General features: G+C 42.5%; 48 protein-coding genes and 1 pseudogene. 34 read left to right on the plus strand and 15 right to left on the minus strand.

What is annotated here, in order from left to right:
* Positions 1-260 precede the first annotated feature (260 nt).
* Together L0G63_RS01555 and rlmF are read left to right on the plus strand one after the other, a co-directional pair.
* Positions 261-980: a LysE family translocator gene (locus L0G63_RS01555; protein WP_301449081.1), complete on the plus strand. Its 720-nt coding sequence runs from the start codon at positions 261-263 to the stop codon at positions 978-980.
* Between the two features lie 76 nt (positions 981-1,056).
* Positions 1,057-2,094 carry a 23S rRNA (adenine(1618)-N(6))-methyltransferase RlmF gene (gene rlmF, locus L0G63_RS01560; protein WP_301449082.1) on the plus strand — a complete coding sequence of 346 codons (1,038 nt, stop codon included), beginning with the start codon at positions 1,057-1,059 and terminating at the stop codon, positions 2,092-2,094.
* Between the two features lie 107 nt (positions 2,095-2,201).
* Here rlmF and L0G63_RS01565 read toward each other — a convergent pair whose 3' ends face one another.
* The 5 genes from L0G63_RS01565 to dnaA all read right to left on the minus strand — a co-directional run bounded on the left by L0G63_RS01565 (position 2,202) and on the right by dnaA (position 10,207).
* Entirely contained in the window at positions 2,202-2,771 is a 570-nt protein-coding gene (locus L0G63_RS01565) for a manganese efflux pump (protein ID WP_301449083.1), read from the minus strand.
* 126 nt (positions 2,772-2,897) lie between these two features.
* Complete coding sequence (gyrB, locus tag L0G63_RS01570) at positions 2,898-5,525, minus strand: DNA topoisomerase (ATP-hydrolyzing) subunit B (protein ID WP_301449084.1); 2,628 nt, start codon at positions 5,523-5,525, stop codon at positions 2,898-2,900.
* 532 nt (positions 5,526-6,057) lie between these two features.
* Positions 6,058-7,287, minus strand: coding sequence for a DNA replication/repair protein RecF (locus tag L0G63_RS01575; protein WP_301449085.1), 1,230 nt, complete (start codon positions 7,285-7,287; stop codon positions 6,058-6,060).
* Positions 7,288-7,425: 138 nt separating this feature from the next.
* Positions 7,426-8,601, minus strand: coding sequence for a DNA polymerase III subunit beta (gene dnaN, locus L0G63_RS01580; protein WP_301449086.1), 1,176 nt, complete (start codon positions 8,599-8,601; stop codon positions 7,426-7,428).
* A gap of 160 nt (positions 8,602-8,761) precedes the next feature.
* On the minus strand, positions 8,762-10,207 hold the full coding sequence (gene dnaA, locus L0G63_RS01585) for a chromosomal replication initiator protein DnaA (protein ID WP_301449087.1): 1,446 nt from the start codon (positions 10,205-10,207) through the stop codon (positions 8,762-8,764).
* A 588-nt stretch (positions 10,208-10,795) separates the two neighbouring features.
* Between dnaA and rpmH the strand changes: the two genes are divergently transcribed.
* From rpmH to L0G63_RS01625, 8 genes are all read left to right on the plus strand, one after another.
* The gene (gene rpmH, locus L0G63_RS01590; RefSeq protein ID WP_007394757.1) at positions 10,796-10,930 is read left to right on the plus strand and encodes a 50S ribosomal protein L34; all 135 of its coding nucleotides are present in this window, start codon (positions 10,796-10,798) and stop codon (positions 10,928-10,930) included.
* 186 nt (positions 10,931-11,116) lie between these two features.
* Positions 11,117-11,488, plus strand: coding sequence for a ribonuclease P protein component (gene rnpA, locus L0G63_RS01595; RefSeq protein WP_301449088.1), 372 nt, complete (start codon positions 11,117-11,119; stop codon positions 11,486-11,488).
* A gap of 1 nt (position 11,489) precedes the next feature.
* Positions 11,490-11,858, plus strand: a complete 369-nt coding sequence (yidD, locus tag L0G63_RS01600; RefSeq protein ID WP_301449089.1) for a membrane protein insertion efficiency factor YidD — start codon at positions 11,490-11,492, stop codon at positions 11,856-11,858.
* A 200-nt stretch (positions 11,859-12,058) separates the two neighbouring features.
* Positions 12,059-13,741, plus strand: coding sequence for a membrane protein insertase YidC (gene yidC / locus L0G63_RS01605; RefSeq protein ID WP_301449090.1), 1,683 nt, complete (start codon positions 12,059-12,061; stop codon positions 13,739-13,741).
* A 207-nt stretch (positions 13,742-13,948) separates the two neighbouring features.
* Positions 13,949-15,385, plus strand: coding sequence for a tRNA uridine-5-carboxymethylaminomethyl(34) synthesis GTPase MnmE (mnmE, locus tag L0G63_RS01610; RefSeq protein ID WP_301449138.1), 1,437 nt, complete (start codon positions 13,949-13,951; stop codon positions 15,383-15,385).
* A gap of 87 nt (positions 15,386-15,472) precedes the next feature.
* Positions 15,473-15,931: a transcriptional regulator NrdR gene (gene nrdR, locus L0G63_RS01615; RefSeq protein ID WP_301449091.1), complete on the plus strand. Its 459-nt coding sequence runs from the start codon at positions 15,473-15,475 to the stop codon at positions 15,929-15,931.
* A 113-nt stretch (positions 15,932-16,044) separates the two neighbouring features.
* On the plus strand, positions 16,045-17,100 hold the full coding sequence (ribD, locus tag L0G63_RS01620) for a bifunctional diaminohydroxyphosphoribosylaminopyrimidine deaminase/5-amino-6-(5-phosphoribosylamino)uracil reductase RibD (RefSeq protein WP_301449092.1): 1,056 nt from the start codon (positions 16,045-16,047) through the stop codon (positions 17,098-17,100).
* Between the two features lie 431 nt (positions 17,101-17,531).
* Positions 17,532-18,206, plus strand: coding sequence for a riboflavin synthase (locus tag L0G63_RS01625; protein ID WP_301449093.1), 675 nt, complete (start codon positions 17,532-17,534; stop codon positions 18,204-18,206).
* A 196-nt stretch (positions 18,207-18,402) separates the two neighbouring features.
* On the opposite strand, the gene L0G63_RS01630 is transcribed toward L0G63_RS01625, so the two are convergent.
* On the minus strand, positions 18,403-21,267 hold the full coding sequence (locus tag L0G63_RS01630; RefSeq protein WP_301449094.1) for a hybrid sensor histidine kinase/response regulator: 2,865 nt from the start codon (positions 21,265-21,267) through the stop codon (positions 18,403-18,405).
* Positions 21,268-21,596: 329 nt separating this feature from the next.
* Between L0G63_RS01630 and fmt the strand changes: the two genes are divergently transcribed.
* The 8 genes from fmt to L0G63_RS01670 all read left to right on the plus strand — a co-directional run bounded on the left by fmt (position 21,597) and on the right by L0G63_RS01670 (position 31,865).
* Entirely contained in the window at positions 21,597-22,682 is a 1,086-nt protein-coding gene (fmt, locus tag L0G63_RS01635; protein ID WP_301449095.1) for a methionyl-tRNA formyltransferase, read from the plus strand.
* 80 nt (positions 22,683-22,762) lie between these two features.
* A complete protein-coding gene (locus tag L0G63_RS01640; protein ID WP_301449096.1) occupies positions 22,763-24,349 on the plus strand; it encodes a transcription antitermination factor NusB in 1,587 nt (528 codons plus the stop codon).
* A gap of 46 nt (positions 24,350-24,395) precedes the next feature.
* Positions 24,396-25,817, plus strand: coding sequence for a threonine synthase (thrC, locus tag L0G63_RS01645; RefSeq protein ID WP_301449097.1), 1,422 nt, complete (start codon positions 24,396-24,398; stop codon positions 25,815-25,817).
* A 330-nt stretch (positions 25,818-26,147) separates the two neighbouring features.
* A complete protein-coding gene (locus L0G63_RS01650) occupies positions 26,148-27,251 on the plus strand; it encodes a LysM peptidoglycan-binding domain-containing protein (RefSeq protein WP_301449098.1) in 1,104 nt (367 codons plus the stop codon).
* A gap of 55 nt (positions 27,252-27,306) precedes the next feature.
* The gene (gene dprA / locus L0G63_RS01655; protein WP_301449099.1) at positions 27,307-28,560 is read left to right on the plus strand and encodes a DNA-processing protein DprA; all 1,254 of its coding nucleotides are present in this window, start codon (positions 27,307-27,309) and stop codon (positions 28,558-28,560) included.
* 135 nt (positions 28,561-28,695) lie between these two features.
* A complete protein-coding gene (locus L0G63_RS01660) occupies positions 28,696-29,325 on the plus strand; it encodes an L-threonylcarbamoyladenylate synthase (RefSeq protein WP_301449100.1) in 630 nt (209 codons plus the stop codon).
* Positions 29,326-29,638: 313 nt separating this feature from the next.
* Positions 29,639-30,610, plus strand: a complete 972-nt coding sequence (locus L0G63_RS01665) for an epimerase (RefSeq protein WP_301449101.1) — start codon at positions 29,639-29,641, stop codon at positions 30,608-30,610.
* Positions 30,611-30,716: 106 nt separating this feature from the next.
* Positions 30,717-31,865 carry a metallophosphoesterase gene (locus tag L0G63_RS01670; RefSeq protein ID WP_301449102.1) on the plus strand — a complete coding sequence of 383 codons (1,149 nt, stop codon included), beginning with the start codon at positions 30,717-30,719 and terminating at the stop codon, positions 31,863-31,865.
* A gap of 51 nt (positions 31,866-31,916) precedes the next feature.
* On the opposite strand, the gene L0G63_RS01675 is transcribed toward L0G63_RS01670, so the two are convergent.
* Positions 31,917-33,311, minus strand: coding sequence for an alpha/beta hydrolase (locus L0G63_RS01675; protein WP_301449103.1), 1,395 nt, complete (start codon positions 33,309-33,311; stop codon positions 31,917-31,919).
* Between the two features lie 429 nt (positions 33,312-33,740).
* Here L0G63_RS01675 and grpE point away from each other — a divergent pair, with 429 nt between their 5' ends.
* Together grpE and dnaK are read left to right on the plus strand one after the other, a co-directional pair.
* Positions 33,741-34,340 carry a nucleotide exchange factor GrpE gene (grpE, locus tag L0G63_RS01680; RefSeq protein WP_301449104.1) on the plus strand — a complete coding sequence of 200 codons (600 nt, stop codon included), beginning with the start codon at positions 33,741-33,743 and terminating at the stop codon, positions 34,338-34,340.
* A gap of 182 nt (positions 34,341-34,522) precedes the next feature.
* Complete coding sequence (gene dnaK, locus L0G63_RS01685) at positions 34,523-36,466, plus strand: molecular chaperone DnaK (RefSeq protein WP_301449105.1); 1,944 nt, start codon at positions 34,523-34,525, stop codon at positions 36,464-36,466.
* A gap of 107 nt (positions 36,467-36,573) precedes the next feature.
* Here dnaK and L0G63_RS01690 read toward each other — a convergent pair whose 3' ends face one another.
* On the minus strand, positions 36,574-37,416 hold the full coding sequence (locus tag L0G63_RS01690; RefSeq protein ID WP_301449106.1) for a methyltransferase domain-containing protein: 843 nt from the start codon (positions 37,414-37,416) through the stop codon (positions 36,574-36,576).
* Positions 37,417-37,466: 50 nt separating this feature from the next.
* Positions 37,467-38,699: an 8-amino-7-oxononanoate synthase gene (locus L0G63_RS01695; protein ID WP_301449107.1), complete on the minus strand. Its 1,233-nt coding sequence runs from the start codon at positions 38,697-38,699 to the stop codon at positions 37,467-37,469.
* Between the two features lie 283 nt (positions 38,700-38,982).
* Between L0G63_RS01695 and L0G63_RS01700 the strand changes: the two genes are divergently transcribed.
* The 4 genes from L0G63_RS01700 (at position 38,983) to L0G63_RS01715 (ending at position 42,054) form a co-directional block, all read left to right on the plus strand.
* Positions 38,983-39,522 (plus strand): porin family protein, encoded by a 540-nt coding sequence (locus tag L0G63_RS01700; protein ID WP_301449108.1) that lies wholly within the window; start codon positions 38,983-38,985, stop codon positions 39,520-39,522.
* A gap of 218 nt (positions 39,523-39,740) precedes the next feature.
* On the plus strand, positions 39,741-40,292 hold the full coding sequence (locus tag L0G63_RS01705) for a porin family protein (protein WP_301449109.1): 552 nt from the start codon (positions 39,741-39,743) through the stop codon (positions 40,290-40,292).
* Between the two features lie 193 nt (positions 40,293-40,485).
* Positions 40,486-41,082, plus strand: coding sequence for an NfeD family protein (locus L0G63_RS01710; protein WP_367618349.1), 597 nt, complete (start codon positions 40,486-40,488; stop codon positions 41,080-41,082).
* Positions 41,083-41,172: 90 nt separating this feature from the next.
* A complete protein-coding gene (locus L0G63_RS01715; protein ID WP_301449110.1) occupies positions 41,173-42,054 on the plus strand; it encodes an SPFH domain-containing protein in 882 nt (293 codons plus the stop codon).
* A gap of 77 nt (positions 42,055-42,131) precedes the next feature.
* Here L0G63_RS01715 and hemN read toward each other — a convergent pair whose 3' ends face one another.
* Positions 42,132-43,703, minus strand: a complete 1,572-nt coding sequence (gene hemN / locus L0G63_RS01720) for an oxygen-independent coproporphyrinogen III oxidase (RefSeq protein ID WP_301449111.1) — start codon at positions 43,701-43,703, stop codon at positions 42,132-42,134.
* A gap of 297 nt (positions 43,704-44,000) precedes the next feature.
* Between hemN and L0G63_RS01725 the strand changes: the two are divergent.
* Positions 44,001-45,140 (plus strand): annotated as a pseudogene (locus L0G63_RS01725) (YifB family Mg chelatase-like AAA ATPase); the annotation flags it as partial.
* A 76-nt stretch (positions 45,141-45,216) separates the two neighbouring features.
* Positions 45,217-47,112 (plus strand): hypothetical protein, encoded by a 1,896-nt coding sequence (locus tag L0G63_RS01730; RefSeq protein ID WP_301449112.1) that lies wholly within the window; start codon positions 45,217-45,219, stop codon positions 47,110-47,112.
* A 64-nt stretch (positions 47,113-47,176) separates the two neighbouring features.
* On the opposite strand, the gene L0G63_RS01735 is transcribed toward L0G63_RS01730, so the two are convergent.
* Positions 47,177-47,563 carry a (deoxy)nucleoside triphosphate pyrophosphohydrolase gene (locus L0G63_RS01735; protein ID WP_079692945.1) on the minus strand — a complete coding sequence of 129 codons (387 nt, stop codon included), beginning with the start codon at positions 47,561-47,563 and terminating at the stop codon, positions 47,177-47,179.
* Between the two features lie 23 nt (positions 47,564-47,586).
* Between L0G63_RS01735 and L0G63_RS01740 the strand changes: the two genes are divergently transcribed.
* Positions 47,587-47,922, plus strand: coding sequence for a hypothetical protein (locus L0G63_RS01740; protein ID WP_301449113.1), 336 nt, complete (start codon positions 47,587-47,589; stop codon positions 47,920-47,922).
* Positions 47,900-49,024, plus strand: a complete 1,125-nt coding sequence (locus L0G63_RS01745; protein WP_301449114.1) for a hypothetical protein — start codon at positions 47,900-47,902, stop codon at positions 49,022-49,024. Before L0G63_RS01740 ends, L0G63_RS01745 begins: the two co-directional genes overlap by 23 nt.
* Before the next feature lie 52 nt (positions 49,025-49,076).
* Here the strand turns inward: L0G63_RS01745 and L0G63_RS01750 are convergent, their stop codons facing one another.
* Genes L0G63_RS01750 through L0G63_RS01760 form a run of 3 tightly spaced genes read right to left on the minus strand, consistent with a single transcriptional unit; the run spans position 49,077 to position 51,286 of the window.
* Complete coding sequence (locus tag L0G63_RS01750) at positions 49,077-49,961, minus strand: hypothetical protein (protein ID WP_301449115.1); 885 nt, start codon at positions 49,959-49,961, stop codon at positions 49,077-49,079.
* Positions 49,962-49,968: 7 nt separating this feature from the next.
* The gene (locus tag L0G63_RS01755) at positions 49,969-50,967 is read right to left on the minus strand and encodes a thymidylate synthase (RefSeq protein WP_301449116.1); all 999 of its coding nucleotides are present in this window, start codon (positions 50,965-50,967) and stop codon (positions 49,969-49,971) included.
* A gap of 13 nt (positions 50,968-50,980) precedes the next feature.
* Positions 50,981-51,286, minus strand: coding sequence for a DUF4031 domain-containing protein (locus L0G63_RS01760; RefSeq protein WP_079692940.1), 306 nt, complete (start codon positions 51,284-51,286; stop codon positions 50,981-50,983).
* A 491-nt stretch (positions 51,287-51,777) separates the two neighbouring features.
* On the opposite strand from L0G63_RS01760, the gene L0G63_RS01765 reads away from it, so the two are divergent.
* The 6 genes from L0G63_RS01765 (at position 51,778) to L0G63_RS01790 (ending at position 55,992) form a co-directional block, all read left to right on the plus strand.
* Positions 51,778-52,020, plus strand: a complete 243-nt coding sequence (locus L0G63_RS01765; RefSeq protein ID WP_301449117.1) for a hypothetical protein — start codon at positions 51,778-51,780, stop codon at positions 52,018-52,020.
* Positions 52,020-52,571, plus strand: a complete 552-nt coding sequence (locus L0G63_RS01770) for a hypothetical protein (RefSeq protein WP_301449118.1) — start codon at positions 52,020-52,022, stop codon at positions 52,569-52,571. Before L0G63_RS01765 ends, L0G63_RS01770 begins: the two co-directional genes overlap by 1 nt.
* Before the next feature lie 20 nt (positions 52,572-52,591).
* Positions 52,592-52,813 carry a hypothetical protein gene (locus L0G63_RS01775; RefSeq protein WP_301449119.1) on the plus strand — a complete coding sequence of 74 codons (222 nt, stop codon included), beginning with the start codon at positions 52,592-52,594 and terminating at the stop codon, positions 52,811-52,813.
* A gap of 5 nt (positions 52,814-52,818) precedes the next feature.
* Positions 52,819-54,186 (plus strand): ATP-binding cassette domain-containing protein, encoded by a 1,368-nt coding sequence (locus L0G63_RS01780; protein WP_301449120.1) that lies wholly within the window; start codon positions 52,819-52,821, stop codon positions 54,184-54,186.
* Between the two features lie 165 nt (positions 54,187-54,351).
* Positions 54,352-55,719: a hypothetical protein gene (locus L0G63_RS01785; protein WP_301449121.1), complete on the plus strand. Its 1,368-nt coding sequence runs from the start codon at positions 54,352-54,354 to the stop codon at positions 55,717-55,719.
* A 36-nt stretch (positions 55,720-55,755) separates the two neighbouring features.
* Positions 55,756-55,992, plus strand: coding sequence for a hypothetical protein (locus L0G63_RS01790; protein WP_301449122.1), 237 nt, complete (start codon positions 55,756-55,758; stop codon positions 55,990-55,992).
* Positions 55,993-56,300: 308 nt separating this feature from the next.
* On the opposite strand, the gene L0G63_RS01795 is transcribed toward L0G63_RS01790, so the two are convergent.
* Positions 56,301-57,482 (minus strand): IS256 family transposase, encoded by a 1,182-nt coding sequence (locus L0G63_RS01795; protein WP_301449123.1) that lies wholly within the window; start codon positions 57,480-57,482, stop codon positions 56,301-56,303.
* Between the last annotated feature and the right edge of the window lie 189 nt (positions 57,483-57,671).

Raw genomic sequence — 57,671 nt, forward strand, 5'->3', positions numbered from 1 at the left:
CCTTGTCTGGAACAATTTTAGCAATCAGCAGTGCCTATTTGCGAATGTTCAACACACCCTAGTTATATCGTCGAATCTTGATCGCTTATTTATAGCGATTTGTCGATAGGACTATTTTTAATACTTCATTTAATATAGACAGCATATAACCATAACACAAGCGATAGCAATGACTCGAATGGCGCGATAATAGATAAAAGTTGACCTCATTCGTGATAAGTGCAACTATGATTCAGACTGGATAGGGTACAGAGGGTTTTATGGAGTTTTGGCATGGGTTTTTGCTGATCACGAGCGTTCACTTGCTGGCCGCCGCCTCACCAGGTCCTGATTTTGTGTTGGTCTCGCAGCAGACCTTAGCTAAGGGTCGACGTACTGGTTTGATTTGTAGTCTGGGTATTACCTTGGGGCTGTCGGTGCATATCATTTATTCGGTGCTGGGATTGGCAACGGTGATTGCGCATTCGCAGCCTTTATTGACCGCGATCAAATGGCTGGGTGGCGGCTATTTGATCTATCTGGGGTGGCAAGGTATTCAGGCCAAACCTAAAAAGCCAGTAGAACTAACAACGATAGAAAACGTGTCAATTGATGTGTCACAAGCAGAGAACGGAGCAGTCCTTTCTACTAACAACCCTTCCCCTAAAAACTTGTCTGAGAAAAGCGCCTCTATTCATACCGAATCTACCGTTGCCACATTGCGCCGTGGATTTTTCTGCAATGTCTTCAACCCAAAAGCGCCTGTCTATTTTGTGGCGATTTTTACCCTTGTCCTATCGCCAGACATCCCACTTTGGCAATTGGCGATTTATGGCGTCTGGATGATGGTGCTACAGATGGCATGGTTTAGCACCGTGGTGATGCTACTCTCTGTCCCTGCAATTCATCGACGATTTCAGCGTTTTGAGCATTGGATCGACCGTGTGTTGGGGTCTGCGATGATCGTATTGGGGCTCAACCTGATCTTGCGTCATCGATAGGCCATCGATAACTCATTTGCGAGCGGTGAAATCTGCTACACTGCTGACTTATATCCATATATCGTAGCCTGACATTATGACAAGTAAGCCCATGACCCGTAATCCTGCCAATAGTAAACACAGAAACCGATCGCCTGCGACCGCCAAAAAACTCGGTCAACTGCATCCACGCAATCCGCATCAGGGTCGTTACGACTTTGCCGTATTGACTCGCGCGTTGCCTGAGCTTACTGAGCATACCATCACCAACCCTAAAGGCGAGCCGACGATTAATTTCTCGGATCATCAAGCAGTTCGTGTGCTAAATAAAGCATTGTTGGCGCACTATTACGGCGTGAAGTTTTGGGATATTCCTGACGGCTATCTGTGTCCGCCAATTCCTGGGCGTGCCGATTATATTCACTATATTGCGGATTTACTCGCGCAAACCACGCACGTGAATGCCGACAACACACCGCCGACCGGTAAAGAGATTCACGCGCTAGATATCGGTACGGGTGCCAGTGCGATCTATCCGATTGTCGGTAGTCAAAGCTATGGCTGGCGCTTTACCGCAAGCGATATTGATCCGATTTCGGTCAATACTGCCGCCCTCATTTGTGACACCAATCCCAAGCTAAAAAGCGCGGTCAAAGTAAAGCTACAGCCTGAGCCTAAGTTCATCTTTAAAAACATTATTGGTCGTCAAGATTACTTCGATGTGGTGGTGTGTAACCCACCGTTTCACGCCTCATTAGAAGAAGCGATGGAAGCCAATAGCCGCAAGCAGCACAACCTGCAACGCCATCGCGGTAAAAATGAAAGCGAGCAAATCAGCCGTCATTCAACCAAGTCAGGTAACGCGGCGCAAAACCTAAACTTCGGTGGTCAGCATAAAGAATTGTGGAGTGAAGGTGGCGAGATTGCGTTTTTGACCAAGATGGCAAAAGAAAGCCAAAGCTTTGCAGAGCATGTTGGCTGGTTCACGACTTTAGTGTCAAAATCTGAAAACGTGAAACCTTTACAACTACTATTAAAGCAGCTTAATGTCGCGCAGATGCGTATCATTGAGATGAGCCAAGGTCAAAAGAGCACTCGTGTACTCGCGTGGCGCTTTGATACCGATGAAGAATAGTCGTTGAATACATAATACGCCTAAGTTTCACGTGAAACAAAAAAGCACCGCTTTGATGATCAAAGCGGTGCTTTTTATTAAGAAATGGCTTGAAGTAAAATGAATAATTATCCAAAGAACATGACTTTTATGCCAATGGCAATCAGCACCACACCGCCCAATGTTTCTGCCTTATCCTCCAGCCATGTGCCAGAGCGTCGTCCTAAATAAACCCCAAGCCAACCAAACACCGCCGTTACAACCGCGATAATCAAGCAGGCAAGCCATGCGTTTAACGCTAATAAATTGAGCGTAAATCCTGCTGCCATGGCATCAATACTGGTGGCAATAGCAAGGGTAAACATGGTGCGATGGTTGATGACACTACCGTCCACGTCGATATCGTCTTCGTCATCCCCACCACTGAGCACTTCGTACAGCATCTTGCCACCCAGCGCAATCAGTATGATACCGCCGATCCAAGGCGCCGCCGCCGCCAACCATCCCAACAGCGCTGCACCCAATAAGTACCCAAAGAGCGGCATCACACCCTGCGCGATACCGAAATATAATGCGGCATAAATAGCGAGATGACGTGCATATTGCTGGCTTTGTTTCTGTGACTTTGCACCCAGTCCTATCGATACGGCAAACGCATCCATCGCGAGTGCAATCGCGAGCAGCACTACTTCAATCATGATATTTTCTCTTAACTCGAATAGCAGGTATGATTAGCTTCATGAAAAAGGTTTCATGTGAAACAAAAATACCGCTTCGATAGACGAAGCGGTATTTTTATACGTTGTTATTGATCAGTATCAAAATTAGATGTCTAGATTTGAAACGGTTAACGCGTTTTCTTCAATAAAGACACGGCGCGGCTCGACATGATCACCCATTAAGCAGGTAAACATATGATCAGCGGCAATCGCATCTTCGATAGTCACACGCAGCATACGGCGGTTTTCAGGATCCATCGTGGTATCCCATAGCTGCTCAGCATTCATCTCACCCAGACCTTTATAACGCTGAACCGCTAGGCCGCGACGTGCATCCAACATCATTTGTTGCCAGAGATAATCAAAATCGCGTATCGCGATGTCTTTACTGCCGCTGTTGCTCTCGCGGCGGATAAAGGCATCTTCCTCAAGCAGGGTGTTCCACTCGCTTGATAAGCGTAATAATTTGCCATACTCACTTGAGTTGATAAAGCTAGCATCTAACAGATAATGGTGTGCCAATTGATGCACATAGACTGTGACACGTGGTAGCCACTGCGCCTTAGTAGATAAAGCCTCGCTATCTGACGCGTTCCCTGCTTCAGTGCTGACGTCTTCAGTACCAATTGCAGGTGTCATACCCAATAGATCGGCAGCAGCCGCATCCATATCTTGTGACTGCGGTGCATGAATATTGACCAACTCAATCTCAGGATTTAACTCACTACCGAAGACGTCAAGCTGAGCCTGCATGGCTCTTTGCCAGTCTTGCATCGCAGACTCATCATAAGTCATATCAACGGATAGCTTTGGCGTATGCGTCAACGCATCCAAGATGACCGCTGGGAAGCGAATCTGCAAATGCGCTTTGATCAGCTGAGTTTGGTTATAATCATTAAGCAATGATTCAAGCGCTTGCCCTGTAATAGCAGGCGCATCCGCGCTAACATGTAGCTTGGTACTATCAATGGTTGATGACAATAGATACGCTTTTAGCGCCTCATCATCTTTGAGATACAGCTCTTGACGACCTTTTTTGACTTTATACAGCGGCGGCTGAGCGATATATACATAGCCACGCTCGATCAGATCAGGTGTTTGACGGAAGAAGAACGTCAGCAGCAGGGTACGAATGTGTGAGCCATCCACATCGGCATCGGTCATGATGATGATCTTGTGGTAGCGCACTTTGTCTGGATTATACTCATCAGGGCCGATACCGCAGCCAAGTGCCGTGATCAGGTTACCCACTTCAGCGGACGATAGCATTTTGTCAAAGCGCGCACGCTCAACGTTCAAAATTTTACCTTTTAGTGGCAAAATCGCTTGAGTTTTACGGCTACGGCCTTGCTTTGCTGAGCCACCTGCAGAGTCACCCTCCACAATATATAGCTCAGATAATACTGGATCTTTTTCTTGGCAGTCAGCAAGTTTACCAGGCAGACCTGCAATATCCAGAGTCGTCTTTCGGCGCGTCATCTCTCGCGCTTTACGGGCCGCGTCACGCGCCCGTGCTGCTTCCATAATTTTATTGGCAATGGCTTTACCCGCCGCTGGATTCTCTAGCAGGTAGTCATTGAACTTATCATGCATCGCTGATTCGACAGCAGATTTCACTTCACTTGAGACCAGCTTGTCTTTGGTCTGGCTTGAGAATTTTGGATCAGGCACTTTCACCGAGACAATAGCCGTTAGACCTTCACGCGCATCATCACCAGTCGCCGCGACCTTTTCTTTTTTGAATAAATTCTCACGATCCATATAGCTATTTAAGCCGCGTGTAAGTGCTGATCGGAAACCCGATAGATGCGTACCGCCATCTTTTTGCGGAATATTATTGGTAAAGCACAGCACTTTTTCGTTATACGTATCGGTCCACTGGAGCGCGACTTCGACACTGATACCATCGTCTTGCTGACTGGTAAAATGGAATACTTCATTGATACCGTCTTTGCCTGCATTGATATAGCTGACAAACTCTAGTAAGCCGCCTTTGTGCTCAAACTCATGACGCTTATCAATACGCTCATCGGTCAGAACGATACGCACACCGGAGTTCAAAAATGACAGCTCGCGTAGGCGTTTTGCCAAAATATCATATTCAAAGACTGTGCCGGTGAATACGTCGCTACTTGGATAAAAGCGGATTTGCGTACCGGTTTGATCGGTCGCTTCCATCTGCTGAATATCAGCGTCAGGTACGCCATCAGTATAGGTCTGATGGTAATGATAGCCTTCACGCCAGATATTCATCTCAAGCTTTTTAGACAACGCATTGACGACCGATACCCCAACACCATGCAGACCGCCTGAGACTTTATAGCTATTATCATCGAACTTACCGCCTGCATGCAGGACTGTCATGATGACCTGCGCCGCTGATACCCCTTCCTCTGGATGAATATCGACTGGTACACCGCGGCCATTATCCATCACACTGACAGACTCGTCTTCGTGAATGATGATATCAATCTGATCACAGTGACCGGCCAGCGCCTCATCGATAGAGTTATCCACGACCTCAAAGACCATATGATGCAAGCCTGTGCCATCGTCCGTATCACCGATATACATACCAGGGCGCACGCGTACAGCCTCTAGCCCACGTAGTACACGGATATCCTTAGAACTATAATCAGAAGGTAATACTTCTGAAACTACAGTAGACACAGCGGCTTCAGTAGCACTGTCGTCTATCAATTGCTCGTGGTCAATAGGTAATGAATCACTCATGTACATTCCTTAATCTAGCCATTATCAGCCGTTTTTATCAGCGCACTTATAAAAATGCACTTCATGATGGCATCTTAAAATCAACTTCTATTATTCATCACTTAGAGTGCATATGAGCGGCTAAACCACTAACCACTGCTAACCTCAAAAAGGCTGCATAGAGATAAAATTGGCAAATTACTTATTAGTAATAGTCTTTGTTTTTCTAGCCATTGTTAAAACTATTGAAATAAATAAAATATTTAATTATCAATTACTTATAAAGAAATAAAAAATAGAAGTCTGTTATATGATGCTATCGAATAAATTGCTGAGAACAGGACAAAAATAAAGGGTTATTTTAGCATTTTTTTGTCTGTAAGTCACTGTTTACTCGGAGTTTTACGACTTATGAGTCAGTGTCTTTACCTAATAGCTAGTATAAGTAATAGTCGTGACTGTGATACTCAGTAAAGGACGCATAAAAGGCGTTATAAGTAGGCAGGAAAAGGCTTAAAGGGATGATAAGCGACTAAGAATTAGTCAACAGGAATTAATCAACAGACAATATCTGGCCTTGTTTCACGTGAAACAAGTTAGGCGCTGACCATAGCTCATTAACCAAAGGTACAATATCATCCGTTAAGCTGGTCATAAACACCTGACAAGGGAGCATTGCCAAGGTTGATAGCAAAATCTTTACTGCCCTATCGTCTAGCTCTGCAGTAATGTCATCAAGTAATACAACAGGGGTCGCTCTCGATGTTGAGTTATTATCGAACGAAGCGCTATCTTCATTATCATTGAGCAATAAAGGCAGCTGTGACAGTCGCAGTGCCGTAATCAGCAGTTTTTTTTCGCCGCGAGACAATACATTGGCGGCTTGCTCTTTTAAAGCGGGTAATTTAGCATTTACCTCATGGTCTGAGGACACTGTATTTGTATTTGTCGCCTGACTATCTACAACATCATCAGACCGCACTGCATTATCAGAGCGCCAATGCACATGGATATCGGCGCGATGATTACCGATACGAGTATATCCCAGTTGCAAATCTTGCTCTAGCCGTTCATCAAGCTGCACATCAAGCGCCACACTGGTATCGTAGCCAGCGTTATAGCTTAGGCTCAATTGCTCAGCATAAGTAGGCAGTAGTTGCAGCACACTGTCAGCAAAATAAGGCTGCCATTCAGTAAAGACGCGCTCACGATAATGGTGTATCAAGGCCGCATGATTACTCAGTCCTTTGTCCCAAGACTTTAACTCCGCTAGCTGAACTTGCGTTAATTGGCGTGATTTTTTTAGCAAACTATTGCGCTGTTTTAACAGGCGTTGATAGGCGACCCATTGCGGATGAAACCCCTGTTTCATGTGAAACACTAACCAGTCTAACAGCTGACGTCGACTGGCACTACCCTGCTCTAACATATCCATCGTTGAAGGATCTATCAGTAGCGTGGGCAGCTGCTCGGTCAATATACTTTGATTGTAGACAGTAGCTTGATTAAGACGCAGAATGGTGGTCGCATCTGCCTGTTTTTGAATAGCCAAGGTGCGATCATCATTGAGCTTAGCATAGACCGTTGCATGGTTTTGATGATGCTGAATATAGCGCTTGGGCTGATGATGCCGAAAGCTTTTGCCTCTCGATAATAAGAATAGGGCTTCAAGTAATGAGGTCTTGCCGCTACCGTTTGCACCGATAAGAACGTTGCAAACGGTCGACTGCATGTTGACTTGCGTGAGGTTGCGCAGATTTGATACTTGTAGACGTTCAATCATATTATCGATAGCCGCTCATGATTTTTAGCCTATTTAACAAGCAAAAGTTGATTAGATATTTAAATCCGAATAAATTGCGTGGCGATTTTGAGAGCGCACTAGCGAAGCTTAACGCTATGCTATTTGTCCCCTATCAGACTATATACGCATAGGCATAATAACGTACTGATGAAACTCATCATTGAGCTGATTGACAAGTACAGAGGCATTCGATTGGCTCATATGCATTTGCAAATCACCTTGTATCACTCCTAGCACGTCTTGTAGATACGCAGCATTGAACGATAACTCCATTGGTTCGCCCTGATATTTAGCTTGTATCATCTCCACGGCTTCATCTTGCTCAGCATTGTTGGCACGTACCTCTACCATACCATCACTGGCAAAATTAAAGACCACACCGCGCGACTTCTCATTACTCAAAATCGCAACGCGGCGTAATACGTCAGTCATTTTCTCTTGACTAAATAACGCAAGCTTATCCGTATTGCTTGGCATGACACGGCGATAATCAGGGAATTTGCCATCAATCAGACGGGCAGTAAACGTTACCATTAGGTTTTGGCTAACCTGCCCTGCACTATCTACGTCACCAAATGGTAAGCTGACTTGTAAAAACTCACGGCCAAAGCTGAGCGTCACTGCATTGTCTTGATCGCCGAGCATTTTGCCAAGCTCGGTCGCCAAACGTTCAAGCTCGATCACAGCCTTACGTGGCAAGATAGCCTGCATATTAAGATCCGCGCTCACGTCTATAACACTACGTGCCAAGGCCAATCTATGTCCGTCAGTCGCAACGGTCGTCAGCTGCTGCTGTGAAACATCAAACAGCATACCTGTCAGATAATAACGTACATCTTGAATCGCCATCGCAAACTGAGTTTTGTGAATCAAATCTGTCAGGCGACTACGACTGATATTTAACGGCGTGATGTTTTCAGGATTACCCAGACTTGGATAGTCTTCACTTGGCAAAGTACCTAACGTAAAACGACTCTTGCCACTGGTAAGCAAACAACGCTCATTCGCTTGGGTGGCTAGATTGATTTGCGCTTGGGCCGGTAGTGATTTACAAATATCTTTTAATTTGGTTGCAGGTAGCGTCGTTGTTCCCGCCTCTACACAAGCACCAGCAGGCAATTTCAAAGTCGATGTCAGCTCCACTTCCAAATCTGAGGCAGTCAAAATAAGCTCGGTCTCTGATAGCTGCAGCTTAATATTGCCCAGTATCACCATATTGTGGCGTTTGTCTGCGGCCTTGGCGATCAAATTAATGGCTTTTAATAACGATTCTCGATTGATCGATAATTGCATGCTTGATTACTCTTATTCAAATGATTCTTTTTATAATACGGTAAGATAATAACTCAATCATACCTTGTCTGTTGCAGATAATCCATAAGGCTGATGTCTACTAACACCTGCGGTATTATAACCCTTGTCCACTGGCTAACCTATCATGTTAAACCGTTTGCTATCCTGCCTGTAACATCAGTGAGAGCGTTTTATAATCCTTGTCAAACGCGGGATCTGCGGCTCGCAATTCATTTACTTTGTCACAAGCATGCATCACGGTTGTATGGTCACGTCCACCAAATGACTGACCAATCTCAGGAAAACTGTCACCTGTCAACTCACGAGATAAAGCCATTGCGATTTGCCGAGGCCTTGCGATACTACGGGTGCGCTTACGTCCCATAATATCCTTGACCGTCACATCATAATACTCAGCAACGATTTTGCGGATATTATCCATATTTACCGCTTGTACCCGCATGGCAACAATATCTTTTAACGCGTATTGCACCATCTCAAGAGTAATCTGTGCACCTGTCAAATTGGCATTTGCGAATACCTGATTGAGAGCACCTTCTAAACGTCTGACATTAGAAACGACATTTTGAGCGATAAATAATGCACACTCTTTGGGTAATACCATCCCATAAGAGGCTGCTTTTTTTTGCAAAATTTGTACACGAGTATCAATTTCAGGAGGATCAACCGCAACCGTCAATCCCCAAGAGAATCGCGATCTAAAGCGTTCATCAAACTCTGTCATTTGCGATGGATGACGATCAGAAGCCAAAATCAGTTGTTTATCACCGCTAGTAAAATCTGCAAATAACGTCAAAAACTCATTACTACTTTTGGTCTTTCCAGCCAGTACATGGATATCATCCACAATCAATAAATCTACTTTTTTTATTTTCTTTTTAAAATCTTCTATTTTATTATTTCTTAATGAATAGACCAATTGATTTATAAATTTTTCAGAAGTGAAATAATAAAAACTTTGATTATTTCTTAAATAGCGATGTGCTACAGAATGCATTAAATGCGTCTTTCCCAATCCAGAAGGGCCATATATAAATAAAGGATTATGTCGATTTTTTGATTGTTTTTTGCCAAGCTCATAGCAGGCCTTGTAAGCGAGATTGTTTGACTTCCCAGTAACAAACGTCTCAAAAGTAAAATCAGGGTTGAGATAGCTTAATGACTTGGCATCCACTGAGTCGATCAGTTCTGCATGACGCATATTAGCGTCGATATCTGCTTTTGAATTATTGTGGTGAATAGATTCAAATTTATGTTCAGGCAGGGTAGGGGAGGGGTTATCTTCTACAAATAATGAGCCTGATTGAGAGTGATTACCACCTTCTACATCACGTCCAGCATTATCAACGCGTACGACAACTTCCTCAATGCTCCCTTGACTGTGCTTAGCGACCAATTGCTGAATATCTTGAAGATGGTTCTTTTTGATATACGTCACAAAATAATCATTAGGTGCAAGAATGACCAGAGTCTGTGCTTCTTGATGAGCTGACAGAGGCCTCAGCCACATGGTGAACACGTTGTCTTTAACGTTATAGCGCAAATCGTTCAGACATTTATCCCAAATATTTGCTGTGTCTATCATGAAAAATACTAACCCTGTAATTTGAAATAATAGTTATATGTAGTGGTCTGAGCACTCTACTGACTCTAAGCTCTCATAGCAGTTATTTGTCTCAAGAACTAAGTAGAAATGACATACCAGACCACGTATTTAGATAGGGGCTAATCTAACACAGATACCCTGTGGATAAAACCTTGTTTTTTGGGGATAAAACTGTGGATAGTTTTGGGGATAACTCAACAAGGCAAGTTATCCATATTTAACCCACAGGTTATCCACAGCCTTACCCATAGCGTAGTAAATTGATAATGAAAGAGAAAACTAAGTTAACCACAGATATATAGGCGCCCAATAACAACAATACTTATATATATTAATTAATAATTATTATAGAGCTCACTAAAAACTGTGGATAACTTTAAAAACTGCGGTTATTTATCTGACAAGCTGTAACAGTAAAAAAGAGTGTTTATCAGCAATATGTATCAATCTGATAACAGAAGACTTAGTCTTTGAAGACAGCTAAAATTAGTTTATTGACCATAAGTATGCAGAATGGTATAATCCTCCGTTATTACGAATTTAGTCCATTATTTTTATAGGTGAGTTATGAAACGTACATTCCAACCAAGCGTGATCAAGCGTAAACGTACTCACGGTTTCCGTGCTCGTATGGCAACTAAAAAAGGCCGTCAGGTCTTAGCTCGTCGCCGCGCTAAAGGACGTCATCGTCTAACTGTATAATCAGTAAGTAGCGATAAGCATGGCTAATGGTGCTTGTTGTGTTCTTATTGTTTATAGATTGCAATAGTCAATCATCACAACTGACATTTAGCCATATATTAAAAGCGCCCACATCGGCGCTTTTTTTGTCTTTACATTTTGCTATTATCTCTAATATCGCCACTCCCTATCATATTAGGTCATACTATGCCCCAGTCTACTTCAGCGACACCTACAGCCAGCTTTACCAAAGAGCAGCGCTTGCTAACGCCACAAGCATTTCGTGAAGTGTTTGACGCCCCTGAGCGCAAGATACATCAGAGCCATTTGATGGCTTTTGTGAGACACAGTCCCTATGATAAGCCACGTATCGGTATGGCAATTACTAAGCGTAAAGTTCCTACTGCAGTGGCACGAAATTTCATTAAAAGGCAAATACGTGAGCATTTTCGCACAACTGCATTTAAACTAGAAAATAAAGATATTGTTTTTATTGTAAAAAAACCATTAAAAGAAATAAATAATAATGAATTAAAAAATCAAATAATTTATATTTTTAAAAAAATAGAAAAAAAATAAAATGGAAAAAACATTAAAGATAGTAAATAAATTATTTTTTAATTTTTTATTTGGCTTGATGGTTTTTTACCAAAAAATAATTAGCCCTATTCTACCTGCTCGTTGTCGTTACTACCCTACTTGCTCAAACTATGGTAAGCACGCTTTGGCATGGCATGGCATCCGTGCCGGTGGCTGGTTGCTGTTAAAACGTCTTAGTAGATGCCATCCGCTTGGTGGCCATGGCATTGACTTTGTTCCACTCCCTTTGTCCTCTTATCATTATCAATATATATATTCTACAGCGAGTAGCGATAGTAGAGGATGGGGTGTTTACCGAGATCGTCAGGGGTATGTGCCACATCTTAACTACTTAATGAAGACAACATGAAAATCATAACTTTGGGCTTTAGATATTATCTTCAATAAGTTACCCACAAGTTATCCACACTCTTGGTATCATTTGAAGCAGATTTTTAGTAAAATGATGCACATTTTATGTAAATGACTCTCAACGCATTTATCGATCATGAAGATAACTATGCAGTACAGTCATGACACATGCCCTAATTTTTAATCTAGGAAAGGTTTATGCAAAAGATATTTCGGGTGATGATCATCATTGCGATGCTAATTACCGCTTATCTGCTGATTTTGGCATGGCGAGATGATTATGCCGATGCACCAGCTGTAGAAGCGGTGCCAGAAACTACAAGTTCAGTAGGTGCTGACATTCCTTCTACCACTGGTGCCGCAGGTGATATTCCGGTTCAGACCCTACCTGTGGATAACGCAGCTGTGACAGCGACCCCTGCAAAGGACACAGGATTAATCACGGTAACGACCGATCGCTATGATATTAAAATCAATCCAGAAGGCGGTGATATTGTCTATGCTGCGCTCAAGCAGTATGACGCGACGCTCGATAGCGATAAGCCTTTCGTATTGCTAGAAAACAACAGCAACCGTGTATACGTGGCTCAGTCTGGCTTGATTGGTCAAAATGGTATTGATACGGCAGAAGGTCGTGCGATTTATAGCCACACCGCCAACAATTATGTGATGGAAGCAGGACAACAAACACTGTCAGTACCGCTTACTTACAAGAAAGATGGCGTGACAATCACCAAGACATTTACCTTTACTGAAAATAAATATCCGATCGATATTAGCTACAAAATTCAAAACGCCTCCACCAATGCGTGGCAAGGTCAGATGTTTGCGCAGCTAAAACGTGACGATAGTAAAGATCCTGGTATGTCTGATAAAGGCGCGCTGAGCATGGCGACTTATCTTGGTGGTGCTTGGGGTACGCCAGATGATCCATACAATAAACTGAAGTTTAAAGACTTCAGCGATGGCGAGCTAACGACGACCAGTGATAAAGGCTGGGTTGGCATCGTACAGCATTATTTTGTCTCTGCATGGACGCCTGAAAACTTCACGGGTAAATTCTTTACCCGCGAGACTGGTAACGACTACTTTATTGGTTTTAACAGTCAGCCAGTCAATGTCGCACCAAACAAGCAAGTGACATTGGACGCCACACTGTACGCAGGTCCAAAAGTACAGTCTGAGCTAAAAGATGTAGCAGTGGGTCTGAATAAGACGGTTGATTACGGCTTATTGTGGCCAATATCGAAGGTCCTATTTGCTATCTTAGAAGGTGTGCATAAAGTTGTGGGTAACTGGGGTTGGTCAATCATTATCCTCACCATTTTAGTCAAAATTGCTTTGATGTGGTTCTCTAATAAGAGCTACTACTCAATGGCTAAGATGCGCGCTATTGCACCGAGACTAAAAACGCTAAAAGAAGAGCATGGCGACGATCGTATGAAAATGTCGCAAGAAATGATGGCCATCTACAAGGAAGAGAATGTCAATCCGATGGCGGGTTGTCTACCTATCTTGATGCAGATGCCAATTTTCTTAGCTTTGTATTGGGTGCTCGTAGAGAGTGTCGAGCTGCGTCATGCGCCATGGATTCTGTGGATTCGCGATCTTTCAGCCATGGATCCTTGGTTCATCTTGCCGCTATTGATGGGTGCTTCTATGTTCATCCAGCAGCAGTTAAACCCGCAGCCAGCAGATCCAATGCAAGCAAAAGTGATGAAGTTTTTGCCGATTATCTTCACCGCGTTCATGCTGTTCTTCCCAGCAGGTTTGGTACTATATTGGACAGTGAACAACTTGTTCAGTATGACTCAGCAATATATCGTGAATAAGAAAGTTGAAGAAGAGCAAAAACGCCGCACGGTAAAAGTGGTTGACTAACTGACGCTCTATTAAACGTATGATTACAAAAACCATCGCGTAAGCGGTGGTTTTTTTATAAGTGCTACAAGGTTATCCACAGCTTATCAACATTAAAGAGAAAATATCAATGATTAGGCTGCGTTTCAAAGTTTGTTTTGTCACTATGAGCACAGGCGTCTATAATGGGGTTTTTAGCTATTGAGAGTCATTGTGGATTCCTTAGAGATGGCATTAGCCACACCGAATCATTCTGAAAAATCTAATACCTCTGGACTTGCGACGATTGCTGCGATCGCAACGCCCTTAGGGCGCGGTGGTGTCGGTGTTATACGCCTATCAGGCAGCCGTGCGTATGCCATGGCCTGTGCGCTCACGGGAAAATCGGCTTTTACGCCGCGTATGGCCAGTTTTTGCCGTTTTTATCAGGCGGATGGTACGGTTATTGATGAAGGGTTGGTATTGTACTTCAAAGGGCCACACTCATTTACTGGTGAAGATGTGATTGAGCTGCAAGGGCATGGCGGCGTTATTTTACAGAACCAATTGCTCGCACGCGTGTTTGAGCTGGGCGCCAAGCAAGCGAGTGCCGGAGAGTTCTCTTATCGTGCTTTTGACAATGATAAATTGGATTTGGTGCAGGCAGAGGCAATCGCTGATGCGATTGATGCGACCAGTGCGGCGGCGGCGAGTAGTGCGATTCGCTCTTTGAGCGGTGAGTTCTCCCAAAAGATCAATCAGCTATTGGAGCAGCTCATTCACTTGCGCTTGCATGTCGAAGCGGCGATTGACTTCCCTGATGAAGAGGATGTCGATTTTTTATCTGACGGCGTGATACAAAGTAAACTTGAACAAACGCAAGATAAAATACAGCAAGTCTTAGCCACGGCAAAGCAAGGTCAGCTCTTACGTGATGGTATCCATGTGGTCCTAGCTGGTAGACCAAACGCGGGTAAATCAAGCCTGCTGAATCGTCTAGCAGGGCAAGAACGTGCTATCGTGACCGATGTCGCTGGCACCACGCGTGATACGCTGCAAGAGACGGTCGTGCTCAACGGTTTAACACTGCATCTTACTGATACAGCGGGCTTGCGTGAGACAGAAGACACGGTAGAACGTATCGGCATTGAGCGTGCCCGTACCGCCATTACCCAAGCTGATATGCTGCTGATGGTTTACGATGTGACTCGCGATGTTGAAGAAGAAAGCACACCATTACAGCTTGCTGAGCAGTTATTTGGTGAGCTGCCAGAGGCCAAACGATTACTCATCATTGCCAATAAAAGTGATCTATTAAGCGATGATAGTAGTGAAAAATCAGCTTCTATGACGCAAGCTGATATTAAAGCCAAAGGGTACGAACAAATCAATGTTTCATGTGAAACAGGTGCTGGTATAGAGAGTTTGGTCGAATTATTATGTGCAAAGGTAGGTTTTCATCCGCCAGAGAACAGCTTAATCGCTCGTACTCGTCACATAGATGCTCTCAGACGGACGGACAATTATTTAGCAGAGGCGCATGAGCAGTTAACAGTGTTTCAAGCAGGTGAGTTGGTTGCTGAAAGCTTGCGTCAAGCGCAGCAGAGCTTGGGCGAAATTACAGGTGAGTTTAGTGCTGATGATTTATTGGGCAAGATATTTGGTAGTTTTTGTATCGGCAAATAATGGCGAGATAATACTATTGGTTACCCAGTAAATCCAATTATCTTATAAACTTTGCTTTTATTTTTAATCATAAAATGAGGAGTTGCTATGCACTGCCCGTATTGTAATGCATCAGAGACAAAAGTGATTGACTCACGTCTTGCTGCAGAAGGTGCGCAAGTGCGTCGCCGCCGCTCATGCAATAGCTGCCAAGAGCGTTTCACAACGTTTGAGATGGTGGAGGTTGTGATGCCAAGGATCATTAAATCCAGCAGCAAGATTGAACCTTATGACAATGAAAAACTGCGCCGCTCTATCTTGTTGCCGCTGCAAAAGCGTCCCATCACCATCGATGAGCAAGAGGCGATGATCAGTCGCATTGAAAAGCGTGTCAGACAAATGGGGGAGCGCGAAATCAGTAGTAACGTTTTGGGAGAAATCATCATGAGTGAGTTAAAAATTCTAGATGATGTCGCTTATGTACGCTTTGCCAGCGTCTATCGTGACTTTCAAGACATCGATGCGTTTCATCAAGAAATTGCCAATATCCGTCCAAACGATAAGTAAGCGGTTAAATCCATGAAACCTCTGATCAGTGAGCTGATTGTGGGTCCTATGTCTTCGTACTGTTTAAGAAAAACACGCCGTAATTATCATTAATCATTACTAAGCCGACTGTTATGCCAACCATAAATCATTCCCAAGACGCGCAAGACCGTTACTTTATGATGCTTGCCGTTGAACAAGCCAAACAAGGTTTGTATACCACCAGACCGAATCCTGCGGTGGGCTGTGTTATTGTTCAAGCAGAAAAAATAGTTGGTCAAGGGTTTCATCCAAAAGCTGGTGAGCCTCATGCAGAAGTGTTTGCGTTAAAACAAGCAGGCGAGCAGGCAGCGGGAGCGACCGCTTATGTGACTCTAGAGCCCTGCAGTCACACAGGGCGTACACCGCCATGTGCGTTGGCGCTCGTCGCTGCAAAGGTAAAACGGGTTGTTATCGCCGGTCTAGACCCCAATCCACAGGTCGCAGGTCGAGGGGTTAAACTGCTAGAGCAGGCAGGTATCGAGGTCAGAGTAGGCGTCTTGACAGAGCAAGCAGAAATACTAAATCGCGGATTTTTAAAGGCCATGCGGACTCAGATGCCCTATGTCAGACTAAAAGTAGCGACTAGTCTGGATGGCCGCACTGCGATGGCATCCGGAGAATCAAAATGGATTACATCAACCGCGTCTCGTGAGGATGTCCAAAAGCTACGAGCACAAAGTGGTGCGATTATTACAGGCAGTGAAACGGTGATAATGGACAATCCGCAGCTAAACGTACGCTCAACTCAACTAGCGGTATCACCTGAGACGGTACCGCCTCCTCGTGTTGTGATACTGGATAGACGTCAGCGTTTAAAATATCATACACAATCTGATTATCAGCTGTGTCGGCGTACAGATATGATATATTGGCGCAAAGACAATCTGACAGCTTTGCTACAGATGTTGGTCAGAGAGCATCAGTGTTATGACGTTTTGGTAGAGGCAGGTGCTGGTGTGGCTGGTAGTTTTTTGAGCCAGCAGCTCGTCGATGAGCTAATTGTTTATCAAGCACCGTGTTTATTAGGACACCAGGCAAGACCAATGGTTGATTTTAATCCAATCTCTTTGGCGCAGCAGTTGCGCTTTGATATTCAAGACCATGAGCAGATTGGTTCTGATTTAAAATTGACGTTACGCCCTTTGTAGCTCATTTATGATTTTACCCTTTATGTTTCTTCTTAATGAATGGCATATGTGGATAAGCAAATAGTTGGTTTGAGTGTTTCACATGGAACTGTGCATAACTTTGTTTCACATGAAACATGAAAAGCTGATTATTTTTGTGTCTTTATGACAAATTATATATTAATCAATAACTTATGTTTTTTAAATCTTGCGTTGCGAGCGCTAAACTAAATTTAGCATCATTGTGGATAACTCTATAATTAATAAAGACTTTAAGAATATTCTATTGACTTATACTTACTTATCCACAATCTATCCTATGACCGCCTGCATTTCCCGTGTGTTTCACTGCGAAGTGTACTCAGAAAGACAGTACTAAGAAATTTGGTTAAGTGTTTGATAAATAAAGTGATGTGTTTATAGCAGCATTATAATAACGAGATGAGGATGATATGTTTACTGGAATTATAGAAAGCGTTGGAACCGTAAAATCGATGCAACCAACGGGCGGTGATATACGCTTAACAATAGAGTCTAACGACCTGGATTTTAGCGACGTAAAGCTCGGTGATTCTATTGCATCGAACGGTATCTGTTTGACTGTTGTAGAGCTAGGCAATAACTATTACTCTGTTGATGTTTCACGTGAAACTATTGCTCGAACAGCGCTAGAAGCATTAAAAGCAGGTCATACGGTCAATTTAGAAAAAGCGATGCTACCAACGACTCGTTTTGGTGGCCATATTGTTGCCGGTCACGTGGATGGGGTAGGCGTCGTCAGTAAACTACAGCAAGACGCACGTTCTATTTATATTGAGATTGAGATACCACAAGAGTTGGCGCACTATACAGCGACCAAAGGTTCTATCACGGTAGATGGGATTAGTTTGACTACCAATCTGGTGCGTGACAATATCGTTTCTTTAAATATTATCCCGCATACCGCTCAAGTGACCAATATCGCTAAGCATTGGTTGGTGGGTAACAAAGTCAATATCGAAGTGGATATCGTTGCACGCTATTTGGAGCGTTTGCTAAATAAATCACAATCTGGTGGTATAAATACTGCAAATCCTCAAAGCCAAATTACAGAAGCTTTTTTAGCAGATAATGGCTTTATGAAATAACGTTTGAGGCTGTACTTACCTGTTTAGATATTCACCCTGTCCATATTACGAAATCAAAGTATAGTCAATCCACTATAAAAGCGTTACAGCGTTAACCTCGCTTGAAGTATGACATATACATCTGCACTCGGTTGCCTTGTACCGCTCTTAAATTGGATCAACTATAATGTTGAGAGGGTGATTTTTTTATTAACGTTTAGGGTATAAAGCTTTGTAGAACGGTTTCTAGATCCTTTTTACGGATAGGCTTGGATAAAAACTCATCCATTCCCACTTGCATGCACGCCTTGCGATCCTCTTCTGTATTATTTGCCGTTAGCGCGATGATAGGAATGTCATCTCCTTGTGCTCGTATTGCCTGAGTGGCCTGCAATCCATCCATGATGGGCATCCGGCAATCCATAAGGATCAATGAAATCTCTTCACGCTGGCCTGCCAATATATCAAGGGCTTGCTGTCCATCTTCTGCAACCATACTACGATAGCCAATTTTGCTCAGCATTTTGCAGGCAATCTTTTGATTGGTCGGGCTGTCCTCGACCACAAGTATGAGAGGCAGTGCGGTTTGAGTGCTCGTCTCTTGAGTATTTTTCTCATTCACATCCTCTTGACCCTGCTGTGTTTGAGAGAGCTTTTGTCTGGCAGGCAGGGTCAAGCGCATAAGCTCAGAGAGTAATAGCGCACTGTCTAGCGGCTTGGTCAGATAACCATCACACTGATCGAGCAATACTGATGGTATGCGGCGCTCAGGCTTCATGCTAAACAGTATTTTGGGTAATGAGGTATTTGCTACTAAGCTATCTAAGGCTTGACGTCTATCTATATTGGTGGCGATGTGCTGACCACTTGGTACATATGTCTCTATTAGATCGGATGAATCGTTTAACAACGAATTTTGCGCGTCGTCTGAGCGGTCCGTGTTGAGCGCGTCCTCAACTAAAATGGTACTCGTATCATAGTACTCATAATCTAGTAGTAATAGAGGGGCTAAGCGGTGCTTTTCTTTACTCAGGCGCTCTGTTAATTGCTCTATCGTTGCTAAGTCTACAGAGGTGTAAATAGTCGCGGATATTGCTAGATGCTCACAGAGACGCTGTAGGTGCTCTGCAACCAGTGGCTGATGCACCACAGCGATAAGACAGATATGAGCTAAGTGCTGACTAGGATGATACACGGGTTGATAGTGCGGGCGTTGACAAGGCAGGTATAGGTTGAAGACACTGCCCTCATTGACTGTACTTGTCAATTCAATAAACCCACCTAATAATCGCGCGAAGCTATTAACATTTTTGAGACCCAGTCCGGTATCGAGAACATTTTGCACGATTGGATTGGGCTCTTGGTGGCGCGGCTTATTTAAGTATGACGATAACTGATGCTGCTTGGCAGAGGTGATCCCGATACCCGTGTCCTGCACACTAAAGCGCACCCAGCAATTTGTCTCAGTGGCGGTGCTATTTTGATTGATAGCGTGCAAAGTCTCTTTGCTTGTCTCTGTCATCTGATCATAGTCGACTGCTTCGATGATGAGTGCGACATGACCGAAAGGGGTGAATTTTACGGCGTTATGCAATAAATTTAGTAAGGTTTGCCGCAGGCGACCGTCATCAGTATCGATGGCGCGAGGACAATTAGGGGAAAAAAAGTAAATCAGCTCCAGTCCTTTTTGCCGTACGTTACTGACTACTAGCTCATTCACTTCTTGACCAAGCTTATAAATATCGACAGGCTCAATATTCAAACGGTTTTTTCTCACTTCAATATTGCCAATGTGCAGAGTCTCATTGAGCGCAGTAAGCATACTATGACTGGTGGTAATCAGTGTGTCTAATGTTTTATTTTGTCTGGTATTCAACGTGTTCGGATCAATTGGCTCGAGGATATCGATCATCGCTTCTAGCGGGATACGTAATTTATGACCGATGGCAAATTTGAGCTCATTGAACTCATCAAGCTTTTGCTGTAGTTGTTTGTTTTGCTGCTGCAATTGCTCGTTTTGATTGACAAGCTCATTAATATTATTTAGAAGTGCAGTGAATCCATGAATCTGTCCGTGCTCACCAAACCATGGTGTGATATGTAGCTGGTAGGCCTGTTTGTTTTCTATTCCATAGACAATGACGGTACGTGATACTCGTAAATTTTCTAGAGTCTGTAGTGCTTGCTGAGTGGTGTCATCTTTGCCCACAAAAAAGTCAGTGAGCTCATAACTTTGGTCATTTTTGGCAGCGGGCATAAATGCTTTTTCAAAGCGTTGGTTGTAAAAGCTAATCTGGCCATGGCGTACGCTCATCAGCATGGGCAGCGGTGCTTGATCAACCAAGCGCTCCAAGCGATGTTGCAAGGTTTTGATACGGCGATAGTCATTATGCAGCTGATAGCTCACTCGGCTCAGCGCATGTCCCAAAAGTAAAAACTCTCTAGTGGATCTTTTCTGTAAAAAAGGGGAGGGTGTATAAGTCTCCCTTGCATGAGTGCTCAAATTGTCGGTATAAACCAGCAATTGCTCCCAGTTGGTTCGACGATTGAGCATATAAAATAATGCAATAAAGAAAAGCAGGAAGGCGATCACAAGTGGCAGCCAGTAGCGGTACGAGGTCCAATTGACTATCAACGGCTCGTGGCGAAAAGTAATATAAATCTGATGCCCACTTTCTAGCTGAATGATTCCTGTCAGATCATTATTACTAACCTGATACGCACTTTGGTTACTGCTATTAGCGCTCGCCGCACTAAGGGTTGGCAATGTTATGGTCGAAAAATCCGTTTCGTTCGGACGAGTTTTACGATGAATATAGGTTTGCCCAGATGGCATCATCAAAATAAGATGATAACTGATATGGTCAAACGCGGGTTGTCCTAAAATCTTTTCTATTTCTACATCGATAGGGGCGGCGTGCTCAAATATGCTGTGCTCTAATGAGTGAAACGTATCGATACTGTGTTGTTCACTACGATGCTTGATCACATCAAACAAGGTAACGTAATACATCAATAGCATCGCCAGTAAGGTCAATGCATAAAAGATCAATAAGCGCTGTAAGGACTTAAACTGCTGCATGAGAACATGGCCCTATATCGACGTAATAACATACCGTGAAATCATAATGATTTTTTATAGTAACTGATTTTTCAAAGTCTTAGCATCAAAGACTCGACTTTAACGACTTGTATCCATTGTTTGTAGCAACATGATAGTGGCTGATTTATAGAGCAATGCTGACAAGGTCTTTTTATTCTATAAAAAGTTCTACAAAGAGAGCAATGAGTGTTTTTACTTTATAAAGAGAGAAGCGTCACGAGGCACACTGGGTTGAGACTACCACAATTATGGCACAACATCGTAAACTCACCTATAATGGGCAAATTAACCTTATATAATGCAGAACTATGACGATAACGACTGCCCCCTCTGATGCCGCTATACATAACAACAAACCATTTGCCAAGCGACTGAGAGTCGTGTTTGCAGGCACGCCTGAGTTTGCTGCGGTGAGCCTAGAAGCGCTTATCAATCAGCAAGACACCCTAAATATCGACATTGTCGCTGTTTATACCCAGCCGGATCGCAAAGCAGGACGCGGCCAAAAATTATCAGCCTCTGCTGTCAAAGAAGTGGCCTTGGCAAACGATATCGTGGTTGAGCAGCCAGTCACCTTTAAAAAATCCAGCACTGAAGGTATGGCCGCTAGGCAAACCCTGCGTAGCTATCAGCCAGATCTTATGATTGTCGCCGCTTACGGTTTGATTTTACCTATTGGTGTATTAAACACGCCGACCCATGGATGTTTGAATATTCATGCCTCGTTATTGCCGCGTTGGCGCGGTGCAGCGCCTATCCACCGCGCGCTATTGGCGGGCGATGAGGAGACCGGTATCACCATCATGCAGATGGATAAAGGGCTTGATACGGGTGATATGCTCTATAAAACGAGCGCCAGTATCGCATCTGATGAGACGGCAGCGAGCCTACACGACAAGATGGCAGAGCTTGGGGCGACGGCTATCGCCACCGTACTAAAAGATTTGTCACATTACCAAGCACAGGCCGTTGTCCAAGACGACAATCAGGCAAATTATGCAGAAAAGTTGGTGAAAACCGAAGGGGAGGTTGATTGGTCGCAGCCTGCCGCTACGATTGAGCGTCAAATCCGTGGTCTGACCCCGTGGCCAGGTGCTTATACTTTTCTAAATGGGCAACGCGTCAAAATACTCGCGGCACTACCCATTAATACCACACAAAAAACTGACAAGCCTGCGGGCACGGTCGTGAGTGTGGGACGCAAAGCCATCTTAGTCGCTTGTGGTCAAGAGACTGGACAACCAGATAGTCATGGCGCTCATGACGAGCAATTGAGCAACACATTAGCCATCACCCGTTTACAGTTCGCTGGCGGTAAGCCCATGACGGCGGAGCAGCTTTGTCATGGTAATCAGTTGAATGATGGTGATCAATTCACGACAGAATCTAAATAGCTTTATCCAAATAGTTTTTACGACATTTAACCCTACTGGCATAAGACGCGATCGATCAGACGTCAAGGAAACACAACTTCATGAGACAAACCAACAGCGCGTCTAGAAACAATACACCTAGAAACAATAAGCTTAAACCGTCAAGCAATCTGATTATGAACGGTAGCGTACGTGTGCGCGTGATTCGTACGCTCATTGCTATCCAAAACGGTCAGTCACTCGCAAGCGTGCTTGATCCTTTGCTGAACAGTCTACATGATGGTGATAAAGGTTTTGCGCATGCGTTATTGCTCACGACACTGCGCCAATGGTATGCGCTGGCGCGTCTGCTCGACACGCTTGCGGACAACCCAATTGACGAGGTCGAAGTCCGTACCACGATTCAAGTAGGTTTGGTGCAGTTGCTATATCTGGAAGTGGCAGATCATGCCGCGATTCACGAAACCGTTGAAGCGGCAAAAGAGATTCAGTTCGCGCATGCGACGGGTCTCATCAATGCCATCTTGCGCAAAGTGGCCAAAAACCCAAGCAAGTTTCGCAAGAAATGCAATAAAAAGCACAGCTTGCCAAACTGGCTGGCCTATCAGCTTAAGCAAGATTGGAGTGAGCAGTATGATGCGCTGACCCAAGGCTTACGCCAAGCGGCACCGATGTTTTTGCGGGTCAATAGTACAGTGACCTCGATAGCGGATTATCAACAAACACTGTATGGCGCAGAAATCGATGCAGATGTGGTGGAGCTGACCAGCGGTTTGCAATTGGCAGACTTACCAGAGTCCTCCGCAACGACGCTGTCTACCGAAGGGTTAAGATTACATCAAAGCACAGCGGTCAATGCTTTGCCGCATTTTTCTGACGGTATCGCCAGCGTACAAGACATGCATGCTCAGCTTGCGGCACCCATCATTAATCAAGTATTGATGGCAAAGCTTAGCGCTGAAAAATCAGATATGGAAACTACGAATAACGAGATACACATTCTAGATGCTTGCGCCGCCCCGGGTGGCAAGCTTGCCCATTGGTTGGAGCTGCTCAGCTCAAATGACTCTTCATCGTTGTTTCACGTGAAACAAGGCGATATAGCAGCGAAACCTTTAGCTTCTACCATTAAGCTGACCGCTATCGATAACGAAGCGCCGCGTATCGAGCGTATTTATGACAACTTGCAGCGTCTTAATCTAAAGCAGCAAGATCTGGAGCAGACCGACAAAAATATTGCCCTTAATATTGTCTGTGCTGATGCCACCAGATGGCAGCTTAGCAAAAACAAAAAGGCGGCAACCAACGAGCCGGTATTTGATGCGATATTATTGGACTCACCCTGTACCGCGACGGGCGTGATTCGCCGTCATCCTGATATCAGTATTTTGCGTAGTGAAGAAGACATTGAGCAAACAGCCTTATTGCAAGCTGACATCCTGCATAACCTATGGCCACAGCTCAAGGTTGGTGGTTATCTGCTTTATGTGACATGCTCTATCTTAAAGCAAGAAAACGTGGCGCAAATGCAAGACTTTATGAGCCATCATAATGATGCGGTAGCGATTGAGTTTACTGAGGACTGCAATTGGGGTATTGCCCAAGCGATTGGTCGTCAATGCTTACCGATTGATAGCGAGAGCGGCGATGGTTTTTATTATGCGCTGTTACAGAAGACTGCTGAATAAACCGTTTTTAACGATTGAATAATATTATTGTAGACAGGACACTCTAATGAAATATATCAGTACCCGTGGTCAGACAGCGCCAATGGATTTTAGCGACGTACTATTGATGGGGCTTGCGCCAGATGGCGGCTTGATGCTGCCTGAGCATTACCCGACCGTTGACGGCGCTGTCCTTGATGAGTGGCGTACGCTGAGCTATCCAGAGCTGGCACTTGCGATTATGCAGCGCTTTGCGACGGACATTCCTTACGCGGATCTAAAGGACATCATCGAACGCACCTATACCGCTGACGTTTTTGGCAGTGACGACATCGTGCCTGTCCGTAAGCTCGAAGATGACTTATATATTTTAGGATTGTCAAACGGCCCAACGCTGGCGTTTAAAGACGTGGCCATGCAGTTCTTGGGCAATGCCTTTGAATATGTGCTCAAGCAAAAAGGGGCGCGTATTACCATTATCGGCGCGACCAGTGGCGACACGGGTAGTGCAGCTGAGTATGCCCTGCGCGGTAAAGAAAACGTCGAAGTCTTTATGCTGTCACCACATGGCAAAATGAGCGAGTTTCAGCGCGCACAAATGTACAGCTTAAGCGATGACAATATTCATAATATCGCCATCGACGGCATGTTTGATGATTGTCAGGATATCGTCAAAGCGCTGCAACAAGATGCTGACTTTAAAGCGCAGTATGACTTGGGCACGGTCAACTCTATCAACTGGGGTCGCATCCTCGCGCAGATCGTTTATTATTTTAAAGCCTATTTTGCGGTGACTACAAGCAATGATGAAAAAGTCAGCTTTAGCGTGCCGTCAGGTAACTTTGGTAATATTTGCGCTGGTCACATCGCTCGCGAAATGGGATTGCCCGTTGAGCGCTTGATTGTTGCCACCAACGAAAACGATGTCCTCAATGACTTCTTCAATCAAGGGGCTTATCAGCCGCGTCCTACTGACAAAACGTATGTCACTTCAAGTCCATCAATGGATATCTCAAAAGCCTCAAACTTTGAACGTTTTGTTTACTTGTTGCTGGATAAAGACAGCGCACGCGTTCATGAGTTATTTGACGGTGTAAAATCAGGTCAAGGGTTTGACTTATCTGATTTGATGGAGGCGGTCAATACGCGTTATGGCTTTGCTGCTGGCAAGTCAACACACAACGATCGCCTAGCTACTATTAAAGCGTTGTATGAGCAATATGACGAGCTGGTTGATCCGCATACAGCTGACGGTATCAAGGTTGCCAAAGAATTGCAGCGTGAGGATGAGGTGATTGTCTGTGCAGAGACGGCCTTGCCTGTTAAATTTGCAGACACTATTGTTGAAGCAGTAGGACAAATCGACATCGAGCGTCCAGCACATACCGAAGGGTTAGAGAGCTTGCCGCAACATGTGACAGTACTGGACAATGATGCGGCATTGGTCGCTGAGCAAATTCGTCAGCATATTGCGCCAAACCCCGCTTAGAGGGTCAAGGGTTTTAAGTTTATTTCTGATCCAGAATAAGGTTCGTATAAAGGTTACACCATTGTAATAAAGTGTTTATGATTGTGTTATGGTATAGATAATTGTAGTATTAGAAACAGCGTCGGTGAGCCATCATGCTGCTAGACGCTTTTTTGGAATATTTCTAGCCAATTATACTGAACAGCTGCCCTATCGTTGTTATGATAAAATCACCTATAAACTACTGATAATATAAATTATTTTTATAAAATAATTTGTATATTTGGTAAAAAACGAGTGTGGTTTATTGTGACCGAAACAGTGGTACCTATTGTGGATATAACGATGAAGATGAGCTTAAAAAAGACAGCAAAAGCACTGGCAAAAGGATTATTAGTTACAACATTTAGCAGTGCCATGTTGATGACCACAGCCCACGCCAATAATCCACCACCTACCATAAAAGCAGATGCACCCAATCGCTATATTGTCAAAAAAGGCGATACGCTATGGGACATCTCAGGGCGCTATCTGGACAGTCCATGGCGCTGGAAAGAGATCTGGGCCACTAATAAGCAAATCAAAAATCCAAACCTCATTTATCCCGATGACATTCTTATTCTGTGTGTCATTCAGGGCAAGACTTTGGTAGGGGTTGATACTGGTGAGGGCTGTGCAGGTATTGAAAAGCAGCTAACAGGTAATGTGGTTGCCAGCACCGTCGCGATCACCTCGACTGCTAATAGTATCCCGCCTGTACCATGGTCTGCTATTCAGCATTGGCTGGATAAAACCCTCATTGTAAATCCAGAAGATTTCAACACTACTCCTTATATTTTGGCATCCAAAAACCGCAATCTAATCACCGCAAGCGGGGATAAAGTCTATGCCAAAGGCGTCCCGCTTATCGTGGGTCAGCGCTACGGGGTATACCGTGAGGGTGACCTATATGTGGATCCCAAAACTCAAGAGGTTATCGGCCTAGAAGTCACACAAGTCGCGACTGGCCTAGTAACATCCACAGAAACCAATGGCGTCACTAGCCTGCAGCTGACGGACAGCTACGACAAAGAAGTGCGTGAAGGCGATCGCGTGTTTGTCGAGCTAGACAACGCTATCCCACCTGTCTTTTATCCAACCCCTGCCAACGTCAGCCGTGGTGGTAAGATTGTGCGAGTGATGGATTCCATCAGCTCCGCTGCCAAAGGCAGTGTGGTGGCAATTAATTTAGGCAGTCTACAAGGTGCCAAGCCAGGTGATGTGTTGACTGTTTATCAAAAAGGCCCGCTGGTCAGGGACGTAAGAGACAATGACATGCCAGTACGCTTACCCAATGAGCCAAGCGGTACAGTGATGGTTTTCAATACCTTTGATCATATCAGCTATGCTTACGTACTGGACTCTGAGCTACCACTCAATGTGGGTGATCAGCTATTACCGCCTCCTTATTTATAAATGTATCAGGCTCTTTAGAGCGTGCCACTAGCTTGATTCTGCGAGACAGACGACCATGACGGCAGTCACTAAGCCCCTATCTGATAATCAGCGCGCCATATTGGCGCTATGGTATGAGGTGAATGCATCATTGTCTGCTTATCATAAGCTCATAACGACTTATGGTGATGCGCAGCTTGCTTGGCAGGCTACAGTAGGCGCTTGGAAGCAGTTAGGACTTCATCATACCCATCTCAAACGCCATGAACAGCCAGAGCAGACGTGTGCTAGTATCGAGAAAATCCAGCAAGCACTTACAGACGGTCGCTACGGTCTATTGTTTGCCGATCAGCCTGATTATCCTGCTCAGCTTATTCATATTTATGATCCGCCGCCCTTGTTGTTTTTTCGAGGAAATAGCGCGCGTCTGCAGCAAGCCCAAATTGCCATCGTGGGTAGTCGAAAACCCACCACACATGCACAAAAAATCACCTTTGATATGGCGCAATATCTGGCACAGGCAGGGTATGTGATCACGAGTGGTCTGGCGATAGGGGTGGATAAAAGGGCACACTTGGGGGCGTTGGCACAAACCGATTCTGATTATAAAGGCCGCACGATCGGCGTGATGGGAACAGGGATTGATGTACACTATCCCAATCACCGCGATCAATTATTTGCTCAAATTGTCGAGCAAGGCGGCTGCATTGTAAGTGAGCTACTACCGCATACACAGCCGCATAAGCATACTTTCCCGCGTCGCAATCGTTTGGTGGCGGGGCTGAGTCTGGCCACTATTGTGACCGAGGCCACGATTAAAAGTGGCTCGCTCATCACCGCTCGTTTGACCTCAGAGCAGGGCAAGCAAGTCTTTGCCATTCCAAGCCATATTGATAATAGTAATGCAGAAGGCTGCCATCATTTGATACGTGAGGGCGCGACGTTGATTTATCATCCTCAGCAAGTGCTAGAAGATGTCAATGGTCAACTCGATTATGATCGTCGATCATGTAGACAAAAGGAGGCAACGATGCGCTCTGATAAGTCTCAGTCGGACGTTCGCCATCCCTTCGCTGTGTCAAATATAGACAAACGCTCGCTTACCGCGCATAGTGAGCAAAAATCTACTAATATAAAATCTAGCCGTAGTGAGGTTATTGTACCTGAGCATTTGACCGACATTTATGAGCGTCTTGACTGGCACGGACAGGACTTAGATGCGCTGATTATCGCAACCAAACTATCCGCGCCACAGCTCATTGGTCAGCTAATGGAGCTTGAGCTGATGGGTGTCATCACTGTGCAGGGCGGACGTTACTTGCGCGTGTAGCTTAGCGTGTATAATCACTGCATAGTGATAAGTGAATAGAGACAAGTAGAATGCATGTCTAAATATCGCTATCTGAGTCAAGCCTTGTCTTGTGCTATCATTAAGTTCTATAACCTAGCATGAAACATTGAAGTTATGAGCCAATCCAGACCTTTTATCACTGATTCTGCTGCCCAAGCTGCTACATGGCTTAAAGAGGGGCAACTGCTTGCATACCCAACAGAAAGCGTTTGGGGGATTGGTTGTGACCCTTACGATCAAGCAGCGGTTCAGCGCATTTTGGAAATCAAACAGCGTCCGCAAGCCAAAGGTATGATTGTTGTCACTGATAGCGCGCAGCGCTTGACCCCTCTATTAGATGCTCTAGACAATGATCAGCGTCAGCAGATTGTTGACAGTTGGCAGTCAGACAGTAATGGTGACAGATTACAGGAACGCCAAGCACATACTTGGTTATTGCCAATTCCTCAGCAGCTTACTCATACTGTACCCACTTGGATTACAGGTCAGCATCAGACTATCGCTGTGAGAGTGATTTCACACCCTACCATTCGCCAGCTTTGCGAGCAGATAATCAGTGAGCAGAACCCATTTGGTTTACTGGTTTCTACCAGTTGCAATCCATCAGGGCAGTCTCCTGCCAGCACTTTTGATACTGCCTACGCCTATTTTGGTGAGCAGATCGGTTATTTACAGGCTGAGACTTTGGGGTATACCTTGCCCAGTCAAATCCGTGATGCAATAACTGGGTCAGTCATTCGCTAACGTGCAATAAAGTGTCCCTCATAAATCTCTCACATAATTTTCTGCAAGGCTTCATCGCTAAAACAGCCATTTACCAATTCTATGGTTAGAAATGGATAACTGCTATGGCTACAGCGCGGTAGCTTTAACAACACACATCTATTTGGCGCTAATCATCAACCTCACTTCCTTTTCTTAGCGTTGTTGCTTTACCAAAAGCCTGTAAAAGTCGTTTTGATAAAACCTGTCAAAAAGTAGACGATAGTGTAATAGTCTGGTTTTTTTGAGACGATAGGTAATGCGAATAATAACTAAAGCATAAAGGGAGCAGAGTATGAAGATGTTAATCAGTGGTGGCTCAGGATTTTTGGGTAGTGCGCTGAGTGATGAGATGATCAAGCGTTATTATCAAACAGGACAAGATCTTGCCATCACATGGCTGACGCGAGACAGCACTCAAGCACATCCTGATGGCATTAATATGATGACTTATGACGAGCTTGATACGACTGATAAGAGTTTTGATGTCATATTGAATCTAGCTGGTGCTGGCATTGCAGACTCGCGCTGGAGCGATGAGCGCAAAGAGCAACTGCTTGCCAGTCGTATCAAACCTACTGAGTCGATACTGCGCTTTATCGAACGCACTCACACCAAGCCCAAACTGCTGGTAAGCGGCTCAGCAATCGGCTGGTATGGTACGCAAGGCGACACGCCACTGACTGAAAGCAGTGGTTTTGAGACTGACTTTGCTCACAAGCTTTGTCAAGAATGGGAGCAATTGGCACTTAATGCGACCAAGTATGAGGTCCCTGTGGTGATTGTGCGTACAGGTGTGGTCATCCATCCTGAAGGGGGTATGGTGGCAAAATTACTATTGCCATTCAAGTGCGGCGTTGGTGGGCAGCTGGGTGATGGACAACAAATTATGAGCTGGATCAGTCGCGAGGACTGGGTAGGTGCGGCGATTTTTATTATTGAGCAGCATCTTGTCACGCAGTCTGATGGCAAGCAAAAGGTTTCACATGGAGATAATGCACTAAAAACAGCGAGTGATACACCTGCTACTGTCTATAATCTGACAGCTCCCAACCCTGTCACCAATCACACCTTTACCAAAACGCTTGGCTCATGGTTGCACCGTCCGACCTTTTTTACCTTACCAGAGTTTTTGCTCAAGCTTATGTTTGGTGAGATGTCAACGCTGCTAATCGATGGTCAAAAGGTGCTGCCACAAGCGCTTCTTGATGCAGGTTACACGTTTAAGCATGCGACACTCAGACAAGCATTAGAGAAGCAGAAGTAACTATGTCTTGACTGTTTCATGTGAAACATTAAAAGTGGTTTCTATACTGAATATCCTCTGCTTTTGACTTCACATGCTTCAAAACAATCGCGCTCAAGGACAATCCATGCGTTACGCATTTTTCATCATCATTTTTTTGCTCTTGCAGCTGTTTAGTGCGGGTGCTGCCCTAAGCTTACAGTGGTGGTTACAGCCTTGGGCAACGCCGACATTAGAGATCGTCCTATGGCTTAGTGTGTTCGCCATCACCAATATCTTGCTGATATTGAGCATCAAAAGAGCATTTGCCAATAGCTATCGCTGGGTTAGCGGTTGGTTGTTGGTTATGCATTTTATGCTGCTCGCGGCATTGATAATAGGTATGCTATATGGCTACTATGTTTTTAGGGCATCATTGTTAGAGGTACTCACGGACGGTGTCTCGAATATATCTACTGATGTTGGCTTAGAGCTTCGAGGATTCGCACTGGTTATATTTATAAGCTTATTTATTTATGCACTGCATAGTGCTTATGTGCCAGTCGTACGTCAGCTATCTATTAGTATTGACAAACCTTTGGCCAAGCCACTGCGCATTGCAGTCGCAAGTGACCTGCACATAGGACGGCTATTTGGCGTGGCTGCCATAGATAGATTACGCCATCTGGTAATCAAAGCTGACGCTGATATGCTACTGATGCCAGGCGATATCATGGATGACAATACAGATGCGTTTAATAACTATAATATGGCAAAAAACTTAGCTGAGCTATGCAACAGCCTGCCATACGGCGTCTATGCAACATTGGGCAATCATGATTTGTATGGTCATGAGCGACCCATCGGTCAAGCGTTAGCGGACGCAGGCGTACATTTATTAAATGATGACGTATTTTGTGTAGAGCATCAGGGGCAAGCAGTCTGGTTGATCGGACGCTTTGATAATCACAAACGCCAGCGTGTGGCTACAACGGATTTGCTTGCACGCGTTGATACCTCACAGCCTGTTATTTTGCTAGATCATAGGCCGAGTGATATTGCTGAGCACAGTCAGCTGCCCATTGATTTACAGGTTTCAGGACATACTCACAACGGACAAATCTTCCCAGCCAACTTCATTGTAAAGGCCATCAATCGAATAGGGTATGGCTACGAGGCGATTGGCAAAGGACACTTTGTCGTATCCTCTGGTTATGGCTTTTGGGGTATCCCATTCAGACTAGGCTCACGTTCTGAGATTTGGTTGATTACCGTTTCTGGTCAGACCAAGGAATAAATAGTACCTATGAGTAAATAGTACCTATGAATAAGCAGAGCGGATTATCAGTTATGCCGCCAGCTGTGATTGAGTGCGAATCACATCATGGGCAAAGTGAGCGAAACCGTTGATGATCGCTTTTGTTTCCTCTCCAAGCCCTTGATGCACGCTCATAAAATGAATAAAGCCATGTGGTGCGCCCAACACAGTACGGGTTTCAACAGGGACTTTATAACTCTTTAGCTGCTTTGCATAAGCAAATGCCTCATCACGCAATACATCGAGTTCAGCGGCGACGATATAGGTCGGGCATACCTTACTATTATCACCAAGCATGGGGGAGTTTAGGATATGCAGGCGCGGTAGTGGACTGTTCTCCAAGCAAGCCGCATCAAACACGGCCACATCCGCATGATCTAATAATAGACCTTCACCGTACAGCTCCCAGCTAGGATAGTCTGTCTCAATGTCAGTGACAGGGTACAACGGCATCTGTGCCAAAGGCGTGGGTAAGCGCTGTATTAAATCGAACATGTTTTGTCCATCAACGCCCAGATCTGACCAAGCGTTTTCATTTGGGGCGGTAAGCTGCTGTGCAATCAGCGTAGACAGTCCGCCTCCTGCGCTATCGCCAGCGAGAACAATGCGTGAAGGTAGCGCACCGAATGTATGGCAATACTCAGTCAGCCAAGCATAAGCGGCAATGCAGTCCATCAATGCCGCAGGCGCAGGACATTCAGGAGCCAAACGATAATCCACACTGATAACTGGCCAGCCAGTTTGCTCACACACCGCATGACAGAACTCATGATGCGTGTCGATATCACCGATACAAAACCCGCCACCATGGAAAAACAACATGGCAGTTTTATCAGGGTTACAAGCCTGTCTTTTTCTAGAGCCGATTTTATGGGTATTTGCTTGATAGCAGCGAATGGTCATATCGCCGTCATTAGCATTGGCGATGGTTTTGTCTTCCCAATTGACACGATTCTCCCCTTTTTTGATAAAAGGTTTGATATTGCTCAAACGATGATGGCCCGCTTGATGCCAAACTCTTGGCGCTTGCATTGCCACCGCATCCGCAGTAAACCTTTCACGAAGCTCAGGCATAGGCGTGAGCTCTAGGGGCGTTTTAAGGTAATTATTAACGGCAAGAATCAAGCGCAAATGCGCATTGGCGTGCCGATATTGTTTTGAGTGAGGCCCTTTTAAATACGCGATTAAACCCTCTAGTACTGGCGTTGGCAGATAGCCAAGGCTTTTCATTGCGTAATGTAAGGTATGTGGCTGGCAGTGAGACATTGGATTGTAACTGAGCATTTTTTCTTTGACGCTCAAGCGCTTTACTCGATTATCATCCTCACTCATATCATCGGTGATCCGATTCTTTGACGCCAGATGCAGCGTCATCAATGTTTTATTCAATACAGTGTTGATTGACGATACGGTAGAATTGGACATAACTTTTCTCGTAGCATTTTTTTGAGTGCCTACTGTGACAGCAGTGTACACTTTGGTATAAGTCATAATAGTTGTAGCAATAATAAGGCATTAAGACGCAAAAGAAGGTGTTGTTTGGTAATGTCATGAGCGCTATTGACGGTTTTTTGTACGTTTTGTTAACGTATATTGAGACCAGTTGACACAGCGGAAAAATGCTGAGTATTTGTTTTAAAGAAAGATCTAACCATATTTGTCGTAAATGCGAAAAATTCCTTTACTTTAGGCTTGAAATTTATACTTACTACCTTTATCAAGCAGCTATTAGCGCGTATTAATAAAAACAATGAGTCAAAAGTATCCATTATCTGATAAAGGTGTGACATCGTCAGCGATTGGTTTATCGGTCGCATCTTATCTCAATTATTTTTGAAATTCCAAGGAGCTATTATGAGTGAGCAGAACCCAAATCAAGAAAATTTTGACCAAACGGTCGTCCATGACAACGTCGAGCATAAAGAAAGTATCTTAGAAGAAACCTTGGATGAGTTTGATCCAAAGAAAAACTCAGGCGAAGAAGCCACAATTGAAAACGAGATCAACCTTGATACATTCAAAGCGCGCATCGCTGAATTAGAAGGCGAAGTGAAGCAGGCCAAAGAAAACACTGCTCGTGCTAATGCTGAAGCTTATAACGCCCAAAAGCGTGCCGAACAAGAAGCGGATAAGAGCAAAAAATTTGCACTACAAAAATTTGCCAAAGAGTTACTCGATATCGTCGATAACTTGGAGCGCGCTATGGAAAACGCAGATGCAAACGATCCAGTCGCTGAAGGGGTTCAATTAACTCATAAAGCATTGGTCTCTGTACTGACTCGTCATGGTGTCGAAGTGGTTGATCCAGAAGGTGAGAAGTTCAACGCTGATTTCCATGAAGCCGTGGGTATCGACCCAGAAGCAGAAGCAGATACCGTTGGTACTGTCTTACAAAAAGGCTATAGCCTAAACGGTCGCTTGTTACGCCCAGCCATGGTACGTGTTGGACAATAATATTTTTAGAGGCTAAACCCTACTAATATGAAGGTTTTTCACAAAAAATCACAGGAAAGACCATTTTTGCATGATTTTTACCTTGAAAAATATGACAAGCAAACCGATATAAAGCAACAAGTGACCGATAGCGGTCAGCATTTAACACCATTTATATTTAAAACAATTAGGAGTAATTGATTATGGGTAAAGTAATTGGTATTGATTTAGGTACAACTAACTCATGTGTGGCAGTGATGGAAGGTGACAAAGTTAAAGTCATCGAAAACGCTGAAGGCACTCGCACCACCCCATCGATCGTCGCATATAAAAATGATGAAACGTTGGTTGGACAATCAGCCAAGCGTCAAGCGGTCACCAACCCAAACAACACATTGTTTGCGATTAAGCGTTTGATCGGTCGTCGTTTTGATGACAAAGTCGTGCAAAAAGACATCGGCATGGTGCCTTACAAAATCGCTAAAGCAGATAACGGTGATGCATGGGTTGAAATCAACGGTAAAAAGCTGGCGCCACCACAGGTTTCTGCTGAAATCTTGAAAAAAATGAAGAAAACAGCAGAAGACTATCTTGGTGAAAGCGTGACCGAAGCGGTTGTGACTGTACCTGCTTACTTCAATGACTCACAGCGTCAAGCCACCAAAGATGCGGGTAAGATCGCAGGTCTTGATGTAAAACGTATCATCAACGAGCCAACTGCTGCGGCACTTGCTTACGGTATGGACAAAAAGCAAGGCGATAGCACCGTTGCTGTATATGACTTGGGCGGTGGTACTTTTGATATCTCAATCATTGAGATTGCAGATGTAGACGGCGAGCAACAGTTTGAAGTACTAGCGACCAACGGTGATACGTTCCTTGGTGGTGAAGACTTTGACTCAGCGTTGATCGATTATTTGGTAGCTGAGTTCAAAAAAGAGCAAGACGTAAACCTAAAAGGTGACTCTCTTGCGATGCAACGTCTAAAAGAAGCAGCTGAAAAAGCGAAGATTGAGCTATCAAGTGCACAAAGCACTGAAGTGAACTTGCCATATATCACTGCTGACAGCAGTGGTCCTAAGCACTTGGTCATCACTATCAGCCGCTCTAAGCTTGAAAGCCTAACCGAAGATCTAGTACAGCGCACGATGGACCCTTGTAAAACTGCCCTTGAAGATGCTGGCCTAAAAATTGGCGATATCAACGATGTAATCTTGGTTGGTGGTCAGACTCGTATGCCACTTGTACAACAAAAAGTGCAAGAGTTCTTTGGTCAAGAGCCACGTAAAGACGTGAACCCTGACGAAGCAGTGGCTGCAGGTGCTGCAATCCAAGGTGCCGTATTGTCTGGTGACAAAACTGACGTATTGCTACTTGATGTGACGCCATTGACACTAGGTATCGAAACCATGGGCGGTGTCATGACCCCAGTTATCGAGAAAAACACCATGATTCCTACCAAGAAATCACAGGTATTCTCAACCGCTGAAGACAACCAGCCAGCAGTTACTATTCAGGTATATCAAGGTGAGCGTAAAATCGCGAACCAAAACAAATTGCTTGGTCGTTTTGACTTGACGGATATTCCACCAGCACCACGTGGCCTACCGCAAATCGAAGTATCTTTTGACATCAATGCTGATGGTATCATGAACATCTCAGCAACCGATAAAGGTACTGGTAAAGCACAGAGCATCCAAATCAAAGCGGATTCTGGTTTGTCGGATGAAGAAGTCGAGCAAATGGTTCGTGATGCAGAGGCTAATGCTGCTGAAGATGAGAAATTCGCTAATCTAGCGCAAGTTCGTAACGAAGCAGATGGTCGTATCCATGCCGTACAAAAAGCGCTAAAAGAAGCAGAAGATAAAGTCACTGATGAAGAAAAATCAACAGTAGAATCTGCGATCACTGAGCTTGAAGCGGCGGCGAAAGAAGATGACCATGACGAAATCAAAGCCAAGCTTGAAGCGCTAGACAATGCATTCTTGCCAGTTAGCCAGAAGATTTATGCTGATAGCGGCGCAGGTAGCGAGGGTATGGATCCAAGCCAGTTCCAACAAGGTGCTGAAGGCGCAGCAGACAACAACCAAGCCGACGATGACGTGGTTGATGCAGAGTTTACTGAAGTGAACGACGACAAAAAATAATCGTCTTAGTTCATGTAAGATAATAAAGTCTTTGTAATAAAAAACGCACCTTAAGGGGTGCGTTTTTTATGTCTGTTCTTTAAGCGTATTGTCGTCGAAACGCGTTATCATGGTAGCTGTGCATCAATGATTAAGACGTCGTAAGTCAGATATACGCAAGACTGACCGTCCTCATCTACCCCTGCAAACTGCTGCCAATAATCATGCTCGAATGCTTGCAAGCGGGTTTTGGTCCAGACAAAAGGCTGCATGTTAGATGTTTGTTCACCAATCGTTTGCTTGCCACAGGTTTGATTGCTATCTATTTGATTGGTCGATACACCTGTCATCTTCATATGTTTGAGCACATCATAAGGCTGGGCAAATGGCACATTGAAACGCTGTGTTGATAGCTTTATGTGTTGAAATCCCGCTTGATCTAGCGCTGATTGCCATTCACTAATATCTGGATAATGCAGTCCTTGTCCTGTTAGGGTTTTTATTTGCAAGAAATTATCTGGGGTAAAGGTGCTTAGCAATAACTGCCCGTCAGGTTTTAGCCGTGAGGCTGACTGTGCAATTAAATGCAGTGGGTTATCGAACCACTGAATCGCATTAGCGCTAATGATTAAGCTATGCTCACCGCCTAAATCCATGGTTTCAGCATCGCCTATCAATATCTCTGCTTGTGGCAACTCCTGTTGTAAAAGCGCGGCTTGTTGCTCGCATAATTCATTGATAGACCATCGCTCACTGTGTAAATGTGCTGCCAATAGCTGGGTCAACTGCCCTGTGCCTGCACCGACCTCAAGTATGCTCTCTTGATGGTTATCATTGATGGCGGTCAGTAAGTACTGACAAATCTGCTGCTGAATATGAGCATGTTTGTCGTACTGATTGGCTTGTGAAAAGTGACGCGCAATGATCTGTTTACGGGCACTGAGCTTAGAGATAGCAGGATGGTGTTCCATAATCGTTCTTTCGCATAAAAGTTTATAATGAGCGTCAAAGGCTGCGGTCATTATATAGATAGTTGCCTGATCAAACGCTCGCATTCATCATAAGTGATGGCAGCATTAAGTACCAAGCGAATGCGTGATGTATTGGCAGGGACGGTCGGTGGCCTAATAGGCAGCGCATAAAATCCAGCGTCTTGGAGCTGATTTGCCTTTGTCATGGTACGAGCGTTGTCACCCAAAATATAGGGCACAATAGGCGATTCATAGATAGGTGTGGCTAACGATGATGGTACACGATATTCAGGGTTAATGGCTTGGCTCAGTTGTAATGAAATCTGCGCCAAATGCTCTCGACGTGTCTGTAGCTGCGGCATTTTTGCCAAAATAAACCGTGTCCATGCATGATTGATCGGTGGCAAGGCAGTACTAAAAATCAACGGACGCATCTGATTAATCAGCCATGATTTAACGATCTTGTCACATAGAATATAAGCACCAACGGAGGCAAATGCTTTACCAAAGGTTCCTACTAAGTAGTCAATATCAGCCAAGGTATGGGTTTCCTCAGCCAGCCCTAATCCTTGCGCGCCGAGCACACCGACGGCATGGGCGTCGTCGACATACAGCTCGACACGACTATCAGTGGCTTTGAGGGTGATCAATGCAGGTAAATCTGCGCGATCACCATCCATACTGAAGATACTTTCGGTGACGATGATGATACGTTCCACGTCCTCTTCAACCTGCATAAGCATAGCAGCCAAATGCGCATAATCATTGTGTCGATAGCGGCGATACAGGCAGCGTTTGCTTTCGCTGAGTTTAATACCATCAATCATACTGGCGTGTACCAGCTTGTCTGCCAAAATAACCGTCTTCACTGGTAGTGCAGTCAATGCAGGTAAGATCCCGATATTGGCGTGGTAGCCACTATTTAATACCAAGGCAGATTTCGTCGCGGTTTGACTTATTCCAGCTGCGGTTTCATACCACGCTTGTAGCTCATCCTCTAACGCCTGTAGCTGTGTATCATTGCCAGTTAACAGACGCGATGATGTTGCGCTCATTTTGGGCAAACAGTCCATTGATTGCTGAATAAATTCAAAAAACTCACGCTGCAACTCAGCATCACTGCCCAAACCTAGATAATCGTTGCTAGCAATATTTAATAGGGTATTGTCATCAGCAATTACATACCGTCCGTGGTGTTCGATATCTGGTAATTTGCGATATTGTTGTTTGTCTTTGAGTTGTAAGAGCGCAGTTTGTAGCTGCGCGTCGATAAAAGCTGACATGCAGAGCCATCCTTTTTCTTTATTCGTCAGTATATGCGGAACACAATGAGTAGGGATTATTGCACAAAAACGGGATGTGTAACAAAAAGTTTCATATATCAGCCTTTGTAACCCGAGCACTGACAAATGCTTTCAAATCTTAACTCTCATACCATTAAACACTGACAGAGTGTCTGAAATAGTTTGTTACTATGTACCCATCGTTAGCAAACAAGGCGATACGGCCAAATGGTCAATACAACTAAATAACTTGTTTGTCCAAATTTACTTGAAGGAGCTAATAATGAAAACTCTACAAAAAACTATACTTGCACTAGCAACTGGTTCTTTACTTACTGTAGGTGCAAACGCCGCTGTTAACTATGGTAACGGCTATACAGGTCAGCCATACGTTGGTGCCAAGATCGGTCAATTTGACAATGATGTAGACGGTGATGATCCAACTGCATACGGTGTATATGCTGGTTATAACTTCGATCCTAACTTTGGTATGGAAGTTGAATATGTTGGTTCAGATGATGCCGACCTAGACAACAATGCTGGCGACTATGATACCAAAACTTATGGCGCGTACGGTACTTACCGTTACACGTTCCCAAATACTGCACTATATGCCAAAGGTAAACTTGGTATCGCTAAAACAGAGCTAGAAGCTGATTTTGATAACGGTAACAATGACTCAGTCAGTGATACTGGTATTGCTGGTGGTATCGGTCTTGGTTATGCGGTGAATCCTAACTTCAATGTCGAAACAGAATATGCCATGATGGATAGTGATGCAGATACTAAGCTGCTTACTGTAGGCGCTAACTTAAAGTTCTAAGATAATATAGCGTACTTGTACCTATAGTCAAAAACGAAGAAACGACCATTTTATATGGTCGTTTTTTTATGCTTGTAAAATATTTTTGCAACACATGTTTACTTTGACAAATAATTTGGTATGATACCGCCACTACTAATAACAAGTAGAAAATAGTTGAGTAGTATTTGATATTAAACAAATTATTTGTTTATTTAATCCAAGGTTGAAAATACTTTATGAAAAATCTACAAAAAACGTTACTTGCAGTAATCGCAGGCTCAGTAATGACCATGAGCGCACAAGCAGCCATTTCTTATGGTGCTGGCCAATCATACGTTGGTATTAAAGCTGGTCAATTCATGGTAGATGCTGATGATTTAGATGATCCAACCGCATATGGCGTTTATGCTGGTTATAACTTCGATCCTAACTTTGGTGCTGAGATTGAGTATGTAGGTTCTAATGACGCTGATGTTGATACAGGTAACAGTGGCATTGACGCTGAATTTGATCTAAAAACTTATGGTGCTTATGGTACTTACCGTTATGCATTCCCAAATACTGGCTTATATGCAAAAGGTAAACTAGGCTTTGCTAAAGCTGAGATTGAAGTTTCTGCTGAGGACTTTCTTGGAAACTCTGGAAGTGACAGCGATAGCGACAGTGGTGTAGCTGGCGGTATTGGCTTGGGTTATAACTTCAATCCTAATATGAGTGTTGAAGCTGAATATGACTATGTTGCTGAAGACCTTACGCTATTAACTCTTGGTGCACATTACAAATTCTAAGCTTTGATTTGTGTGGATGACTAAAAGCGATCACTCTAAGTGGTCGTTTTTTTTGTGCTAGTTTTAATATTCATTATGCTTGTTTTATCAAAATACCACACCATAAATAATAATAGGTAATTGATTTTTAAGATAATATTATCTTAAAAACTGTGCTACATTGGAAGGTAGGCAGATACAGGAGTAGACAGCGATGATTGAGACTATCTGGATGATTGAACCTTGGCATTGGTTGGTGTTAGGCTTCTCTTTGATGATTGCTGAGATATTTATTCCAACTTTTGCAAGTCTTTGGTTTGGCGCGGCGGCTGTGATTGTTGCCGCTTTAGCGTGGTTGCTCCCCGTTCCATTATTATTTCAGGTACTGATCTGGCTTACGCTATCGGTTTTGTTTATGTTTGCTTGGGTCAAATACATCAAGCCGCTGTCCATAAACCGCAAAAAGGCGGGGCAGAGTAGTGATCTGATTATTGGTGAGACGGGCATGATCGTGGTCAAACCGCAAAAAGGCATTTCAGGTATAGTGCGCTTTAACGTGCCTATTTGGGGTGCAGATGAGTGGCCATGTCGCACAGCAGGCGTGAATGTCGAGACAGGTGATCGTGTGGTGGTCATAAAGGTGGTCGGCGATGAGATGGTGGTTGCACCCACGCAGCGCCTCCAAGCACCCAAAACCATACGGCCAAACATTACTCCAACGATTAACAGTCAAGTGCCTGCCAAACAATCTAAAGCGGCTAGACTAAGTTTGCACAAACCCGATCTCAAAGAGACAGGTACTAGCAAATAAACGTTATCAGGTACTAAAGATTTTTAAATTAAGAAAAAAAGGACATAAATCACGTCGCTGGCAAATAAAGCAAGGATCAAGGAGAATCACATGGGTAGTATCTTGAGTAGTTTAAATGGCGTGGGTATCGTGATGCTGGTATTGGCAGCATTGGTGATTTTTACCGTTTTTAAAGGCGTTTGTATTGTCCCGCAAGGGTACAAGTGGGTCGTGCAACGGCTGGGTAAATATCAGCAAACTCTAGAGCCTGGCTTTAGTATCATCATTCCTTTTGTGGATAGAGTCGCTTATAAAGTCACCACAAAGGACATCGTACTAGATATCCCATCTCAAGAAGTCATCACCCGTGATAACGTGGTCATCATCGCTAATGCTGTGGCTTATATCAACATCTTGCGTCCAGACAAAGCGGTCTACGGTATTGAAGATTATGAACATGGTATCCGCAATTTGGTACAAACCTCCTTGCGCTCTATTATTGGTGAGATGGATTTGGATAATGCCTTATCGAGTCGTGATGAGATTAAAGCCTTGCTCAAACAGGCGATCTCAGAAGACATCGCCGATTGGGGTATTACGCTTAAAACCGTAGAGATTCAAGACATTAATCCCTCGCAAACCATGCAAGCCTCTATGGAAGAGCAGGCAGCGGCAGAGCGTCTACGCCGAGCGACCGTTACTCGTGCTGATGGTCAAAAACAAGCTGCTATTTTGGAAGCAGATGGACGTCTGGAAGCCTCACGCCGCGATGCCGAAGCGCAAGTGGTACTGGCTAAAGGCTCAGAGGAATCAATTCGTCTTATCACAGCGGCGATGGGTGATGAAGAGATGCCGATTGTCTACTTACTTGGCGAGCAGTACATCAAGTCTATTCGTCAACTGGCGGAGTCTGACAATTCAAAAATGGTGGTGTTGCCAGCCGATATCTTGAGCACTGTTAAAGGGATGGTAGGCGATAAATTAAAGCTGTAAATATTTCAAAAAATATCGCAAAAAGACCTCGTTTGAGGTCTTTTTAATGGCTAATAATTGTCTGCCAAATCGTTATATCAGATAACTTTTGAGAAACGGTTTTTATGTTTTTTTTCTAAATATTCATCAAATACCATGGCGACATTGCGACCAAGCAAGCGGCCCCTAGGTAAGACACGAATGCCTGCTGCATCCATATCAATCAGTCTATCTGCTTGCATCTCGCCCAGCTGTTGAATCTCATCAATAAAATAGGTAATCGCATCGATACCGAATTTTTGATTCACATCTTTAAAATCAAGATAGTCGTGGCAGAGCAGGTTCATGATGACATATTCACGTAAGCGATCTTTGATGGACGTTTTAATATATTTCACCGCAGGCATGACCATAGGATTGATTTTCGCCATATCAATCTTAGCTTGGTAGTTCTGTAGATTAGTGTCATTTTGCAAGATGTAGCGCGTATTGCTATTGGCAATTTGACTGATGGATGAGACACCAAAGCCCAATAAATCACAATCGCCCATGATGGTGTAGCCCTGAAAATTACGATGTAATTTTCCTTCGCGCTGTGCAATCGCTAGCTCATCGTCAGGCTTAGCAAAGTGATCGATACCGATATATTGATAGCCCGCTTCGGTTAGCGTGTTGACGGTGTTGCCGAGCATAGCGAGCTTAGCTGCTGGGCTAGGTAGGTCTTCATCTTTGATCTGACGTTGGGCTTTGAAACGCTCAGGTAGATGCGCATAGTTAAAGACAGACAGACGATCTGGTGACATCTCAATGATACGTTGTACCGTTTTGTCTAACGTGTCAGGCGTTTGATGCGGCAAACCATAAATCAGATCGATATTGATGGAGTGAAAACCAAGCCCTCGCGCCTCTGTTAATACATTCTCAATAAGCTCTACTGAGTGCACACGATTGACCGCGATTTGTACTGTTTCATCTAAGTCTTGCACGCCTAAGCTGATACGGTTGAAACCGAGGTTGCGTAATACCTTGAGCGTATTATCACTCAGCTCACGCGGGTCGATTTCGATAGAGTAGTCGCCTTCATTTTCTGGCAAAAACTCAAACTGCGTCTGCAAAAACTCCCACAGCTTAACCATCTCTTCATCGCGCAAAAATGTTGGCGTACCACCGCCCAAATGCAGCTGCTTGACCAAGGGCTTATCGCTACCTTCTGGTACAGACAGCAAGCGGCGTTTAAGGGCAATCTCAGCCATTAAATACTGCAGATAATCACCAGAGTCGCTATTTTTTTTGGTAATAATCTTATTGCAGGCGCAGTAATAGCAAAGGTGACGGCAAAACGGAATGTGAAAGTATAAAGACAACGGCGCGCGTGACTCACGATTCTGCAAGATTTTCGTCTCAAGACCAACTGCCTCAAAACCATTTATGCCAATATTTTCAGGTATCGGCGTAAACTCTAGAGCAGTTGGGTAGGAGGTATAACGTGGTCCTGAACGATTGTACTTATTGATGATGGCCTCATCAAATGCTGGTAGCTGCTTATTAGTGATACTGCCGCGGGTACTGGCATAAGGGTTGTCTGGTTGCATAACAGGACGCGTGGTCGACGGCGGCGCTTCCGCATCATTGTAGGGCTGCGGGTTAGTTTGTGCTGAATAATCTGTCATGCGGTATTCCTCGTTTTGACCCATAGTGGCTATAGCATCGCTTTTTTGTGCTGCCAGATGATAACGTTTGCAGTAACAGCTTGGCTATTATAGCAACTGTCTTAAAATATGGTCATTATTATACCAAATCCCTACTTTTAGTATGGTATATCGTGATGGTTTTTAGCATTAATATTGTCGGCTTTGGTTTGAGATGATTGTTTTAATGTCCTACCTATATTTTTTATAAAACACGACATTTGCACGCTGATAAATAATACTTTATCATCGATTAATCTCTAATATTAGGAAACGCTGATGTCGTTTGCTCAAGTCTATACTCGCTCAGTTGTCGGTTTGCATGCACCTAAAGTCATCATCGAAGTTCACTTATCGCAAGGGTTACCAGCACTAACCATCGTTGGTCTACCTGAAGCGGCCGTGCGCGAGAGTAAAGACAGAGTACGCTCTGCCATTCTTAATTCAGGTTTTCAGTTTCCTAATCGGCGTCTAACGATTAATTTAGCACCCGCTGATTTACCCAAAGATGGCGCGCGTCTGGACTTGCCGATAGCCATTGGTATATTGGCGGCAAGCGGACAGTTGGAACCGGAGATGTTATCAGGGTTTGAATTCATTGGCGAGTTGGCACTCAACGGTGAGCTGCGGCAGGTAACTGGTAGCTTGGCTGTCGCTCGCGCGATTAAGACAGAAGGATTGGCATCAACGTTGTCGAAAACGTTGTCAAAGGCGAGTGACTCTGTAAAAAATGAGCAACATGTTACCTTACAGAGCGCACCACAATTAATCGTACCGATTGACAATGGTCGTGAGGCTAGCCGTGTGGATGGCGTGACGATATTGGCAGCACAGAGCCTCAAGGCCGTCTGTAATCACTTGCAGTCACTGGCGGATCCAAGCGGATCTTATGACTGCTTGGAGGTGGTCACACCCAGTCCAGCACTGCAGCATGTAGGCTATCAAGTGGATTTAGCCGATGTCAAAGGACAGCACCATGCCAGACGCGCTCTAGAGATAGCAGCAGCTGGCGGTCATTCGTTATTGTTTACAGGGCCACCGGGTTCTGGCAAAACGCTCATGGCCTCACGTTTGCCGACGATATTGCCTGATCTCAGTGATGAGGATGCGCTCGAGGTAGCCAGTACGTATTCAGTAGCAGACAGTGATTACGATTACGGCACACGTCCCTTTAGGCAAGTGCATCACACCATATCAGCCGTGGCGTTGGTTGGCGGCGGTTCACGGCCCAAACCGGGCGAGATTACGCTTGCTAATAAAGGGGTGTTATTCCTTGATGAGTTACCAGAATTTGATCGGAGCGTGCTTGAAGTATTACGCCAGCCGTTAGAAGCCAAACAAATCACTATTAGCCGTGCTAACTCTCAAATGACCTTTCCAGCCAACTTTCAATTAGTCGCTGCTATGAATCCGTGCCCGTTGTAATAGTTCCAAATTAATGGCAAAAAATCTAAATTGATGGCACAATAATATCATTGATAAATGTGAGAACTATATGAGCCATTTTTTTACTAAAGACAGTCCTAGAGAAAAATATAAAAATTCCTTCGACATTAGTAACTACATAAAGCCTCATTCTCAGGTTGATTATGATACAGATGCTAATTCTGAACCTGACCGTAATTATACGATAAATCATTTTAATAAGAATTTTGAATATGTGGTCGTTTGGTATGACAAGGATTTTATTGCACCTACTAATGCAAGCTCAAGCTCCAACAGCAACGGAACAGTTACCTATGTAGATGTTTTATTCGCTAATTTAACAGAGCCTAAGTATATTAAAAAAGAAAATGGAGAAGAAGCTACTAGCTATTTAAAGTTAAGAATTCATATCAACCACATACATAAATTACCTTTCGGTAGTATTTGGAAAAATGGTAAGTCAGAAGAGCGCTTTGTTCTTAATTCCTATGAAGTTGAAGTTGAAGATAATTATAATATTCACTCTTTTTCAAAAGCATATTTTGATATGAGAGTTGGAGCAGAAATAGACCTTAAAGAAAATCCTACATTTGAGGAAACTATCAAAAGAAGCCAACTAATAAATGAAATGCCATTCGATAGTACAAAATACTTTGAAAAAATAAATGGCTATGATAAAAATCAATTAATAAATATTGAAGATGGTGAACATAAAATTATCGTTCACCCTTTATCTTTATTCATTACCCATTATGGGTATTCCATGGATATAAAACGTATTATTAGTAGATATAATTTGGATACTATAGAGAAAAAACTGATTCCAAGAAACAAACAGATCGAAGAAAAAATGAAGGCCGAGGGAGTTGATGAATATGTTGTATTACCTCCAAAATTCACTCAAAGAGACGCAGTATTTCTACATCAGTTAAAATATAACTTAGACGTATGGAAAAAAGTTGAGAAAATACACAACAATATTCAAGAGGCTAAAGATAATAAAAAAAGAAACGTTCGAATTGATTTTTGGTATCAACCTTTGACCTTACATATTAAGGGTATCCCTATCGGGGATAAAATATTATGCGCAAATATTATCGGTATCAGTGAACCTAAACTTGATCCTATTAACCTTGTTCTTCAACCAAAAAGACGACTTAGCACTGATGAATCTATAGAGATTCAAGATTTTTTGACAGTAAGGCAGTACATACCACCAGATAATATTGAAGATCTAGATTTTACTCACAACCCTGTAAATAATCTAACGACTTTAATATTACTCGAACGATTGGAGAGAATTGGTGATCTAGTCATAATCAACAAACTAACAAACGGTATAATTTCTAAACCTATTGATGATAGCACACGCTTTGTAAAAGAAGAGATGCCAGAGGAACTAGGTGTAGGAGAGAAAATTGGGAGAGGATCAACAGGTTTAGCCAAGGGACTTTTTGATGTAAAAGAAGACGATCAATCTCGCTTTAATAAAACTTGGAATCATGCTAAAGAGTACTCGAAACAAAATCATGGAACCGCACGCTGGTTTACTTTTGGTCAGGGTCTTCAAGAGCAGGACGATTTCTATGTGATGTCTTTAGCCAAGTTACACTCTACTGCTCATGATTTATACTGGCCTGAGTATGTTTTAGTCATAGAATTGCAAATTGCGGAAAATAAGTATTATATTTTAGAGTTTGGAGAAGTAAAGTTAAAGAAGAAAAATGACTCAAAAAGCAATGGAACAAGAGTAAAAGGTTTTAATGGCATCGCTTATAAAACTGACAATGATGAAGATTTTTTCAGTAAGGACGGTAAGCTAGTTGAATTGATAGCAAAAGTTGTAAGTTTAAACGGAACTCTAAACTCTGAATTTACTAACTTTTACAATGGGAAGTTAGCTTTGTTTAAGCATCCTAACTCGATTAACAGTAATTGGGTCAGAAACGGTATAGATAACTTATAACACACTTAAAATCTAATCAATTCAAATATAAAAATTAGTATTATTATCGACAACGCGATTATATTCAGAGTAACCTAATAATAGGTATATCTGCTTCTGCCCAGTCTAGCTCATGAAGTTCCTGCTTTGTAAGCCACGATAGGTTATTATGTTCTACTTTTTTTATAGATTCTTTTTCATAAATGCTGCATCTATAAAAAGTGATATGAACCTTAAAGTCTGGGTACTGATGTTCTATTTTTTTTAATATTGATACTATTTCAATATGTGCATCTAGCTCTTCTAATATCTCACGGTGGAGTGCTTGTTCGTGAGTCTCGTTAGACTCAACTTTACCACCCGGAAATTCAAATTTATACGATAGATATTCGAACTTACTTCTTTTCCTTTGTGCGCATAGATATTTATCGTCGTGCTTTATTACTGCGGCAACAACACTAATCACACTCATAACAGCCTCTTACTGGAAAAAAGATGATCATTTCATATCAATCAAGAGAACTAAGAGATAGCTCAATAGACGACTTTCTTAGTTTCTATCAGCTTACAGAAGAAGCTAGAGAAAAGCTAAAGTTTATCTTGACGACCTTAGCAGCAGGGGACACTCTACAAGATATACCTACTCAAAATGACTTCTATTTTGAAAAAGATACTTTGCAAGTCAATTTGACTAGTGATATTGTAGCTCAATTTTCTATAGCCAATAAGTCACACTTGGGTAAAAGTGCAAGTTACGACTGGGAAACAGTTAGTAGACTAAAACTCAAATACATAGGAGAAAATAGCAATGATACACGATTTTCAGCCTAATTGGGTTTACCACCCTTCTCAAACCATACTAAAATTTCTGGAAGGAAGTAATGTTGACCCATCTTGTCTGAGTGGCAGTTTTCTTAAGAAGCTAAACAATCAACAGATAGATATCGATTCCGATACAGCTATTTACCTAGCTCGACTTATAGGTGGGAGTGAAGATTTTTGGTTAAATATACAAAACAACTATGAGAAGAGTATTAGAAGATTTCAAGAGAGCAATATCGATAGCAATTTTGAAGATTACTATACACTTGTTCAAGAGATGAAAAAAAGATCGTGGTTACCAAGTTCAGATTATAAATACCTTGATCAATTGAACTTAAAAAGTTTTTTTGGTATTTCAGACTTGAGTCCATTAAACGAAGAAAGTATATACAAGAATTTCTTAGGATCAAGGTATAAAAAAATTGGAAGCTATGAATTTTCAACATTGAACATTGCAGCATTTATGCGTATGGCAGAGTTAGAGTTTAAGAAGCAACATATCCTAAACGATTTCAATAAGTCTCTTTTTATAGAAAAATTACAAGAAATTAAAACCTTATCTAGAAAAAGAGGGTTAAGGAATTTTAAGAAAGATTTACTAGAAATTTGTATTGAATGCGGTGTAGCCGTAGTGTTCTTAAGCACTTTGGATAAATGCCCTATAAGGGGCGTATCAAAGTTCATAGAGGGCAAAGGAATGATTGTTATTACTAACAAATACAATCAAGACCACCTCTTTTGGCAGACTTTTTTTCATGAGGCTGCACATCTAATTTTACACCAAGATGAAATGACACATTACGATTTTGGTGAACCTAAAGATAATGAACAGCATGATGAGTGCGAAAAGGAAGCTGATGAATTTATGGTTTCACAGTTAATCTACCCTTTCACCTTAAAAGAGATTGAACAAAAAGTTGATTTTAAATTAGTACGTAGAGACAAACGTTCTAGCTTTGCAAATTTGTGTAGGGTCGCTAACGAAGTTAATCTGTCACCAAGCCTACTTATAGGAGTATTGAAATCTTCTCAAAAAATAGATTACAGGTATTTTAATGATAGACATAGGCCTATATTCGATAACTCCTCTATACCAGAGGTACTTAGCTAAACCTTGGCATATTATGTAAATAACAGGTGATAAAGGGTAGGGTTTAAATTGACTACCCTTTATAAGTATAAAATACATTAGGTGATTTTTGCCAGTTGCATAATGCGTCTTCCATCTCTTGATAGCCAATTTCGAGGTGATCTGCTAGACCCATAGCGTAGCTATCTAATTGCTTATCTGAGAAACTACCAAAGATAAGTTTAGCCCCGTCTTTAGGACCAGTTGACCCAACGATATGGCAGCTATCAGCTTCAACGTTAACCAAATCAGTCTTAGATAGCATAGACAAATAGTCAAATGTCGATAATCGCCCAAAGCTATGTATATTGCGTCGAATTACTGGGAAAAGAATTCTAAAATGTTCTTTAGGATCTTCTAAACTGTTATTTATGAACAGGTTATAATGACCACCATTAACTTTAACAAAGTTTATGTAATCTTCAAGCACTCTAGGTATATCTCTTAAAGTCTTAAACTTCGCATGATTACCAAATTTTGGTTTGTTTTGTGAGTTGATAAGATTATCTGCTAACCTAGGAAGTATTTGAGTATTATTACTAGCAACTTCCCACGTCAATTTTTCATCTACACCTGAGTATAGTTGCCTCAAGAAATTCCAATTTGATTGGTAATTCTCTGCTGTATAGACTAACAAAAAAGTCAACCAACATGCTTCATCATAATTTCTGTCTTTTAGGTATAAAATTGCTCTTACTGGGTCAAAAATGGTGTCTTGAGGGTCTAACCTTCGGGTATCAATATCTCTGTTTGAAACAGCATTGAAGTATTTAACCCGCTTCATGCTTTCGATAATTTGCATAGCTAAAACCTCATATGAAATTCTAGAAAGCCCGCAAGAAAGCCCTTCGTTTGTAAGGTATTCGGTAATGTCATTAGCTAATATGACTGAATAATCGATTCTTTCTTGATATTTCATAAACGCCCTACTTAAAATTTTTTCTGTTAATTTCATTAATTTTTTTATCTAGAAAATAGAGTATAGGGTCACTTCTACATAAATCTCTAAGCTCTTTTAATTCGCTTTGTCTACCTTGCTTAGCGTATGAATAAGACAATAGAATTATAGCTATCTCTTGCCAAAATATATCTTTAATGCTGTGGATATCAAAGTCGTCCTGTAAAGACTTTGTTCTCAGCTTTTCTTCTAATTCTTTAATGGTATTAAAATCATTCTCTAAATAAGAAGGGTTTATGGGTTCCATCGTAGCTTTGTTTTGCCATCCTTCAATATGTAAAAAATTATCAACTGTAGTTTTATCCTCATGATAGATATGTAGACTGCCAACGAAGTGTGTATAGATGCCTAATTCTAACGCTTCATTATCCTTCGCTAACTCTGCCCACATGAGTTCTTGGATAAGGGTAAAACTAAATAAGTCATGTATTAGGCCCTTAGTAGCATCATTAGATCTCATTATTGTAGTCAAGTGGAGAGCATTATCTCTGACGAAGAACTGTAATGAACAGGTACAAGGAATGTCTCTAGAGTCGTCCCTAAAAAGATCTTCTTTATCATATATCGATATTACAGCTCTTCGTGTTTCAGGCTTTCGTTTGAGAAGATCTTTAATCGCTTTAAATTGATTCTTTATACCAAACATTCTAGAACCATACGCACCCAAAACAGGGGCGTTTTCACCTTGTTTATAGTCGATAAAATCTCGGTAGTTTGATATGTAATACTCTATGAACTCAATACTATCACTTCCGTTCACGTACCAAAAAAACTCGCCTATACAGCTGATCAGTTTGCTTCTAGATTCTGAGATACTTAGTCTTGCTCTGGGGTTAGTTAAAATAAGTTGAACATTTCTAATTTCATTGTTTCCCCCTTTTGAAGACTCTACCTCATCTCCGCAATTTACGATTTGAGAGAAAGTTGAGTTCAATAGATCATCCAACGAATCTTCTTTAATAATCATCTTAACACCTTACTTAAAATAAGCTCATTTGATTCGTATTCAGGGTTAAAGAGCGATTGTATTCAAGCTCAGCTTTTAACTTTTTTGCACATTCAATTATTTTTTTTCTATTTGATGGTAAAGCTCCTCTACTGATAGCTATTTCTCTGGTTCTGACAGTAATATCATAATGAGGATAACTGGCATTTTTATGAAACCATCGTTTGTCTACATTAATAAGCAAAGCAAAGTCATGCAGCTCATCAAGACTGTCGGCCAGCAAGTGACACCACTTATCTTGCCTAAAACTTATATTTGCAAAATCTACGTAGACAGCCATGAGTTTGCTCCTGTCAAATAAGGTTAGAATATACTTTAAAAAATAACTAGACTATAGTACTTTAATTATTATGTCACTAAAATAGGAAAAGGTACTGAAATTAAGTTTTTCTGTGGTAATGGGTTGACCCATGCTGCATGTGGGATTTCATAAACTATAAAAGTACTCTAACAACTTATAAGATTAGAATGAACAATTATATAGCTGTTTTCCTAGTATTCCCCATGCTGGCAATCCCACTTGTGGCTTTCTGGCTGTGTTTGAAACCTAAATGGTTACAGTCTACTAACTTTCTGCCAAGTAATAGAATATTATTTGCTTTAGTTGCGACTATATCTTGGATTATATCTATCCTGATAATCATCATAGCGTATGACTGGGAGCATCAAACAACTGTGTCAGAGCAACTGGTAGCTGGTCTAGGCTGTCTCATATTTAGCTTTGGGTTCATACTAATGTTCAAAGAAAAGCTAATTACGGAAAAGTAAGCTATGCGTAAAATCGACGAAAAATTCTTAAAATTATCAATAATATTTACTTTTTTTGCCTTAATCGGATACTTTGCGTTGAGCTTTATTGCTGAAAACCATATTTCTAATACAACTGGTAGTGTTGGTATTAATCAAGCGCCTTTAGTTGTTATTGATACATTACAAGGAGACTGGTTGTTTGGCTACCTACTTCTATTAGGGGTATTAGTTTTGCATTGGACAATTAAGCGAGTAACGAGCTGATGAGTAAGCGAGAGTTGAAGGCTCTTCAAAGGAGGTTCAATAACAAACTAGATAAAGAGGGAATCACGGTAGATTTTTATAATCGTCATGAAGCTTTGAAACCTACACTAGACGAAATAGGCCGAGCGCTTGCAAAGAAGCACAATACTGCTAATGAAAAAGATTATGAATGGATGAAGTGGCTTATTGTTATCGCTTCTGGAGTATTCTCAGTCATAGTGTCTCAAATTACTAGAATGTCCCCAGCACTTGACAGTTCCCTGCTGTTCATACAGAGTAATCAGTTATTTCTATTTAAAGGAGCCATTATCGCTAATGCCTTGGGTATTATCTTTGGAGCTGTTTATTTGTATGCCGATATAAGAAGTGAAAGAGATTTAGCTGATAAACTAAGTATTCAACGTTTATACTTACTTTTAGAAGGAGCTAATAGGTACGAGTCCATTATTCCTTCTAGCAACTTTCGCATATTCTCATATTGTAAAAGAGCTAGTCTACTTTGCTTTTTAGCATCTATTGGAGCTTGGATTGTATTTATTTGGCTAATGTAATACGTTTTAAAAGAGGGTTTATGCAAAACCTAATAGAAGCAAGACAGTTAAGTTTAGTTTTTCCTGAATCATCATTGCCTTTATTTTCAGAAATTGATATTTTTTTGACTAATGAGTTACATGCGTTAATTGGCAGAAACGGAGTAGGAAAATCCTGTTTAGCAGCAATACTAGCAGATAGGTTGCAGCCTAGTATAGGTTGCAGCCTAGTGAAGGTGTTGTACAACGCTTTTGCAAAATAGGCTACTTGGCTCAGGGAGAAACTGAAATAGTAGGAACCGCAGGTGATGTTTTAGGTGTTAGTGAGATACAACGAGTAAGCTCACGTATTCTCAATGGTGAAGGTACACCGGAAGATTTTAGTTTTATGGACGGTAAGTGGAATTGGGAAGCTGAAACAGACGCCTTATTGGCAGAAGGTGAGCTATCACTAGATGTTCTTAAGCGTCCATTTAAGTCACTTAGCGGTGGTGAGCAGACACGTTTAAAACTGTTAGCATTAAAAAGGCAAGGATGTAAGTTTTTAATACTTGATGAGCCTAGCAACCATTTAGATCAGGATGGTCGCGTGTGGTTAGCTCAATGGCTAGAGAGTTTTAATGGCGGTGTTTTATTAGTGTCACATGATCCCATTTTATTAGAACAAGTACAGATCGTTTATGAATTAACGAGTATGGGGATTTCAATAAGTCGTGGTGGTTGGCATGATTGGCTAGAGAGTCAAGAACAGCTACTTTTAGGTGCGCAAAGAAGTGCTGATCAGGCAAAAAAAGAACTACAGCAAGCCAAGCGAGAACAGCAGGTTGCTCAAGAGAAGACCGAACAGCGCCAAAGTCGCGGTAAAAATAAACGTAAAGATAGCAATCAAAGTAAAATTATTCTAGATCGTGAGTTAGGGCGCTCAGAGGCTACTCAATCACGTAAAGCGAAGCTACACGATGATCGAATACAAAATGCTAGCGGACAAGCAGCTAGTGCTAAGGCACAATTAGAGATTATAGAACCGCTTGCCATCGTAACGGCTACTCCCGAAGTTACCAGTAATCCACTGCTGCATCTATCTGATGTTGTCTTACCTTTTGGCATGGCAACTACATTGAGTTTGATCGTGAATAAGGGCGAACGCATTGCCATTACTGGTAAGAATGGTAGTGGCAAATCCACTTTACTAAAAGTAATATCAGGTCAGCTTGAAGCGTTGCGAGGTGAAATAGCAGTTACTCAGTCCTATCGCCTTATGGATCAGCATTTTTCTTTTCTCGATAAAGATCTGTCCGCATTAGATAATTTTCGTCAGCAGGCGTCTGGTTGGACAGAAGATTTATATCGAACTCGATTGGCGCAACTGAGAATTAAGGGAGATGCTGCAATCAAGCCAGTCAATACATTAAGCGGTGGCGAACAATTAAAAGTAGCCCTTGCATGCTTGTTTTGTGGTCCTACTGCTCCAGCCTTACTGCTACTAGATGAACCTGACAACCATTTAGATATAGAATCAAAAAACTTGCTCCAGCAAGCATTACACGACTATACAGGTGCAATTATCTTGGTATCTCATGATCAGAGTTTTATAGAAGCTATAGGTGATATGGATAATCTAACATTAAAAAAATAGTTTTGAGATATAAATATTAATAGGGGAAAGTGTATGCTTAGTATATTAAGCCATTGATTGATATATATTTAATGCCGTATATATAGATTATAAAACAGATAAATGAAGCAAATCAGGTTTTGTTTGTATTTTGAGTATTTGAGCTTTTAAACCAAAGAGAATTATATGACAGCAGTTGTAGCGATCTTAAATAAGACAGGTATGGCATTAGCCGCAGATAGTGCTGCGACAATTACTAATGGTGATAAATCAACTAGCAAGGTTTTTAATACAGCTAACAAAGTCTTCACTTTATCAAAACACCATCCAGTTGCGATCATGATCTTTAACAATGCAGAGTTTCTTTATACACCTTGGGAGCTAATCATCAAGTTGTATAGAAAAAGTTTAAAGAAAAGATCATTCAGAACTGTTAAAGAGTACAGCGATGATTTCAGGAAATTTCTTATAAAAAATGAATTATTGAACTTTAGAAAAAAAGAAAAAGCTTTTCTTACAACGAAGTTACAGATCATAGTCAATAAAATTATAAATGATGTAGGAAACCAACTATTAGATCAGGGTGATTATGACACTTTGTTAGTATTACAAGATTTAGATTCGTATGAAGATATACCATCTGAGAAAATCGACAGCGTGAAAAAAGTAGCAGCTATACTAGACAGTATAGTTGATCAAGATATCTTAATTTTCAATGCCTTAGATAAGATAGAAGGTCTAGATGAGGTAGATCTAAAAAGTTTTAAGCAGAGTAATGAGGATTTTATCTATGAAGTTATTGATGATGTACTTATAAATAGTACTCCATTACTACTACATTCAGATAATATTGAAGGATTAAGAGCAAAAATTGCTGATTTGTTCATTAGTATTTTATCATCTAATTGCTTTTTGTTAGGCTTTACAGGATTAGTTTTTGTAGGCTACGGTAATGAACAATTATATCCAGCTCTATATTCTATCCAGACGGATGGAGTGGTCAGTGGGAACCTTCGTTACAGTGTTACTGGTGATATCTCAATTAGTGATGAACATCACTGCGACCTTGTTCCGTTTGCACAGACTGATGTAATGAATACTTTTATTCGAGGCATGAACCCTGAGGTGTATAATGTTGTCAATGATTCATTATATAAGTCACTATCGAGTACTTTAGATACTTATAACGATACAATTATTGCGAATACAGAGGGAGAAGTTGATGAGGGGCTTCTAGAAACTTTAAAGCAAGAGTTTAAAGAAAGTATTATGGTATCGATGCAAAATAATATAGAATCTGTTCTACATAACTCCCATATACAACCAACTTTACAAGCTTTAAGATTTCTATCTAAGGAAGATTTAGCGGAACTTGCAGAGAGTTTGATCTATCTAACATTTCTGAAAAGACGAACTACGTCCTCATTGGAAAGTGTTGGTGGTGCGATTGATGTAGCAATTATTAGTAAAGGCGATGGCTTTATTTGGAAAAAGCGAAAACATTATTTTGAAGATAAGCTCAATCAACATTTCTTTCAAAATTACTTTGATTAGTGAGTTGCTGCAATTATTCCAATAAGGAGATATACCATGTTAAACAAAACTGAATTTCCATTTGCGTTTGATAGTAACACTTACAGCACGGTAAGAAAGAATAAAGATGTATTTCTTCTTGGAAAAGATAAATTAACTGAAGAAGAGATGTACAGTGATATTTATAAAAATCGTGAGCGTATTTCAGACCATATAGCTAGTAAAGCATCAGCTAGATTTAAACAAAGTTTAATAAATAAAGGGCTCCTCAGCGAAGAGAAAGTTGAGGCTTAAAAGTTTGCAAATAATCAGTGACAATGTAAAAACCAGAAACTAGAGTTTCTGGTTTTTTTTAGCAAAAAGATAGTGGTAAGTAGGCTGATCAGAATCGTAGAGTGTTCAACGGGTTGACTGCAAATATTTTAATTTGAACATAACGCTTCACAAGGGATACAGTCTTTATCACTATCAATGGCGGTATTACGTAAGCATCCGACCATCCCATCTTTTCCTCACTTAAAAAATGCGAGATAGTGTCCACGATTAATAATCGTGGACACTAACATGACAACACAACCACCTAACAAACCCAAACGTAGAACTTACAGTGCTGAGTTTAAAGAACTTTTAGTACAAGAAGCGATTGGCATCGACCACTTTTTAGACGCCTGCTGAGTTGCTAGGTAGACTACCTTGAATGCTGCCTGATCAGACGGGAACACCTTACGTTTATTCACCGCTGTCCGAATCACGCTGTTTAAAGACTCAATAGCATTGGTGGTATAAATCACTTTTCTGATATCTTTCGGATACTCAAAGAACACCGTTAAGCCCTCCCAGTTATTACGCCAAGACTTGATGACATGTGGGTACTCTGTGCCCCAAGTCTCATCAAAGTGCTCAAGGTTGGCCTCTGCTATCTCAAGCGTATCAGCACCATAAATTGCCTTTAAATCAGCCGCTACGGCCTTCTTATCCGTCCACGGCACAAACTTCATTGAGTAACGCACCATATGCACGATACACAGCTGAACCTGAGTGTTGGGGTAAACGGTATTGATGGCATCAGGAAAGCCTTTTAAACCATCAACACAGGCAATCAGGATATCTTGCACCCCGCGGTTTTGTAGTTCAGTGAGAACACCCAGCCAGAACTTAGCGCCTTCATTCTCTGATAGCCACATACCAAGCAGCTCTTTTTTACCGCTAAGATTGACGCCTAGGGCTAAGTAAATGGCTTTGTTGATGATCTGCTTGTTTTGACGTATCTTCACGACGATGCAGTCCAAATAGACGATAGGATAAACACTGCTCAGCGGCCTGTTCTGCCAAGCGGTGATGTCCTCTAATATGTTATCGGTGACTCTTGAGACAAGAGAGCTTGAGATGTCGACATCGTAGAGCTCTTTAATGCTCTCTACGATCTCAGTGGTGGTTTGACCCTTGGCGTAAAGGAATATGATTTTATCATCAAGGCCACTAATACGGGTTTGATGCTTACTGACAAGTACAGGCTCAAAGCTACTGTCGCGGTCTCTTGGGGTGGAGATCTCAAGCTCGCCTGTGTCGCTACGGACTCTCTTTTTAGTGTGCCCATTGCGCTTATTAGGCCTGTCTGCCTTTTCATGCTTGGGGTAGCCGAGATGCTCTTCCATTTCTGCTTCTAAGGCAGTGTCGATGAAGGACTGCATGAGCTGCTTTTGAAAGTCTTTGATGTCATCGAAGCTTTTCATGCTGCTGGCCATTTGCTCAGCCAGTTTCTTGATGTCAGATTGAGTAGTCATTGCTTATTCTCCTGTTAGTGGATTATAAGCAGTTACACAAAGTTTGGGAAAGGCTCTCTACAACTTAAATTATATGCAAAATTATACCACTTTCATTAATAGCTTATTAATCTTTGAAGTAGTTTGACAGCGTCATTTCTATAAGTTTTGTTATGTAAACGCCTTATATTTAACACAGCATCTAGCTTC

The sequence above is a fragment of the Psychrobacter sp. genome, from assembly GCF_030454045.1.
Taxonomy (GTDB): Bacteria; Pseudomonadota; Gammaproteobacteria; order Pseudomonadales; family Moraxellaceae; genus Psychrobacter.

What these genes read in the sequence shown, in the direction of transcription:
- L0G63_RS01745 (WP_301449114.1), top strand. Translation starts at nt 47,900, where the DNA reads ATGATACACGATTTTCAGCCTAATTGGGTTTACCACCCTTCTCAAACC.
- L0G63_RS01760 (WP_079692940.1), bottom strand. Translation starts at nt 51,286, where the DNA reads ATGGCTGTCTACGTAGATTTTGCAAATATAAGTTTTAGGCAAGATAAG.
- rlmF (WP_301449082.1), top strand. Translation starts at nt 1,057, where the DNA reads ATGACAAGTAAGCCCATGACCCGTAATCCTGCCAATAGTAAACACAGA.
- ribD (WP_301449092.1), top strand. Translation starts at nt 16,045, where the DNA reads ATGCCAACCATAAATCATTCCCAAGACGCGCAAGACCGTTACTTTATG.
- L0G63_RS01630 (WP_301449094.1), bottom strand. Translation starts at nt 21,267, where the DNA reads ATGCAGCAGTTTAAGTCCTTACAGCGCTTATTGATCTTTTATGCATTG.
- L0G63_RS01665 (WP_301449101.1), top strand. Translation starts at nt 29,639, where the DNA reads ATGAAGATGTTAATCAGTGGTGGCTCAGGATTTTTGGGTAGTGCGCTG.
- L0G63_RS01795 (WP_301449123.1), bottom strand. Translation starts at nt 57,482, where the DNA reads ATGACTACTCAATCTGACATCAAGAAACTGGCTGAGCAAATGGCCAGC.
- L0G63_RS01690 (WP_301449106.1), bottom strand. Translation starts at nt 37,416, where the DNA reads ATGGAACACCATCCTGCTATCTCTAAGCTCAGTGCCCGTAAACAGATC.
- hemN (WP_301449111.1), bottom strand. Translation starts at nt 43,703, where the DNA reads ATGACAGATTATTCAGCACAAACTAACCCGCAGCCCTACAATGATGCG.
- mnmE (WP_301449138.1), top strand. Translation starts at nt 13,949, where the DNA reads ATGGCATTAGCCACACCGAATCATTCTGAAAAATCTAATACCTCTGGA.
- dnaA (WP_301449087.1), bottom strand. Translation starts at nt 10,207, where the DNA reads ATGATAGACACAGCAAATATTTGGGATAAATGTCTGAACGATTTGCGC.
- L0G63_RS01755 (WP_301449116.1), bottom strand. Translation starts at nt 50,967, where the DNA reads ATGATTATTAAAGAAGATTCGTTGGATGATCTATTGAACTCAACTTTC.
- yidC (WP_301449090.1), top strand. Translation starts at nt 12,059, where the DNA reads ATGCAAAAGATATTTCGGGTGATGATCATCATTGCGATGCTAATTACC.
- L0G63_RS01700 (WP_301449108.1), top strand. Translation starts at nt 38,983, where the DNA reads ATGAAAACTCTACAAAAAACTATACTTGCACTAGCAACTGGTTCTTTA.
- L0G63_RS01670 (WP_301449102.1), top strand. Translation starts at nt 30,717, where the DNA reads ATGCGTTACGCATTTTTCATCATCATTTTTTTGCTCTTGCAGCTGTTT.
- L0G63_RS01695 (WP_301449107.1), bottom strand. Translation starts at nt 38,699, where the DNA reads ATGTCAGCTTTTATCGACGCGCAGCTACAAACTGCGCTCTTACAACTC.
- L0G63_RS01770 (WP_301449118.1), top strand. Translation starts at nt 52,020, where the DNA reads ATGAGTAAGCGAGAGTTGAAGGCTCTTCAAAGGAGGTTCAATAACAAA.
- L0G63_RS01675 (WP_301449103.1), bottom strand. Translation starts at nt 33,311, where the DNA reads ATGTCCAATTCTACCGTATCGTCAATCAACACTGTATTGAATAAAACA.
- L0G63_RS01750 (WP_301449115.1), bottom strand. Translation starts at nt 49,961, where the DNA reads ATGAAATATCAAGAAAGAATCGATTATTCAGTCATATTAGCTAATGAC.
- dnaK (WP_301449105.1), top strand. Translation starts at nt 34,523, where the DNA reads ATGGGTAAAGTAATTGGTATTGATTTAGGTACAACTAACTCATGTGTG.
- dprA (WP_301449099.1), top strand. Translation starts at nt 27,307, where the DNA reads ATGACGGCAGTCACTAAGCCCCTATCTGATAATCAGCGCGCCATATTG.
- gyrB (WP_301449084.1), bottom strand. Translation starts at nt 5,525, where the DNA reads ATGAGTGATTCATTACCTATTGACCACGAGCAATTGATAGACGACAGT.
- L0G63_RS01660 (WP_301449100.1), top strand. Translation starts at nt 28,696, where the DNA reads ATGAGCCAATCCAGACCTTTTATCACTGATTCTGCTGCCCAAGCTGCT.
- L0G63_RS01710 (WP_367618349.1), top strand. Translation starts at nt 40,486, where the DNA reads ATGATTGAGACTATCTGGATGATTGAACCTTGGCATTGGTTGGTGTTA.
- fmt (WP_301449095.1), top strand. Translation starts at nt 21,597, where the DNA reads ATGACGATAACGACTGCCCCCTCTGATGCCGCTATACATAACAACAAA.
- L0G63_RS01640 (WP_301449096.1), top strand. Translation starts at nt 22,763, where the DNA reads ATGAGACAAACCAACAGCGCGTCTAGAAACAATACACCTAGAAACAAT.
- L0G63_RS01715 (WP_301449110.1), top strand. Translation starts at nt 41,173, where the DNA reads ATGGGTAGTATCTTGAGTAGTTTAAATGGCGTGGGTATCGTGATGCTG.
- L0G63_RS01705 (WP_301449109.1), top strand. Translation starts at nt 39,741, where the DNA reads ATGAAAAATCTACAAAAAACGTTACTTGCAGTAATCGCAGGCTCAGTA.
- L0G63_RS01650 (WP_301449098.1), top strand. Translation starts at nt 26,148, where the DNA reads ATGAGCTTAAAAAAGACAGCAAAAGCACTGGCAAAAGGATTATTAGTT.
- rnpA (WP_301449088.1), top strand. Translation starts at nt 11,117, where the DNA reads ATGCCCCAGTCTACTTCAGCGACACCTACAGCCAGCTTTACCAAAGAG.
- L0G63_RS01555 (WP_301449081.1), top strand. Translation starts at nt 261, where the DNA reads ATGGAGTTTTGGCATGGGTTTTTGCTGATCACGAGCGTTCACTTGCTG.
- yidD (WP_301449089.1), top strand. Translation starts at nt 11,490, where the DNA reads ATGGAAAAAACATTAAAGATAGTAAATAAATTATTTTTTAATTTTTTA.
- dnaN (WP_301449086.1), bottom strand. Translation starts at nt 8,601, where the DNA reads ATGCAATTATCGATCAATCGAGAATCGTTATTAAAAGCCATTAATTTG.
- nrdR (WP_301449091.1), top strand. Translation starts at nt 15,473, where the DNA reads ATGCACTGCCCGTATTGTAATGCATCAGAGACAAAAGTGATTGACTCA.
- L0G63_RS01730 (WP_301449112.1), top strand. Translation starts at nt 45,217, where the DNA reads ATGAGCCATTTTTTTACTAAAGACAGTCCTAGAGAAAAATATAAAAAT.
- L0G63_RS01740 (WP_301449113.1), top strand. Translation starts at nt 47,587, where the DNA reads ATGATCATTTCATATCAATCAAGAGAACTAAGAGATAGCTCAATAGAC.
- L0G63_RS01765 (WP_301449117.1), top strand. Translation starts at nt 51,778, where the DNA reads ATGCGTAAAATCGACGAAAAATTCTTAAAATTATCAATAATATTTACT.
- L0G63_RS01575 (WP_301449085.1), bottom strand. Translation starts at nt 7,287, where the DNA reads ATGATTGAACGTCTACAAGTATCAAATCTGCGCAACCTCACGCAAGTC.
- L0G63_RS01625 (WP_301449093.1), top strand. Translation starts at nt 17,532, where the DNA reads ATGTTTACTGGAATTATAGAAAGCGTTGGAACCGTAAAATCGATGCAA.
- rpmH (WP_007394757.1), top strand. Translation starts at nt 10,796, where the DNA reads ATGAAACGTACATTCCAACCAAGCGTGATCAAGCGTAAACGTACTCAC.
- grpE (WP_301449104.1), top strand. Translation starts at nt 33,741, where the DNA reads ATGAGTGAGCAGAACCCAAATCAAGAAAATTTTGACCAAACGGTCGTC.
- L0G63_RS01785 (WP_301449121.1), top strand. Translation starts at nt 54,352, where the DNA reads ATGACAGCAGTTGTAGCGATCTTAAATAAGACAGGTATGGCATTAGCC.
- L0G63_RS01775 (WP_301449119.1), top strand. Translation starts at nt 52,592, where the DNA reads ATGCAAAACCTAATAGAAGCAAGACAGTTAAGTTTAGTTTTTCCTGAA.
- L0G63_RS01735 (WP_079692945.1), bottom strand. Translation starts at nt 47,563, where the DNA reads ATGAGTGTGATTAGTGTTGTTGCCGCAGTAATAAAGCACGACGATAAA.
- thrC (WP_301449097.1), top strand. Translation starts at nt 24,396, where the DNA reads ATGAAATATATCAGTACCCGTGGTCAGACAGCGCCAATGGATTTTAGC.
- L0G63_RS01790 (WP_301449122.1), top strand. Translation starts at nt 55,756, where the DNA reads ATGTTAAACAAAACTGAATTTCCATTTGCGTTTGATAGTAACACTTAC.
- L0G63_RS01565 (WP_301449083.1), bottom strand. Translation starts at nt 2,771, where the DNA reads ATGATTGAAGTAGTGCTGCTCGCGATTGCACTCGCGATGGATGCGTTT.